53 protein-coding genes (1 of these 53 running past the window's edge) are annotated in these 56345 nt (G+C 67.0%); 21 read left to right on the forward strand and 32 right to left on the reverse strand.

All coding sequences use genetic code 11. The annotated features are described in order from the left end of the window. Positions 1 to 14: 14 nt before the first annotated feature. Complete coding sequence (locus LZD57_RS03305) at positions 15 to 467, reverse strand: hypothetical protein (RefSeq protein WP_233717698.1); 453 nt, start codon at positions 465 to 467, stop codon at positions 15 to 17. Positions 468 to 615: 148 nt separating this feature from the next. Beyond that, entirely contained in the window at positions 616 to 1170 is a 555-nt protein-coding gene (locus LZD57_RS03310) for a YcgN family cysteine cluster protein (protein ID WP_233717699.1), read from the reverse strand. Positions 1171 to 1356: 186 nt separating this feature from the next. Between LZD57_RS03310 and LZD57_RS03315 the strand changes: the two genes are divergently transcribed. Genes LZD57_RS03315 through LZD57_RS03325 form a run of 3 tightly spaced genes read left to right on the forward strand, consistent with a single transcriptional unit; the run spans position 1357 to position 4765 of the window. Continuing rightward, a complete protein-coding gene (locus tag LZD57_RS03315; RefSeq protein ID WP_233717700.1) occupies positions 1357 to 3516 on the forward strand; it encodes a transglycosylase domain-containing protein in 2160 nt (719 codons plus the stop codon). A gap of 33 nt (positions 3517 to 3549) precedes the next feature. Beyond that, entirely contained in the window at positions 3550 to 4134 is a 585-nt protein-coding gene (locus tag LZD57_RS03320) for a DUF1214 domain-containing protein (protein ID WP_233717701.1), read from the forward strand. Then, positions 4127 to 4765, forward strand: a complete 639-nt coding sequence (locus LZD57_RS03325; protein ID WP_233717702.1) for a DUF1254 domain-containing protein — start codon at positions 4127 to 4129, stop codon at positions 4763 to 4765. Before LZD57_RS03320 ends, LZD57_RS03325 begins: the two co-directional genes overlap by 8 nt. Before the next feature lie 230 nt (positions 4766 to 4995). On the opposite strand, the gene LZD57_RS03330 is transcribed toward LZD57_RS03325, so the two are convergent. Together LZD57_RS03330 and LZD57_RS03335 are read right to left on the reverse strand one after the other, a co-directional pair. Next, positions 4996 to 5220 (reverse strand): hypothetical protein, encoded by a 225-nt coding sequence (locus LZD57_RS03330; protein ID WP_233717703.1) that lies wholly within the window; start codon positions 5218 to 5220, stop codon positions 4996 to 4998. A 247-nt stretch (positions 5221 to 5467) separates the two neighbouring features. After that, positions 5468 to 5665 carry a hypothetical protein gene (locus tag LZD57_RS03335; RefSeq protein WP_233717704.1) on the reverse strand — a complete coding sequence of 66 codons (198 nt, stop codon included), beginning with the start codon at positions 5663 to 5665 and terminating at the stop codon, positions 5468 to 5470. Positions 5666 to 5672: 7 nt separating this feature from the next. Between LZD57_RS03335 and LZD57_RS03340 the strand changes: the two genes are divergently transcribed. Beyond that, positions 5673 to 6527: a hypothetical protein gene (locus tag LZD57_RS03340; protein ID WP_233717705.1), complete on the forward strand. Its 855-nt coding sequence runs from the start codon at positions 5673 to 5675 to the stop codon at positions 6525 to 6527. Here the strand turns inward: LZD57_RS03340 and LZD57_RS24290 are convergent. After that, entirely contained in the window at positions 6498 to 7367 is an 870-nt protein-coding gene (locus LZD57_RS24290; protein ID WP_233717706.1) for a DUF6030 family protein, read from the reverse strand. The genes LZD57_RS03340 and LZD57_RS24290 overlap by 30 nt on opposite strands. Positions 7368 to 7989: 622 nt before the next feature. Between LZD57_RS24290 and LZD57_RS03350 the strand changes: the two genes are divergently transcribed. After that, entirely contained in the window at positions 7990 to 8502 is a 513-nt protein-coding gene (locus tag LZD57_RS03350) for a tRNA (cytidine(34)-2'-O)-methyltransferase (RefSeq protein WP_233717904.1), read from the forward strand. A gap of 28 nt (positions 8503 to 8530) precedes the next feature. Here the strand turns inward: LZD57_RS03350 and LZD57_RS24115 are convergent, their stop codons facing one another. Further along, entirely contained in the window at positions 8531 to 9268 is a 738-nt protein-coding gene (locus tag LZD57_RS24115; RefSeq protein ID WP_338034677.1) for an ester cyclase, read from the reverse strand. A 116-nt stretch (positions 9269 to 9384) separates the two neighbouring features. On the opposite strand from LZD57_RS24115, the gene LZD57_RS03360 reads away from it, so the two are divergent. Continuing rightward, complete coding sequence (locus LZD57_RS03360; protein WP_233717707.1) at positions 9385 to 10581, forward strand: winged helix-turn-helix domain-containing protein; 1197 nt, start codon at positions 9385 to 9387, stop codon at positions 10579 to 10581. Between the two features lie 31 nt (positions 10582 to 10612). Here the strand turns inward: LZD57_RS03360 and LZD57_RS03365 are convergent, their stop codons facing one another. Beyond that, positions 10613 to 10894, reverse strand: coding sequence for a hypothetical protein (locus LZD57_RS03365; protein ID WP_233717708.1), 282 nt, complete (start codon positions 10892 to 10894; stop codon positions 10613 to 10615). Between the two features lie 207 nt (positions 10895 to 11101). Between LZD57_RS03365 and hemF the strand changes: the two genes are divergently transcribed. Together hemF and LZD57_RS03375 are read left to right on the forward strand one after the other, a co-directional pair. Then, positions 11102 to 12010, forward strand: a complete 909-nt coding sequence (gene hemF / locus LZD57_RS03370; protein ID WP_233717709.1) for an oxygen-dependent coproporphyrinogen oxidase — start codon at positions 11102 to 11104, stop codon at positions 12008 to 12010. Between the two features lie 105 nt (positions 12011 to 12115). Then, entirely contained in the window at positions 12116 to 12310 is a 195-nt protein-coding gene (locus LZD57_RS03375; protein ID WP_233717710.1) for a DUF1059 domain-containing protein, read from the forward strand. Between the two features lie 166 nt (positions 12311 to 12476). Here LZD57_RS03375 and LZD57_RS03380 read toward each other — a convergent pair whose 3' ends face one another. The 3 genes from LZD57_RS03380 to LZD57_RS03390 are packed head-to-tail and all read right to left on the reverse strand — an operon-like array spanning position 12477 to position 14955. Next, positions 12477 to 13742, reverse strand: a complete 1266-nt coding sequence (locus LZD57_RS03380; RefSeq protein WP_233717711.1) for a CCA tRNA nucleotidyltransferase — start codon at positions 13740 to 13742, stop codon at positions 12477 to 12479. Then, the gene (locus LZD57_RS03385) at positions 13739 to 14368 is read right to left on the reverse strand and encodes a CoA pyrophosphatase (RefSeq protein WP_233717712.1); all 630 of its coding nucleotides are present in this window, start codon (positions 14366 to 14368) and stop codon (positions 13739 to 13741) included. The genes LZD57_RS03380 and LZD57_RS03385 overlap by 4 nt, the downstream gene beginning before the upstream one ends. Positions 14369 to 14388: 20 nt before the next feature. Beyond that, positions 14389 to 14955, reverse strand: a complete 567-nt coding sequence (locus LZD57_RS03390; protein WP_233717713.1) for a DUF1285 domain-containing protein — start codon at positions 14953 to 14955, stop codon at positions 14389 to 14391. Positions 14956 to 15165: 210 nt separating this feature from the next. Between LZD57_RS03390 and LZD57_RS03395 the strand changes: the two genes are divergently transcribed. The 5 genes from LZD57_RS03395 to LZD57_RS03415 all read left to right on the forward strand — a co-directional run bounded on the left by LZD57_RS03395 (position 15166) and on the right by LZD57_RS03415 (position 24388). Next, positions 15166 to 16173 (forward strand): AAA family ATPase, encoded by a 1008-nt coding sequence (locus tag LZD57_RS03395; RefSeq protein WP_233717714.1) that lies wholly within the window; start codon positions 15166 to 15168, stop codon positions 16171 to 16173. Positions 16174 to 16189: 16 nt separating this feature from the next. Beyond that, positions 16190 to 17101, forward strand: coding sequence for a DUF58 domain-containing protein (locus tag LZD57_RS03400; RefSeq protein WP_233717715.1), 912 nt, complete (start codon positions 16190 to 16192; stop codon positions 17099 to 17101). Further along, on the forward strand, positions 17101 to 19971 hold the full coding sequence (locus LZD57_RS03405; RefSeq protein ID WP_233717905.1) for a DUF4159 domain-containing protein: 2871 nt from the start codon (positions 17101 to 17103) through the stop codon (positions 19969 to 19971). The genes LZD57_RS03400 and LZD57_RS03405 overlap by 1 nt, the downstream gene beginning before the upstream one ends. Beyond that, a complete protein-coding gene (locus LZD57_RS03410) occupies positions 19968 to 22052 on the forward strand; it encodes a hypothetical protein (protein ID WP_233717716.1) in 2085 nt (694 codons plus the stop codon). The genes LZD57_RS03405 and LZD57_RS03410 overlap by 4 nt, the downstream gene beginning before the upstream one ends. 521 nt (positions 22053 to 22573) lie before the next feature. After that, entirely contained in the window at positions 22574 to 24388 is a 1815-nt protein-coding gene (locus LZD57_RS03415; RefSeq protein WP_233717717.1) for a bifunctional diguanylate cyclase/phosphodiesterase, read from the forward strand. An 89-nt stretch (positions 24389 to 24477) separates the two neighbouring features. Here LZD57_RS03415 and LZD57_RS03420 read toward each other — a convergent pair whose 3' ends face one another. Next, positions 24478 to 24978 (reverse strand): GNAT family N-acetyltransferase, encoded by a 501-nt coding sequence (locus tag LZD57_RS03420; protein WP_233717718.1) that lies wholly within the window; start codon positions 24976 to 24978, stop codon positions 24478 to 24480. 350 nt (positions 24979 to 25328) lie between these two features. On the opposite strand from LZD57_RS03420, the gene LZD57_RS03425 reads away from it, so the two are divergent. Continuing rightward, complete coding sequence (locus tag LZD57_RS03425; RefSeq protein ID WP_233717719.1) at positions 25329 to 26321, forward strand: glutathione S-transferase family protein; 993 nt, start codon at positions 25329 to 25331, stop codon at positions 26319 to 26321. A 145-nt stretch (positions 26322 to 26466) separates the two neighbouring features. Here LZD57_RS03425 and LZD57_RS03430 read toward each other — a convergent pair whose 3' ends face one another. Next, on the reverse strand, positions 26467 to 26898 hold the full coding sequence (locus LZD57_RS03430) for an NUDIX domain-containing protein (protein WP_233717906.1): 432 nt from the start codon (positions 26896 to 26898) through the stop codon (positions 26467 to 26469). A 181-nt stretch (positions 26899 to 27079) separates the two neighbouring features. Between LZD57_RS03430 and LZD57_RS03435 the strand changes: the two genes are divergently transcribed. Then, complete coding sequence (locus LZD57_RS03435; RefSeq protein ID WP_233717720.1) at positions 27080 to 28030, forward strand: metallophosphoesterase family protein; 951 nt, start codon at positions 27080 to 27082, stop codon at positions 28028 to 28030. A 79-nt stretch (positions 28031 to 28109) separates the two neighbouring features. Here the strand turns inward: LZD57_RS03435 and LZD57_RS03440 are convergent, their stop codons facing one another. Continuing rightward, entirely contained in the window at positions 28110 to 28586 is a 477-nt protein-coding gene (locus LZD57_RS03440) for an OsmC family protein (protein WP_233717721.1), read from the reverse strand. 192 nt (positions 28587 to 28778) lie between these two features. On the opposite strand from LZD57_RS03440, the gene LZD57_RS03445 reads away from it, so the two are divergent. The 4 genes from LZD57_RS03445 (at position 28779) to LZD57_RS03460 (ending at position 30910) form a co-directional block, all read left to right on the forward strand. Then, positions 28779 to 29285, forward strand: coding sequence for a hypothetical protein (locus tag LZD57_RS03445; RefSeq protein WP_233717722.1), 507 nt, complete (start codon positions 28779 to 28781; stop codon positions 29283 to 29285). A gap of 71 nt (positions 29286 to 29356) precedes the next feature. Further along, on the forward strand, positions 29357 to 29815 hold the full coding sequence (locus LZD57_RS03450) for a MaoC family dehydratase (protein ID WP_233717723.1): 459 nt from the start codon (positions 29357 to 29359) through the stop codon (positions 29813 to 29815). Next, a complete protein-coding gene (locus LZD57_RS03455; protein WP_233717724.1) occupies positions 29812 to 30282 on the forward strand; it encodes a MaoC family dehydratase in 471 nt (156 codons plus the stop codon). The genes LZD57_RS03450 and LZD57_RS03455 overlap by 4 nt, the downstream gene beginning before the upstream one ends. Positions 30283 to 30508: 226 nt before the next feature. After that, complete coding sequence (locus tag LZD57_RS03460; protein ID WP_233717725.1) at positions 30509 to 30910, forward strand: hypothetical protein; 402 nt, start codon at positions 30509 to 30511, stop codon at positions 30908 to 30910. Between the two features lie 172 nt (positions 30911 to 31082). On the opposite strand, the gene LZD57_RS03465 is transcribed toward LZD57_RS03460, so the two are convergent. The 7 genes from LZD57_RS03465 to miaA all read right to left on the reverse strand — a co-directional run bounded on the left by LZD57_RS03465 (position 31083) and on the right by miaA (position 40284). Then, positions 31083 to 32210 (reverse strand): ATP-dependent DNA helicase, encoded by a 1128-nt coding sequence (locus tag LZD57_RS03465; RefSeq protein ID WP_233717726.1) that lies wholly within the window; start codon positions 32208 to 32210, stop codon positions 31083 to 31085. A gap of 163 nt (positions 32211 to 32373) precedes the next feature. Beyond that, positions 32374 to 34395 (reverse strand): hybrid sensor histidine kinase/response regulator, encoded by a 2022-nt coding sequence (locus LZD57_RS03470; protein ID WP_420844729.1) that lies wholly within the window; start codon positions 34393 to 34395, stop codon positions 32374 to 32376. Positions 34396 to 34739: 344 nt separating this feature from the next. After that, on the reverse strand, positions 34740 to 35315 hold the full coding sequence (gene ilvN, locus LZD57_RS03480; protein WP_233717727.1) for an acetolactate synthase small subunit: 576 nt from the start codon (positions 35313 to 35315) through the stop codon (positions 34740 to 34742). A gap of 243 nt (positions 35316 to 35558) precedes the next feature. Further along, the gene (locus tag LZD57_RS03485; protein ID WP_255699740.1) at positions 35559 to 37349 is read right to left on the reverse strand and encodes an acetolactate synthase 3 large subunit; all 1791 of its coding nucleotides are present in this window, start codon (positions 37347 to 37349) and stop codon (positions 35559 to 35561) included. Between the two features lie 256 nt (positions 37350 to 37605). Beyond that, positions 37606 to 38439 (reverse strand): DUF1206 domain-containing protein, encoded by an 834-nt coding sequence (locus LZD57_RS03490; RefSeq protein ID WP_233717728.1) that lies wholly within the window; start codon positions 38437 to 38439, stop codon positions 37606 to 37608. 81 nt (positions 38440 to 38520) lie between these two features. After that, positions 38521 to 39303 (reverse strand): GGDEF domain-containing protein, encoded by a 783-nt coding sequence (locus LZD57_RS03495; RefSeq protein ID WP_233717729.1) that lies wholly within the window; start codon positions 39301 to 39303, stop codon positions 38521 to 38523. A 66-nt stretch (positions 39304 to 39369) separates the two neighbouring features. Beyond that, positions 39370 to 40284 carry a tRNA (adenosine(37)-N6)-dimethylallyltransferase MiaA gene (gene miaA / locus LZD57_RS03500; RefSeq protein WP_233717730.1) on the reverse strand — a complete coding sequence of 305 codons (915 nt, stop codon included), beginning with the start codon at positions 40282 to 40284 and terminating at the stop codon, positions 39370 to 39372. 27 nt (positions 40285 to 40311) lie between these two features. On the opposite strand from miaA, the gene serB reads away from it, so the two are divergent. Further along, positions 40312 to 41202 (forward strand): phosphoserine phosphatase SerB, encoded by an 891-nt coding sequence (gene serB / locus LZD57_RS03505; RefSeq protein WP_233717731.1) that lies wholly within the window; start codon positions 40312 to 40314, stop codon positions 41200 to 41202. A gap of 72 nt (positions 41203 to 41274) precedes the next feature. On the opposite strand, the gene LZD57_RS03510 is transcribed toward serB, so the two are convergent. After that, positions 41275 to 42567 carry a hypothetical protein gene (locus LZD57_RS03510; RefSeq protein ID WP_233717732.1) on the reverse strand — a complete coding sequence of 431 codons (1293 nt, stop codon included), beginning with the start codon at positions 42565 to 42567 and terminating at the stop codon, positions 41275 to 41277. 162 nt (positions 42568 to 42729) lie between these two features. Here LZD57_RS03510 and LZD57_RS03515 point away from each other — a divergent pair, with 162 nt between their 5' ends. Continuing rightward, positions 42730 to 43347, forward strand: a complete 618-nt coding sequence (locus LZD57_RS03515) for a GNAT family N-acetyltransferase (protein ID WP_233717733.1) — start codon at positions 42730 to 42732, stop codon at positions 43345 to 43347. A gap of 70 nt (positions 43348 to 43417) precedes the next feature. Here LZD57_RS03515 and puhE read toward each other — a convergent pair whose 3' ends face one another. From puhE to LZD57_RS03570, 11 genes are all read right to left on the reverse strand, one after another. Further along, positions 43418 to 45544 carry a putative photosynthetic complex assembly protein PuhE gene (gene puhE, locus LZD57_RS03520; protein ID WP_233717734.1) on the reverse strand — a complete coding sequence of 709 codons (2127 nt, stop codon included), beginning with the start codon at positions 45542 to 45544 and terminating at the stop codon, positions 43418 to 43420. 211 nt (positions 45545 to 45755) lie between these two features. Beyond that, positions 45756 to 46844: a magnesium-protoporphyrin IX monomethyl ester (oxidative) cyclase gene (acsF, locus tag LZD57_RS03525; protein ID WP_233717735.1), complete on the reverse strand. Its 1089-nt coding sequence runs from the start codon at positions 46842 to 46844 to the stop codon at positions 45756 to 45758. After that, entirely contained in the window at positions 46841 to 47143 is a 303-nt protein-coding gene (locus LZD57_RS03530; protein ID WP_233717736.1) for a hypothetical protein, read from the reverse strand. The genes acsF and LZD57_RS03530 overlap by 4 nt, the downstream gene beginning before the upstream one ends. Continuing rightward, the gene (gene puhC, locus LZD57_RS03535; protein ID WP_233717737.1) at positions 47140 to 47652 is read right to left on the reverse strand and encodes a photosynthetic complex assembly protein PuhC; all 513 of its coding nucleotides are present in this window, start codon (positions 47650 to 47652) and stop codon (positions 47140 to 47142) included. Before puhC ends, LZD57_RS03530 begins: the two co-directional genes overlap by 4 nt. Before the next feature lie 12 nt (positions 47653 to 47664). Beyond that, positions 47665 to 48345 carry a photosynthetic complex putative assembly protein PuhB gene (gene puhB / locus LZD57_RS03540; protein ID WP_233717738.1) on the reverse strand — a complete coding sequence of 227 codons (681 nt, stop codon included), beginning with the start codon at positions 48343 to 48345 and terminating at the stop codon, positions 47665 to 47667. Beyond that, positions 48342 to 49127 carry a photosynthetic reaction center subunit H gene (gene puhA, locus LZD57_RS03545; RefSeq protein ID WP_233717739.1) on the reverse strand — a complete coding sequence of 262 codons (786 nt, stop codon included), beginning with the start codon at positions 49125 to 49127 and terminating at the stop codon, positions 48342 to 48344. The genes puhB and puhA overlap by 4 nt, the downstream gene beginning before the upstream one ends. A 27-nt stretch (positions 49128 to 49154) precedes the next feature. Continuing rightward, positions 49155 to 50591 carry a BCD family MFS transporter gene (locus tag LZD57_RS03550; protein WP_420844730.1) on the reverse strand — a complete coding sequence of 479 codons (1437 nt, stop codon included), beginning with the start codon at positions 50589 to 50591 and terminating at the stop codon, positions 49155 to 49157. A 50-nt stretch (positions 50592 to 50641) separates the two neighbouring features. Further along, a complete protein-coding gene (gene bchM / locus LZD57_RS03555) occupies positions 50642 to 51346 on the reverse strand; it encodes a magnesium protoporphyrin IX methyltransferase (RefSeq protein ID WP_233717741.1) in 705 nt (234 codons plus the stop codon). Positions 51347 to 51354: 8 nt separating this feature from the next. After that, the gene (gene bchL / locus LZD57_RS03560; protein WP_233717742.1) at positions 51355 to 52266 is read right to left on the reverse strand and encodes a ferredoxin:protochlorophyllide reductase (ATP-dependent) iron-sulfur ATP-binding protein; all 912 of its coding nucleotides are present in this window, start codon (positions 52264 to 52266) and stop codon (positions 51355 to 51357) included. After that, positions 52263 to 56009: a magnesium chelatase subunit H gene (locus LZD57_RS03565; protein ID WP_233717909.1), complete on the reverse strand. Its 3747-nt coding sequence runs from the start codon at positions 56007 to 56009 to the stop codon at positions 52263 to 52265. Before LZD57_RS03565 ends, bchL begins: the two co-directional genes overlap by 4 nt. After that, on the reverse strand, positions 55984 to 56345 hold the end of the coding sequence (locus LZD57_RS03570; protein ID WP_233717743.1) for a ferredoxin:protochlorophyllide reductase (ATP-dependent) subunit B. It continues 1528 nt past the right edge of the window; 362 of the gene's 1890 nt are visible here — the last part of the coding sequence; the start codon falls outside the window, past its right edge; its stop codon occupies positions 55984 to 55986. Before LZD57_RS03570 ends, LZD57_RS03565 begins: the two co-directional genes overlap by 26 nt.

A 56345-nucleotide genomic window follows, 5' to 3' on the forward strand; every position in this document is an offset into this window, starting at 1 on the left:
CCTCCTCGTCTTCGCTATGCCCCATCAGCACCCCGACCGGTCGCCTTCGGCCTCGCCGTCCGTCCGCGCCCTTTCGCCGCCTTCGGCGCCGCCGCCGCTGCTTCCGTCCCGTCCGACCCGGCGAACAGCCTCGGCCCGCCGACGCGCCGCGCGTCGAGCGCCCGAAGCTGGCGCATGAAATCCTCGCGCAGCCGCAGCGTCTCGGTCTCGTCGTCCCGCCCGGCGCTCGCCTCCAGCGCCCGCAGCTCCAGCAGCTTCTCCAGCGTCCGCGTCAGAAGGCCGAGCGCATCGGCCCGCTCCTTGAAACCCGCCCGTGCCGGCTGTCTCGATTTCGCCTCCGCGCCGGCCTCGGCCTTGCTTCGTGGCGCCGCCCTCGCCATAGGACTTACGTCCTTGTCATCTTCTTCCAGCCGCGCCACCTCGCGCATCAGAAGCGCGAACAACCGGTCCGACAAAAGCTCCGCCATCGGCTCTCCGAACCCAAGCCGCCTCCGGCGTCGCCGCAAGAAAAGACCCTGCCGCGCCGAACCGGAAACGAAAAGGCGGCCCCGATCGCCCGGTGCCGCCGACAGAATTTCGATGATGTCTGAACCCTACCCGACCACCGTCACGCAGTCAAGGAATTTTTTCATATTTCTTTTCTGACGGATCACCCTCGTCCCATCCGGCCGCATCGTCGTCCACGGCCCCTTGGGCGTCCAAATCCTCCCCCGGCCAATCCACCACATGCTCCTCGTAGTCCTCCAGCTCCATGCCCTCCTCGCTCACCGTGCGGTCCCGCACCGAGACACCCGCCTGATGCACCGTCTCGCGGTCGCCGGAGACGAGGTGGTGCCACCAATAGAGGTCCCGCCCCTCTGCGACGAGGCGGTAAGCACAGGAGGGCGGCAGCCAGGTGAGCGAGCGCACGGCCTCCGGCGTCAGGCCGACACAGTCCGGCACCACCGCGTGGCGCGTCTCGTACTGCCGGCAGCGGCAGGCATGGCCGTCCAGAAGCCGACAGGCGACGTCGGTCCAGGCGATCTCGCCGGTGTCCCAGTCCTCGAGCTTGTTGAGGCAGCAGCGCCCGCAGCCGTCGCAGAGCCGTTCCCACTCCTCCGGCGACATCTCCTCGAGAGACTTCGCCTTCCAGTAGGGCACAAGATCGTGATCGGATACGGGGTCGGACATCGGGAAACCATGCGGTGAATTTTGAAGATTTTTCCGCAGCCTCGACCTATAACCGCGGACGGGGACGACGTAAGATGTGATCGAAGGCCGCACAAGGCGCGGCCGGAAATGGCCATGGGTCGTGGGAGGGAGGCGCAGCCAGCGCGGCCCCTTCCATGCGCGTGGCCCAAGGCGATTGGCTGGGCCGTGCAGAACGAGACGAATCAACCCCGGAAGCGCCGGCAACCCTCGCGCCTCATCGAGGTCGATGCCTGGATCGATTCGAGTCTCTGGCGAGCCTATCATGCCTTCGTCGCCTGGTGGGAAAGCGTCACCATCGTCTCGCGCAAGTTCCGCGCCCGCGGCTTCAACCGGGTTCTGGTGGAGCTCGCCTGCGAGGGGCTGACCCTCGGCCTCGTCGGCTTCGTCCTGTTGTTCGCGCTCGCCCAGCCGGCAATCCGGATGACGAAGAACGGCCTGCCGCAGGAGAGCGACTACTCCGTGCAGTTCCTCGACAAGCATGGCGAAGAGATCGGCCGGCGCGGCATCCTGCGCGCCGCCGCGGTGCCGATCGACGAGATGCCCGACAGCTTCATCAAGGCGTTGCTCGCCACCGAGGACCGCCGCTTCTTCGACCACTTCGGCATCGACTTCCTCGGCCTGATGCGCGCCATGACCGTAAACGCGCAGGCCGGCGGCGTCGTCCAGGGCGGCTCGACCCTGACGCAGCAGCTCGCCAAGAACCTCTTCCTGACCAACGAGCGCAGCCTCGATCGCAAGATCAAGGAGGCGTTTCTCGCTCTTTGGCTCGAGTCGCACTATTCCAAGCGACAGATCCTCTCGATGTATCTCGACCGCGCCTATATGGGCGGCGGCACCTTCGGCGCGGCGGCGGCGTCCGAGTTCTATTTCGGCAAGAACATCCGCGACGTCTCCCTCGCCGAGGCCGCGATGCTGGCGGGTCTCTTCAAGGCCCCGGCGAAATACGCGCCCCACATCAACCTTCCGGCGGCACGCGCCCGCGCCAACGAAGTCCTGACCAACATGGTCCAGGCGAATTTCCTCACCGAGGGCCAGGTGATCGCCGCGCGGCGCCAGCCGGCGATTGCGATCGACCGCTCCTCCACGCCGTCGCCCGACTATTTCCTCGACTACGCCTTCGAGGAGGTGCAGCGCATCGCCCAGACGAGCGGCATCAAGCAGCGCAATTTCACCGCCCGCACGACCGTCGACCTCGATTTGCAGAAGCTCGCCGACGAGGCGGTGGAATACAACCTGCGTCAATACGGCAAGACCTACGACGTCGGCGAGGCGGCGATGGTGGTGCTCGCCGCAGATGGCAGCGTCCGGGCGATCGTCGGCGGCCGCGACTACGGCGTCTCGCAGTTCAACCGCGCGACGCGGGCGCTGCGCCAGCCGGGTTCCTCCTTCAAGGTCTATGTTTATGCCACCGCCATGCAGGAGGGCATGAAGCCGTCGGATACGATCGTCGACAGCCCGATCACCATCGGCAAATGGTCGCCGCAGAACTACGGCCGCTCGTTTTCCGGCCGGGTGACGCTCGCCAACGCCCTCGCCCGCTCGCTCAACGTGCCGGCCGTCAAGCTCTACCAGAAGGTCGGCTTCGACAACACGGTGAAGACCGCCAAGGCCATGGGCATCGAATCGAATCTGCGCGGCGACAAGACCATGGCGCTCGGAACCAGCGAGGTGACGGTCATGGATCAGGCGACGGCCTATACCGTCTTCGCCAATGGCGGCATGAACCCCAACCGCCATGCCATCCAGCAGTTGATGGATCCCACCGGCAAGGTCGTCTGGGACGCCCGCCGTGACATGCCGCCCCGCCAGCGCATCCTGTCGGAACAGGCGACGCAGTCCATGAACGAGATGCTCGTCGGGGTGAGCGAACACGGCACGGCGCGCAAGGCGCAGCTGTCGATGACCCGGGTCGGCGGCAAGACCGGCACCACGCAGTCCTATCGCGACGGCTGGTTCGTCGGTTTCACCGGCAATTACGTCGGCGCCGTCTGGTTCGGCAACGACAGCTTCCGGCCGACCAACCGCCTGACCGGGGGCTCCCTTCCCGCGCTGACCTGGCAGCGCTTCATGGAGGCCGCCCATCGAAACGTCGAACTGAAGCCGATTCCCTTCCTCGACAACCCCTTCCCGGCGAAGAGCGACGAGGTCGCGGAGGCCGGGGCCGACAGTTCCGGTCCCGCCGCCCCGGAGACGCTCTCCCGCAAGACCCAGGACGTTCTCGCCGACATCGCCGAGCAGCTCGATCAGATGAAGCCGCTCGATCCCGAACAGTTGGCCTCGGCCGGGACCTCCGCCGGGGTAGCGGCGCCCGCCCGCGCCCAGTAGCCCGATCTTTCAGAGCCATCGCCGGTCGATTCGATGCGTTTCACAGTCCTCGTCATGGTCGCGATCGGGATCGCCCTCTATCTCGGCGGCTGGTCGGCGAGTTGGGCCGTCCGGCAGTCGTCCGAGATCGGCACGGTCGTCGTCGGCCATTGGCAGGCCAATCCCTTTTCCGGCGCGCCGGACGCCGACCCCTATTCCAAGGCGCGCCTCGCCATGGTCGGCAATCTCACCCTCGGCATCGGCGAAGGCATCCAGTTCCGCAGCATGCGCGACGAAGGCGGGCGCCCGCTGCGCCGGGAATGCACCTACGTGATGGCCGGCTCGACGCCGCCCTCCCGGGTCTTCACGCTCGCCGCATATCTTCCGGAGGGCCGGCTGATACGCCCCTCCGCCGGTCGTCCGGGCTGGCTCACCTCGAACAACCTGATGCGCAACGACGACAATTCCTTCGAGATCGCCGTAGGCCCCTCGGCCCGCTCCGGCAACTGGCTGGCGACCTCGGGCGCGGGCGAGATGACCCTGGTGCTGTCGCTCTACGACACGCCGGCAAGCGCGGCGAGCGGCGCGTCCAGCCTTTCGCTGCCGACGATCCGGCGGGAGTCCTGCTCCAATGGGTAAGTTCGTCCTTGCGGTCCTGATCGGTGTCGTCGGCGCAGGCTTGATCCACATCGCGGTGATCTTCACCATGCCCGACGTCGCCAAACGCAACGGCTGGAGCCGCCTCGCCGACCTCGGCGGGACCGATCAGGTGGTTCGCGTCGAGGCGCTGACGACCAATCCCAACTCGACGCTCGCCGTCGCGAATTCACCCGCCGGCGATTTCGCTTTCGTCGATCCCGCTTTCATCGCCGCCGGTTGCCGTTTCTCCCTCGCCGACGGCCCCGTCCGGATTCATGCCCTCGCCGCCGACGAGGCGTTCTGGTCGGCCTCGATCTACAATCGGCGTGGCGACAATCTCTACAGCATCAACGACCGCTCGGCGGTCGACAACGCCCTCGATCTGATGGTCGGAACGAAGCAGCAGCTGGTCGACCGGTCGGCGAGCGAGGACGCGCCGCAGACACAGATCCCCGTCGAGGTCGAGATGACCGAAGGATACATGACGATCAGGGTCCTGGTCGACGAGGAGAGCAAGCGTCCGGAGATCGACGATTTCGTTTCGTCGATGCGCTGCGATCCCGCGCCGAACGACGGCCCCCTGTCGAGCGATGCGTTCCGTCGCGAGCCAGCGGCGACTGGCGGCGGCTGATCCGAGCGAGCGTGGCGGCGCCCATTCGTCCCTCCCCGCCTTCTCGCCGCGCTTTCACCGCGGCGCCGACATCGCCATTCGGTTCCGGCCTCCGTCGGCGCTCCGCGGGCCTCCCGCTCAGGCCCATCTTCGTCCCGGCGACCACATCTTCCAACGCGCTACGGCAGCCGCATCGGATCACACCTGGGAGCGGCGAGCCGCGATCGGCGAGGGATTGCCCTGCCGAGGTCTCAGACGGCCTTCGGCTCGCGGCTCGAGGAGCCGAAATGCGGCATGTTCTTGCCGCGAAGAGGTGACGTCGACGCGGCGTCGGCCGGGTGCGGCAGCCTCTCGGGCCGCTCGTAGCGGATGCAGGGCAGGATGACGATCTCTGCCCCACCCGCCGGGATTGCGTCGTCCGGCTCCGCCGTCTCCGGGCGTCCATCCCGTTTTTTCAGCCACACCACCGTGCCCATTTCATTCCCCTCCTCGGCTGCGCCTTGGCATTCCCCGTTGCGACCCCATTGATGCTCACAGAACATCTCCCGAGGGTTAACAGCTTGCTAAGGAATCTTGCGTAAACCTATCCAAAGTCTTCGAGATCAAGTCGTCGTGATGTCGCGGCAACGCTTCGTAACCAGTTGTTATCGATTTTGGGTGGCCCGGCCGCCCAGGATCGGGCACCCGGTAGGGAGCCGCCGTCGGCCGACGTCAGAGCAAGTTTCAACGGAGCGACATGGTCGACAGGATGCCGCGCATCTTCCGGACGCTCGAAACCCGTGGGGGACAGGTCGGCTTCGACACCATCGTCGAAGCGGCGGTCGCCAGCTTTCTCGCTTCCAATCGCCCGAGCCCGGCCCATTCGGCCGATTTCGCCCGGCTGGTGACCTCGACATGGGAGAAGCTGTCGTTCGAAGCCAAGCGTCAGTTGGCGATTTCGCTCGCCACCTCGCCACACGTCCCGCGCCCCGTCGTGGACCTGCTGCTCGTACAGCCTGCGGAATTTTCGGCTCCCTTCCTGTTTTCCAGCCCGTGCCTGACGAAGGAAGACGCCGGGATGATCGGTGCGACGCAGGATACCGTTCCCGGCGCAACGCCGGGTCGGCAATGTCCGGATTCTGCGCTGCGGGCGAAATCGGCGCGGTCGCACGGGCGGTCGCGCCAGCAGAAGGACGATGCCGCACAGCCGCCGTTGCAGAGCGCAGCCGCCGTCCGCGACGCTCTTCGCGCCCTGGTCCGGACCAAGCCGCGGCGCCCGCTCGCGGCGGCGTCCCCGACGCCCAAGACCCCTCCGGTCGACGCTTCGCAACCGTCCGGCCTCGCTGCGACCGCCGCCGCACTGTTGCGCGAGGCGCGCGCCGGCAATGCCGACCGCGCGCTCGGCTCGATCGCTGCGTCCCTGAAGCTGCAAGCGGACACCATCGAGAAGCTCGCGACGGACGGCGACGGCAGGCTGCTCGCCGCCGCGCTCAAGCTTCTCGGATTGACGGTCGCCGATGCCATGACGGTGCTGATGATGGTGCACCGGACTGCCGGGCGTGACGTGGCGGCCTTCGCGCAGTTGCGCCGTCATTACGAGGATCTCTCGGTCGAGAGTTGCGTCGCCGCCCTCGGCGTCAGCGACCACCCCGCGTCGGCCCCCGGCCGGACGACGCCGCAGGCCCTTCACCAGTCGCTGCATGCCCCGGAAAGTCAGCGCCGTCCCGCGGCGCCCGGGCAGCAGACGGTCTTCGGCCGCCGCCGCAAAATGCCGTCAGCGACCGTCGCCAGGTCCGGACGCTGAGCCCGAAAGGTCCGGCGGCCCCGATGGCCCGGCTCCGCTCGGCGTCTCGGCAGGACGGAACGCCGATCCCTGGCTGTAGATCTTCGGATTGGGGAAGATCACGATCAGATTGTACTGCCAGCCGCTGCTGAGCTCGCGCTTGAACCGAAACTGCGTTCCCGCCTGTTCGAGGCTGACATCCGTCAGTTCGTCGAGCTTGTCCAGCAGCCCGTCCGGCGGTCGCCACTGCAGGACGTCGAACAGCGCCGCGGTGATCGCGGCAAGACGCTTCGCGCCGCGCTTCGCTTTGGCCGCGCCGTCGGCGACCAGCTTGATGCGAACGGTGGTGAGCGTATCGCGCTGGTCTCCCCGCGCCATGACGAAGAGTTGCGGCTCGGACGGAAGAGCAGGTTCGACCACGACATCGGGATCGTCGGCGACCGGGGCGTCTTCCGCGCCATCGCCTTCCTCCGCACGTTCCACCCGCTCGCCCTCGGCGGTCGCGGTGGCGTAGCATTCCCACTGCCCCTCGAGCAGCAGGCTCTCGTGCCACGACATGAAGTCCTTGCCGGGGTCGATGGCCTTGCAGATCTTCTTCGGGCTCACCAGAGCCAGCCGCACGAGTTCAGGCGTGGCTCGTGTCGTCGGCGGCGTGAGCAGACGGGGCGAGCCGATGACCGCCACCTTCTGCGTGTCGGTCGTGGTCGGCAAAGCTGCGTCGCCCGCCGTGGATGCCTCCTCGGCGTTTCCTGAGCGCTCCGTCCGGGCCGGTTGGCTGAACACCGCCCCGGTCTCGGCCGCCCGCTTGAGCCTTTCGCCGAGTGAGCCGCCGGCGTCGCTGTTGAGGAACAGGACGATCAACCCGCCGGCGATCACGAAGGCGACGAGGCCGAGCCGCGTGACGAGGCCGAGGACCTCGGTCACGACGACGCCTCTGTCGACCCGCGAGCCGGCCGAGATGGGAGCCTCCCATGTCGTCTTGTCGCGCCTCGCGGCGCGCGGCGATCGGGCGCGTGGCCGCCCGACGAGGGTCCCGACGACGCCGAAAGGCGCTTTCGCGGCCCCGACGACCGTCGACCAGCCTGCCGCAGCGCCCGCAGGCCCCGAGCGGCGTTCGCGCCTTGCCCCCACCGCCCCGGACCGGCTCCTTCGCGACAGCGAAGCGACCGCGGCTTGCACGGCGCTTTTCGCGCCGACGAAGCCTCGCGCCCAGCGCCTTTTCGCCCTACCCGCCATGTTCGCAGTGCCGGAGGACAGATCCGCGGCCACCCTTCGTCCGGCCTGCCCCAGAGCCGCCGCCGACGCCGCAAGCCGCTGCAACGCGCGCGATGCGCCCGTCGCCCCGGCCCGAGGCGCTCCCGTCCGCTTCGATCGCGCCAGGAGGCCGCGTGCCTTGTGCAATGACACTTTCAAAGGCATGTCGGTTTCAGCGCCCGTGTTCGCTCGTCCGTCCGCAACCACGACTTACGCCTGGCGGGAGATTATGGCAAAAGCCGACCACTCCGAAGAACCCATCACCGCAGTGTCGCTGCGCCCCTCGATCGTCCTTTTCCAGCCCGACATCGCCGGCAACACCGGCACGATCCTGCGCCTCGCCGCCTGTTTCGGTCTGACGGTCGAGATCGTCGAGCCAGCCGGATTCGACTCATCCGACCGTGCCCTGAAGCGTGCCGGGATGGATTACCTGGCGATGGCCGCCCTCAGGCGCCACGACGACTGGTCCGCTTTTCTCCGCGACGTCGAGATCAGGCCCGGCCGCATCGTCCTTCTGACGACCCGGGCCGAGACGACCCATACCGACTTCGCTTTCCGCCCGAGCGACCGGCTGCTGTTCGGACGGGAAAGCGCAGGCGTGCCGGATACCGTGCACGCGCGGGCGGATGCGCGGCTGACGATTCCGATGATCGCCGGCGCCCGCTCGCTGAACCTCGCCGTCTCGGCAGGCATCGTCGCGGCCGAGGCGCTGCGTCAGCTCGACTGGCCGTTGGACGGCTGAAATGACCGCGACGTCCTGCGCTCACAAATCAGGCTGAGGCGCGGACGCGGGAGCGGCCGGAGATTGCGGCGAAGGTCCCTCCGTTTCTCCTGCGTAGATCCAGATCGCGCCGACGATCGCGAGCAGAAACACCACGAACAGCACCGCCTGCAGCTTCCGGCTGGATTGCCGAGGCCTGGAGTATCGCTCTTCCGGTCGCATTTCCCATCCTCCCCTCGCATCGCGGGACTGGCCCGAAAGTTCGAGTGAACTTTTGACAAGCATATTCACTCCTGCCCCACCCCCTCAAGCGCGGAGATAAGCGGCAACACCGCACGTCACCGTGAGGTGGCGTGGAAATGCGTCGAGCGAGGAAGCGCGCTCGGACCCTGCCCTGGGCACCCGGTTGTGCTTCGATCGCGCTCTTGTCGAGGATCGACCAGACCGAGTTGATCCTCATCGCCTCGAACTCGTAGAAGACGCTCTCTGCGAACGAGACTCTGCGCCCATCGACTTTCAATCCGAGGAACGTTTCCCTCGGCCGACGGTCGAACAGCAGTCGCGCCGCCACGCGAACGTCTTCGCAGACCAGCAGGTCGACCCGGAACCGCAGGTCGGGGATGTCATGAAAATCCTTCACGAGCATGTCGCGATAGCCGGAAAGCCCGAGGTGGCGGCCGTTGTGTCGGACGTCGTCGTCGACGAAACGTTCGAGCTCGGCCCAGTCCTGCCGGGTGAGACAGGCGATATAGGCCAGGTAGTGTTCGGATAGGGATTTGCCGGCCAATCGGGATTTTCCTTTCACACGAGGGCCCTCGGCGAGTATGGCCGTTGCCGTCGCGACTACGGTGATCCGCGCGGCCCAACACCATCGATCGGTGTTCGTCGAAGACAGGAGAGTGCTTGGCGTCCGAAATTTCTCCAGCCGAGGCGCGGCGGATCGCGCTCACCGCGCAAGGCTTCAACGCGCCGGATCGCAGTGGCGCCGCCGCGCCGGCTCGGCTGCGCAAGACGATCGCGCAGCTCGGCCTCATCCAGATCGACAGCGTCAACGTCCTCGTTCGCGCCCATTATCTGCCGCTGTTCTCGCGGCTGGGCAGCTACGATCGCGGCGTCCTCGACCGGATCATGGTCGAGCGCCCGAAGCGCTTTTTCGAATATTGGGGCCACGAAGCCTCGCTCCTGCCCGTCGACTGCCACCCCCTGCTGCGCTGGCGAATGGAGCGAGCCCGGCATGGCAAGGGGATCTGGCGTCGATTGGAGCCCTTCGCCACGGTACGGCGCGCGGAAGCCGACGCCCTGCTCGAACGCATCGCCGCGGAGGGCCCGATCGCGGCGTCCGATGTCGCCGGCGCGGCGACAGGCAAAGGCATGTGGGTCTGGAGCGAAGCCAAGCAGGCGCTCGAATGGCTGTTCTGGGCCGGATTCGTCGCAGCGACCCATCGGCGCGGCAGCTTCGAGCGGGTCTACGATCTGCCCGAGCGGGTGCTTCCTCGCTCGGTCCTGGACTTGCCGACGCCGTCCGACGCCGACGCGCAGCGCGAACTGATCGCCCGGGCGGCCCGGGCGCTCGGCATCGCGACGGCCGACGACCTGCGGGACTATTACCGCCTGCCCGCCGCCGATGCGGGCCTGCCCCTCCGCCAACTCGTCGAGGAAGGCACACTGAGGCCGGTTCGCGTTCGTGGCTGGCGGCAGGACGCCTATCTCCATCGCGACGCGCGGGCCGGCCGCAAGATCGCCGGGCCGGCGCTGCTCTCCCCGTTCGATCCGCTCGTCTGGCACCGCAACCGCGCCGAACGCCTGTTCGGCTTTCGCTACCGGCTCGAAATCTACACGCCCCGGCACAAGCGGGAGCACGGCTACTATGTCCTGCCGTTCCTCCTCGACGGTGCCCTGGTCGCCCGGGTCGATCTGAAGGCCGACCGCAAGGCCGGGACGCTGATCGTTCTTCAGGCGACGCTCGAACCGGGCGCGCCGCAACACACCGTCGAAGCCCTGTTCGAAGAGCTCCGCCACATGGCCCGTTGGTTGAACCTGGAAAATCTCGGCGCCGAGCCGCTCGACGTGATCGTCGGAGCGCCTCCGGCCGCTGGTTGAAGCATGTGGCCGTTGCGGATGGGCGCACCCTTCAATCCGCCGTCGGAAGACGCCGCATGGTGAACTCGATGCGCCGGTCGGGGAGCTGCCGCCAGCTCTCCACCTGCGTCCAGTAGGCGGCTTTCGGAAATCTCTCGAACCATTCGCGCGCCTTCTGCCGCGCCTCGCCGCGCTCCAGCGTATAGGTCTCGCGCACGAAGCTGTCGCGCGCCGCATTTGGCCCTTGGTCGCTCCGGGACTGCGACGCATGATCGCGCCGGTTCCTCAGCTGCCGCTTCAACCCTTCCAGCGGTGGTCGGCCGAGCCGGGACATGGGGACTCCCAACGAAAGCGGGTTCTTATCGATCGATACGCAAGATAGTGTCGTCTCGACGAAATGACGAATCGGACCGGTCAGGCGCGAAAGCGCCTTGCTGCGTCGGCCGGCGCGGAAGGCTCGATCGAAAGCCACCGGCCAAGCCCGCGATAGCAAGTGCTGCTTCAACCAGCCGCCGACCATCCGGGGGGACGGACGACCACCATGGAAAAATCAGAGCTGCCGGAAGGCCTGCCGGAGGACATCGAACGCAAGAAGGCGATCGCCAGAGCCTGGTTCGAGGCTTTGCGGGACCGCATCTGCGCCGCCTTCGAGTCCCTCGAGGACGAGTTCGGCGAAGAGGTTTCCGCCGAGCCCGGACGCTTCGAGCGCACCGAATGGTCGCGCGAGGGCGACGGTGGCGGCGGCGTGATGTCGATGATGCGCGGCCGGCTGTTCGAAAAGGTCGGCGTCCACGTCTCGACGGTGCATGGCGAGTTCTCGCCGGAATTCCGGCAGCAGATTCCCGGGGCCGAGGAGGATCCGACCTTCTGGGCGTCCGGCATTTCGCTGATCGCGCATTTGCGCAATCCCAACGTTCCCGCCGTGCACATGAATACCCGGATGGTGGTGACCACCCGCCAATGGTTCGGCGGGGGGGCCGACCTGACGCCGACCCTCGATCGCCGCCGCAAGGAGGACGACGTCGATGCCGTCGCCTTCCATCGGGCGCTGAAATTCGTCTGCGACCGGCATCGCCGGGTCGCCGACTACGAGAAGCTGAAGGAATGGTGCGACGAGTATTTCTACCTGCCGCATCGCCAGGAGCCGCGTGGAGTCGGCGGCATCTTCTATGACTGGCTGCATTCGGCCGAGGATGCCGGCGGCTGGGAAGAGGACTTCGCCTTCACCCGCGACGTCGGCAAGGCCTTTCTCGTGGTCTATCCCCACATCGTCCGGCAGAACGCCGCGCTCCCCTTCACCGAAGAGGATCGGGAGGAACAACTCGTGCGGCGCGGCAGATATGTCGAGTACAACCTCCTCTACGACCGCGGCACGCTCTTCGGCCTCAAGACCGGCGGCAACGTTCAGTCGATCCTGTCTTCCATGCCGCCGATAGTTAAATGGCCTTGACCTATCGACGCGACTGCAAAAATTTTGTGCGACCAGATTGAACCACTATATATTTCAGGGCGTTTCATCCGCATATAACGACATGAAACAAACTGGGAGGTAACGATGTTCGAACTGGATTGCAGCACCGTGTTTCCGGGATGCGAGCGGGTCATTCGGGCCGACAGCGAGGCGGGTGTGATCCGCCGCGCCATCGCGCAGGCCAACGCGTTCGGCATCATGCGGATCAGCCCGTCGATGATGGATGCCATGCGAGGACGCATCGTCGAACTGCCGGCAGCGGCCGAACGGGCGGCCTGAGCATTTCGAATCGGCACAGGGGATGCGACGGCGGCGCCAATGCGGTGCCGCCGTTTTCTTTGCGCTCGCGAAATCTCTTGCCCGTCACCGCTGCGCCGCGCACCGTCGGAATCACGAGGCGATGGCGTCTTCCGGCAGGCGGCCGACGGACTGACGTTTCACTTCGTCACCCCTCGCCTTGGGCGCTCGCTTGCCCCCCTGCTCGGTCGAGCAGTTGTTGGCGCCCGAGCTTGAAGCCCCCCTCGGCCCACAGCCGCTTCAGCCGGTCGATCTCCTGCCCGAGCTCCGGGCCCGGCTTAAAGCCTTTCGCCTTGAGATCCCCCCCGTTCAGCGGAAATTCCGGCGTCTCGAAACCGTCGGCGACCGCCAGCCGCGCCGAGAGCTTCGCCACGGTCTCGAGCGCCGACGCGTCCTGACCGACCTTGCCCTGCCAGACGGCCAGGGCGAGCCGCAGCTTGTCTTCGATGGCCTGCCTGTCGCCGAAATAAATCCGGCTCCTCAGCGCGGTATCGCTCTCGTCCGGGGCGGGCGAAGGCTCCCGCGCGAAGGCGAGGAGCCTGTCGCGCTCCTGATTGGCGAGCTTCAGCCGCCGCGCGAGTTCGTCGAGCCTTTCCGGGTCAGGCGGCACGATCGCCATCAGACGCAACAGCGGATCGGCCTTCCAGCCGCGGCCGGCTTCGACTGCGACGAGCGGGTGGATCGTATCGATCCCCCAGCGTTCGCTCTCCGGCAGAACGATCGTCAGAACGCCGGTCTGCCGCATCCACAGGAGCGCCCGAGAGGGATCGGGCGCGGCGAGCAACTTGCGCGCCTCGTTCCACAGACGCTCGGCCGAAAGCCGCTTCAGCGCGTCCTTCAGCCGCGTCGCCGCGCGCAGGCCGTCGGCGTCCGGCCGCCCGCGACCGTACCAGGCGAAGAAGCGGAAGAACCGCAGGATTCGAAGGCCGTCCTCGCGGATCCGCTGCTCCGCATCGCCGATGAAGCGCAAAACGCCCCGCTCGATGTCGGCGATCCCGCCGACGAGATCGAGGACCTCGCCCGACGCGTCGACATAGAGAGCATTGATGGTGAAGTCCCGACGCTCGGCGTCCGCCTGCCAGTCGCGGCCGAACGACACGACCGCATGGCGACCGTCCGTCTCGATGTCGCGCCGCAGCGTCGTCACCTCATAGGGCCTCCCATCGGCGACGACGGTGACGGTGCCATGGTCGATCCCGGTCGGCACCGTCTTCAGCCCGATCGCTTCGGCGCGTCGGATGGTTTCGTCCGGCAGGGTCGTCGTGGCGATGTCGATGTCGGTGACCGGCCGCTCCATCAGCGTGTTGCGCACCGCGCCACCGACCACCCGCGCTTCCTCGCCCTCGTCGGACAGCACGGCGAGCAATGCCTGCAGCCGCTCGTCCTTGAGCCATTCGGCGGAAATTCTGGTCATGCATAGTACCGTTCGTAAAGGGTTCTCAGAATGCCGGCGGTGACGCCCCAGATGAAGTGTTCGCCGAACGGCATCGTGTAGTAGTGGCGGATCAGCCCCTCGACCGTCCGGCTCTCCTGTCGGTGATTGGCCGCATCCATCAGGAAGCCGAGCGGCACCTCGAAGACGTCCTCGACCTCCGCCGGGTTCGGACGAAGTTCGAATCCTGGCGTGACGATCGCCACGATCGGGGTGATTCGAAAGCCCGTCATGGTCAGATAGCGCGGCAGTCGGCCGATCGGCTCGACATGCGATGGCCGAAGGGCGATCTCTTCGAAGGCTTCGCGCATCGCCGCCGCTTCCGGCGAGGCGTCCGTATCGTCCACGGCCCCGCCTGGGAAGGCCACCTGGCCGGAATGTTTGCGAAGCGAGAGGGTGCGGGTCGTCAGAATGACCGTCGCTTCTTCGCCGCGGTCGACCACCGGCACCAGCACCGCGGCCTCGCGCGAGTGCGATTTCGCCATCTCGGCGACGAGATCCGGATTGAGCCGGTGATCGCCGAATTCCGGCGCCGTGCCGGCGAGCGACTCCTCACCGCCGCCCCCCCGGCGCGCCATGATTCGCGCCCTCAGATCGGCGGCGGTCATGCCTGGCCGATCTCCCGCCGTCACGACACCCCCGTCGGCAGGCTGAAGCGCGCCCCACCGGATCTGACGAACATCCCCCCCTCGTCCTCTTCGACCAGATCGGCGAGGTCGATGGCGAGCGCCCGGCTCAAGGCGGCTTCCAGGCGTCCGCGAACCAGCAGATAGGGTCGAAAGGCCTCGGCTTCTTCGCCGAAGCGGATCGGGTGGTCTTTTCCGGCTTCGACCACGTCGCCGACGTCGGTTCGAAACGTCAGCACGCTCTCGCCCGCCCGTTCCTCGCGGCTCATCTCCACCGCGAGAAACGGCGCGTCCTCGACGGTGATGCCGAGCTTTTCGACCGGCGTGACGAGATAGGTCCGGCCATCCTCGTCCTTGCGCAGCACCGAGGAGAACAGCCGCTTCAGCGCCTCGCGCCGAATCGGCGTGCCTTGATAGAGCCAGGTTCCGTCGGCTCTGATCACCATGTCGACGTCGCCGCAAAAGTCGGGGTTCCATCGCTCGACCGGGGGGGCCCCCTTGCCCGCGCGTTCGGCGCGGGAAATCAGGGCCGACAGGCTCACGCTCACGTCAGGGGCTTGATTCGTCATGCATTCCGCCTGCTTTCCATCTGCAACGGGATTTCCGCCGGTCTCACTTTCGCCCGCCTTGGCCCTCACGAAATAGTTGGACGCCCGGCGCTTGCCAGCCGGATTTGCCGTCGTATTGATTGAGAAGCCCGTTTGATCATACCCCGGCCACCGAAGACGGACTTGCTGCCGGCGGCGGATCTCGGTTCCGGTATTGGAGATCACCCCCCCATGACGATACTCACGCCACAGGAGACGACCCTCAGCGAAAGCGACATCGTTCGCCTCGCCGAGACGGCGCTTGCCGACATCGCTCGGGTGCGGGAGTCCGTCGGCCGGGTCATCTTCGGCCAGGAAAGCGTCGTCGAACAGACGGTCATCGCCATCCTCGGCGGCGGGCACGCGCTGCTCGTCGGCGTGCCGGGTCTCGCCAAGACCAAGCTCGTCGACACGCTCGGCGTCGCCATGGGCCTCGATTCACGGCGCATCCAGTTCACCCCGGATCTGATGCCGTCCGACATCATCGGCACCGAGGTGATGGATCAGGACGAGACGGGCCGGCGCTCCTTCCGCTATGTGAAAGGCCCGGTCTTCGCCCAGCTCTTGATGGCCGACGAGATCAATCGCGCCTCGCCCCGCACCCAGTCGGCCCTCCTCCAGGCGATGCAGGAATACCACGTCACCGTCGCCGGCGAGCGCTATGACCTGCCGGCGCCCTTTCACGTGCTCGCGACCCAGAACCCGCTCGAGCAGGAAGGCACCTATCCCCTGCCCGAGGCCCAGCTCGACCGCTTCCTGATGCAGGTCGACGTCCACTACCCCGACCTCGCCTCCGAGCGGCGCATCCTGCTCGAAACCGGCGGCGGCGAGGACCGCGCCGAACCGGTCCTGACGTCGGAGCGGCTGCGCGAGATCCAGGCTCTGGTGCGCCGCATGCCTGTCCCCGAAAGCGTCGTGGAGGCGATCCTCTCGCTGGTCCGCTCCGCCCGTCCGGGCAGCGGCCACAAGGAGGCCGACACCCACATCGCCTGGGGTCCCGGCCCCCGCGCCTCCCAGTCGCTGATGACCTGCGTGCGTGCCCGGGCGCTCTACGAGGGCCGCCTGGCGCCCTCGATCGACGACGTCATGGCGCTCGCCGAACCGATCCTGCAGCACCGGATGGCGCTGAATTTCGCCGCGCGGGCCGAAGGCATGAGCGTGCGCGACGTCATTGCCTCCTTGAAGCGCGACGTCGCTTGATCCGGGAGCTGGCTTGATGCCGATCGGCTCCTCAGTCGAACTCACCGACGCACCGGAGGCGCTGGTCCGCGCCCGGCAGCGCGCCGTCCTCCTGCCCGATCTCCTGGTCGAAGCGCAGCGCATCGTCTCGACGGTGATCGCCGGCTGGCACGGCCGCCGCCGCCGCGGCATCGGCGAGAATTTCTGGCAGTTCCGCCCGTTCGTCGAAGGCGAGCAGGTTTCGCGCATCGACTGGCGGCGCTCGGCCAGGGACGATCACCTCTACCTCCGCGATCGGGAGTGGGAGGCCGCCCATACCGTCTGGCTATGGGCCGATCCTTCGCCTTCCATGCGCTATCAGTCGAACCAGGCGCAGGTGTCGAAGGAATCGCGCGCCCTCGTCCTCGTCCTCGCTCTGGCCGAAATCCTCTCGCGCTCCGGCGAGCGGATCGGCTATCCCGGCGTGATCGAGCCGATCGCCGCGCGTAACGCCGCCGAGCGCCTCGCGGCCGCGCTGATGAACGATCGTCCCGACCATCGCTTCCCCCCGGACGATCGGCTGCGACGCTTCTCGGAAATCGTCATCGTCAGCGACTGCCTCGATCCTCTCGACGACATTCTCGCCTTCGTCGACAAGGTCGGCCGCCGCGGCATCCGGGGCCATCTCGTCATGATCGCCGATCCCGCCGAGGAGACCTTCCCCTATGCCGGCCGCACCGAGTTCCGCGATCCCGAAGGCGGCGGACGGCTCACGGCCGGCCGGGCCGAAACGCTGAGGCAGGAATATACCGAGCTTTATCAGGCAAGGCGCGAGATCCTGGCCGATCGTTGTCGCCGGCTCGGATGGAGCTTCGTTCCCCACCGCACCGACAGGCTCGCCTCCGAGGCGCTGGTCGCGCTCCACACGCGGCTTTCCGGCACGACGCAGCCGGCGGGGCAGCGCTCGTGATCGGCGGTCTCGCGCTCAGTTTCGGTGCCCCCTTCGTCCTCGCCGGCCTTTTGGCGCTGCCGGTCATCTGGTGGCTCCTGAAGCTCACGCCGCCGCGCCCGCAGGTCGAGACCTTTCCGCCGCTGCGCATCCTGCAGCGCGTCCTGAAGAGCGAGGAGACGCCGTCGAAAAGCCCGTGGTGGCTGACGCTTCTGAGGCTGCTGCTCGCCGCCCTCGTCATCTTCGCCCTCGCCGCGCCGACGCTCAATCCGCGCGAGACGACGATCGCGGGGACCGGCCCCCTGGCGCTCCTCGTCGACAACGGCTGGTCTTCCGGCGGCAATTTCGACGAGCGGCGCCGCGCCGCCGAGGAAATCATCCGTCAGGCGGGCGAAGCCGGCCGGCCCGTGACGATGGCGTTTTCGGCGGAGGACGCCGGCGACGACGCCACCCCGGTCGAGGCCGCCACGGCGCTGGAGCGTCTGGCCGCCGCACAGCCCCGCCCCGTTCCGACCAACCGCGTCGCAGCCGCGAGACGCATCGCGACGGCGCTCGAAGGCCAGCGGCCGGGGACGCTCGTCTTCCTGTCGGACGGCCTCGATTCCCCCGATGCGCGCGATGCCGCCACGGCCCTTGCCGCCCTCGCGCCCGGCCAGGCGATCGTCTACGAACCGTCGGTCGACGGCGTCGTCGGGCTGACCGGTGCCGACAATTCGACCGAGGCGCTGGTCGTCTCGGCGGTACGGCCTGCCGACGTGCCGGCGGGCGCCTTCACCCTCGTCGCCCGCGACCAGCAGTCCCGCGAGATCGGACGGGCACCCGTCGAGTTCTCGGGCACGGACGGCACGGGCGAGGCGCGTTTCGCCATCCCCGTCGAGATGCGGAACGACATCGCCCGCATCGAGGTCGACGGTGGCGAGACGGCGGGCGCTGCGCGCCTGCTCGACGACAGTTTCCGCCGGCGCCGCGTGGCGCTCGTTTCCGGCGAGTCCTCGGACGCCGCGCAGCCACTGCTCTCGCCGCTCTATTACATCTCCCGCGCGCTAGAACCCTTCGCCGATCTCGTCCGCCCTTCGACCGCCAATCTCGCCGAGGCGATCCCCGAGATGCTCGAGCGCAAGCCGTCGGTCGTCGTTCTCGCCGACATCGGCGTCCTGCCCGACGAGGCGCGCACGGCGCTGGAGAAGTTCGTCGAGGACGGCGGCTACCTCGTCCGCTTCGCCGGCCCGCGGCTCGCCGCGACGACGGGCGAGGATCCGCTGGTGCCGGTGCGCCTGCGCGCCGGCGAGCGCCAGCTCGGCGGCGCCATGTCCTGGTCTGAGCCGCAGAAGCTCGCGGCGATGAGCGAGACGAGCCCGTTCGCCGGCATCGCCGTGCCCGAAGACGTCACGGTCTCGCGGCAGATCCTCGCGGAGCCCTCGGCCGATCTCGGCGAGCACACCTGGGCGAGCCTCGCCGACGGTACGCCTCTCGTCACCGCCCGCGGCCAGGGTGCGGGCACCATCGTCCTCTTCCACGTGACCGCCGAGGCGACCTGGTCGAACCTGCCGATCTCCGGCACCTTCGTCTCGATGCTGCGGCGGATCGTCAGCCTGTCGCGCGCCAATGCCGGCGCGCCGGAGGGCCAGACCGCGGCCGACAGCCTGCCGCCCTACCGTGTTCTCGACGGTACCGGCCGGCTGGTGTCCCCAGGCCCCGAGGCGCAGCCGCTCTCCCTCGCCGCCGACGCCGCCACGCCCGTCAGCCTGCAGAACCCGCCGGGCCTTTACGGCAGCGAGGACGGCTACGTCGCCCACAATCTCCTCGATCCCGGAGCCCGGCTCGCCTCCCTGCCGGCGCTCGATCTCGGCTCGGCCACCGAGGCGCGATCCTACGCCTACGACGACAGCCTCGATCTTCGTCCCTGGCTCTTTGCCGCCGCGCTCGTCCTCTTTGCTCTGGATGCCTTCGCCATGCTGTGGCTGAACGGCGGCTTCGACCGCTTCAAGGGCCGGCTCGCCACTCGCTCGACCGGCACCGCCGTCTCGATCGCCGTTCTCGCGCTCGTCGGTCTCGCCGCGACGGGACCACTCCTCTGGCCGACCGGCGCCGCGGCACAGCCTGCGGGGCAGGCCGAACAGGCCGCGCAGCCCGAAGGCTTCGACGTCCAGCGCGCGATCGACGCCACGGCGCAGACCCATCTCGCCTATGTCGAGACCGGCGATGCGACCTCGGACGACCGGTCCCAGGCCGGCCTGCGTGGCCTCTCGCAATACATCGCCGCCAAGACCGCGCTGGAGCCCGGCGAGCCGATGGCCGTCGACATCGCCACCGACGAACTCTCCTTCTTCCCGCTGCTCTACTGGCCGGTCAGCGCCGACGCGCCGATGCCCTCCGAGGCCGCAATCAGCCGAGTCGACGCCTATATGAAGCAGGGCGGCACGGTGTTGTTCGACGTCTCGGACGATGCCCTGTCGTCGCTCGGCAATTCCGTTTCGCCGGGCCAGCGGAGGTTGCGCGACATTCTCGGCGATCTCGACATCCCGCCGCTCGAGCCGGTGCCTCAGGACCACGTTCTGACCAAGGCGTTCTACATCCTCAGCTCCTTCCCCGGCCTCCATTCCGATTCCCCGCTCTGGGTGGAATCCCTCGTCCCGGACGCCGAAGGCAACTCCCGTCCCGCGCGCGGCGGCGACGGCGTCTCCTCTCTGATGATCACCTCGAACGATTTTGCCGGGGCCTGGGCCGTCGATGATCGCGGCCTGTTCCTCTATCCGACCGATTCCTCGGACCCCTCCCAGCGCGAATATGCTTACCGCGCCGGGGTCAACATCGTGATGTACGTCCTGACCGGCAACTACAAGGCCGACCAGGTCCATGTTCCGGCGCTGCTCGAAAGGCTCGGCCAATGAGCTGGTCCATCGCCTTCGATCCCTTCTTCTCCTGGATCGTCCTCGCGGCGCTCGCCGTTCCGGCGGCGATCCTCGCTCTCGTGCTCCTCCTCGCCCGCACGCCCGGCGCCATCGTGCGCGTCGTTGCCATCGCCGCGCTCATCCTGGCGCTCGCCAATCCGGTGATGCTGCGCGAGGAGCGCGATCCGATGAAGAGCGTCGTCGCCCTCGTGGTCGACCGCAGCCAGAGCCAGTCCATCGGCGAACGCAACGCCCAGACGGACGAGGCCGAGGAGGCGCTGCAGGCGAGCCTTGCCCGCTTCCCGGAATTCGAGGTTCGCACCGTCGAGGCGAACTCCGCCGGGAGCCCTTCGGACGGCGCCACCACGGCGCTCTTCGGTGCGCTCTCCGACGCCTTGAAGGACGTCGCCCCTGCCCGTGTCGCCGGCGCCGTCATGGTCACCGACGGCGAAATTCACGACATTCCCGATTCGGCCGAGAGGATCGGCTTCGATGCTCCCATCCACGGCCTCGTCACCGGCCACGAAGGGGAGTTCGACAGGCGGATCGAGGTTCTGAACAGCCCCCGCTTTGGCCTCGTCGACGAAGATCAGCGGCTGACCTATCGCGTGGTCGAGGAGGGCGCCGGGGCCTCCCAGACGCCGGTGCCGGTGCAGGTGTTTCTCAACGGCGATCTCGTCTCGCGCGAACAGGCGACGCCCGGCACCGACGAGACCGTCTCCTTTCGCCTGCCACGGGCCGGCAAGAACATCCTCGAACTCTCCGTCGCCCGCGACGACCGCGAGATCACCGGCGTCAACAACAAGGCGATCGCCGTCGTCGACGGAATCCGCGAGAATCTCCGCGTCCTTCTCGTCTCCGGAGAGCCGCATGCGGGGGAGCGCACCTGGCGCAATCTCCTGAAGTCCGACGCCACCGTCGATCTCGTCCACTTCACCATCCTGCGCCCGCCCGAGAAACAGGACGGGACCCCGATCGACGAATTGTCGCTGATCGCATTCCCCACTCGCGAACTCTTCGTCGAAAAGATCAGCGACTTCGATCTGATCATCTTCGACCGCTATCAGGAACGCGGCGTCCTGCCCTCGCTCTACTTCGACTACATCGCCCAGTACGTCGAAAACGGCGGCGCCATGCTGATCGCGTCCGGCCCCGAATATGCCGGCAACGAGTCGATCGCCCGCACGCCGCTGCAGTGGGTCCTGCCGGCGCAGCCCACCGGCCAGGTCGAGGAGCAGGCCTTCTATCCGCAGGTCTCCGAACTCGGAAAGAAGCATCCGGTGACCCGCAACCTGCCCGGCTCGAACAGCGAGCCGCCGGATTGGAGCCCCTGGTTCCGCTCGATCGACGTGACCGATCCAAAGGGCGAGACGGTGATGGACGGTCCGGGCGGCAAGCCGCTGCTCGTCCTCGACCGCGTCGGCGAAGGCCGGATCGCCCTCCTCCTGTCGGATCAGGAATGGCTCTGGTCCCGCGGCTTCGAGGGCGGCGGACCGCATGTCGCGCTGTTCCGCCGGGTGGCGCACTGGCTGATGAAGGAGCCGGAACTCGAGGAAGAGTCCCTTGACGCCGAGGCGAGAGGCTCCGATCTCGTCGTCACCCGCCAGACGATCGGCGACGATCCGGGCCCGGCCACGGTCATCACCCCTTCCGGCACGGCCGAGACCCTGCCGCTCAGGAACGTCAGCCCCGGCCTGTGGGAGGGCGTTCTCGAGACGGACGAGATGGGGCTTTTCCAGGCTGCGAACGGTGACCTGCGGGCGCTCGGCACGGTCGGTCCCGTCAATCCGCGCGAATACCGCCAAGCCATCTCGACCATCGAGAAGCTCCGGCCGATCGCCGAGGAAACCCGGGGCAGCGTCCGCCGGATCGGCAGTGAAGGCAACAGCGACGTCTCCATTCCGCGCATCGTTCCGATCAGCGGGCGCGCCGATGGCGACGGTCGCGACTGGATCGGCCTCAAGACGACGGACGAGACGATCCTCAAGGGCGTCGACCGCACGCCGCTCTTTGCCGGCTTCCTCGGCCTTGCCGTCCTGCTTCTGGCGCTGTCGGCCACCTGGTATCGGGAGGGTCGCTGACGCGGCGCGTCGGCCTGCAACGGCGGATGCGCGGCGGCGGCGCCTCGCAGGGTTCAACGTTCGCCGCCGGTCGTCCTACGGACACCTGATCGGCGTGTCCCTCTCCGTCGCTCGAATGCTCCGCTGCGGCCCGCCGAGCGTCATCGATTCTTCGGAACTCCCACTACGACATGACCGCCAATGATGTCCCACTGTTCATGCGGGCGGGGCCGTCCGTCGGTTCCGTCCCTGCGCCGCGATCGCTGACCGGGCGGGTGGCATCGGCCGGCTGGATGGTTTGATTTTCAAACGGTACGATACATTACCTGTATCATACTTTCGCATGCAACGACGAACTTTGCTCGCCCAAGTCGTCGATCTCGAAAATGGTGTTTCGGTGAGCAGCCTATATCGGGGCCGAAAGCTTCACGGTCCAAATATGAAGCACTGACTTCAGCGATAATTTACCTGCGACCTTTAGATCGACGATGCATTACATGAGGATCGGCGACGATATGCAACTCTAAGAAGAAATCCAGGGATTGCAGAACAGCACATTGGAGGCGATCGCCCACGGAGTTGAATTCGAACATATTGCCGACATGCTCTGCCGGAAGGCCGAGGCCATCTCGAAAGACTCGGTTTGCACGGTCGTCGCAATCGAGCCCGATGGCCGGCTCCGCTCGGTCGCCGCCCCGTCGCTGCCTGAGGCCTATTGCGATGCCATCGACACTTTGTACGTCGGCCCGGAAGTCGGCTCCTGCGGAACGGCCGCCCATTTCGGAACGCCCGTTCAGGTCACGGACATCGCGACGGATCCCCTCTGGGCCCCCTATAAGGAATTGGCCCTGCCGCTCGGACTGCGCGCTTGCTGGTCGATGCCGATCGTCCGCTCCGACGGCACGGTCGCGGCGACGTTCGCATTCTACTCCCGGCAGAGCCGGCCTGCGACCGAGGTCGAGCGCGCCGTCGCCTTCACCTGCATGCACCTGTGCAAGGTATCGATCGCCTATGGCGAGATGCTGAAGCGCAATTTCGACCTGTCGCATTTCGACCAGTTGACCGGTCTTCCCAACAGGCGGCGCTTCGAGGAAACCTTTGCGGCCCTCATCGCAGGGGACGCCGTCTTCGGTCTTCTGATACTCGACGCCGACCATCTCAAACGGGTGAATGACACCTTCGGCCACGCGATCGGTGATGGACTCATCGCCGAAATCAGCCGTCGCCTCGCCGCTATTCACAAGGACGCGACAGCTTACCGCATCGGCGGCGACGAATTCGCGATGATCGTCGGGCACTGCAGGGACGATGACGCGGTGAAGCGGATCGCCGGGCAAATTCTCGACGCCATGGCGCTGCCTTTCGAGACCCATGGGCACTCTCTTCTCCCCTCCGTTTCCATCGGCGGCGTGGTGCATGGACCGGACGAGCACGCTCCGTCGCATTCACGCCAGAACGCCGATCTTGCGCTTTACCACGCCAAGGAGACGGCGCGTGGCAGCTTCGTCCTGTTCGAGCCGAGCCTGCGCACTTCGATGATGCGGAGAATGGAGACGATCCATTCGGTCCGCGAGGCGCTCGAAGACGGCCGGATCTTCAACCACTATCAACCCGTCGTCCGGATCGACTCGGGAAAGATCGGCGGTCTGGAGGTGCTGATGCGCATGCGCGCAGTCGACGGCACCGTCGTCCCGGCGGGCGAGTTTCTCGAGGCTTTGTCGGATCGTCGACTTGCCGTCGCGCTGGCGCGCCGAGTTGCCGATCAGGCGGCGAAGGACATGGCAAGCTGGCTCGCGGCTGGGATCGCTCCGGAGTTCATCGCGATCAACATTTCCGGTGCGGATTTCTCCGAGAGCGGCATCGACCGTCAGATGGCCGCGATCTTCGAAGCTCACGGCGTTCCGCTCGAAAGCGTCACCCTCGAGATCACTGAAACCGTCGTCGTGGAAGGTGACGCCTCCGGCATCGGACGCGCCATCAAATCCCTTCACAATCAGGGATTCACCATTGCGCTGGACGATTTCGGTACGGGCTACGCATCCCTCACCCACCTCCTGATGCTGCCGGTGGACGTCATCAAGATCGACAAGTCCTTCATCGCCCGGCTGTCGGCCTGCGGAGCGGGCGAAGCGATCGTCGAGGCGCTGATCGGGATCGCCGACAAAATCGGCCTGCGGGTCATCGCCGAAGGCATCGAGTGCGAATTGCAGGCGCGCTGCCTGATCCAGCGTGGTTGCGAATATGGCCAGGGATATTATTTCGCGCCGCCGGCAGACGCCGAACGGACGACCCGCATCCTGCACTCATGGAGCCCGAAGCGGATCGCCTCCGCGCAGGTGGCCGCGCCCGCCGCGTAGAGGCATACGCCCGTCCTCCCGCGCTTGCTGACGCCGTCGCCGGATGCGCCCCGGCCTTGCAATCAAAGCGTCCTGACCTCATCGGATCGTCATCTGGCACGCACCGAGCCGCACAAGCCCTCGAGCGCACCCGGTCGCAATTCCAGCCCGAGCAGGCGCCGCGGGTCGACGGGCCCCGGCATGACGACGGAGCCGGGCGGCATCGGGCGGTAGCCCAGCGGCGCGTAGTAGGGCGGATCGCCGACCAAAAGGACCGAGTCCTCGCCCTTCTGCCGCGCCGCCTCGGCGGCGATCCGCATCAGGGCCTTGCCGGCGCCGCGGTTCTTGAAGGCCGGCCGAACGGCCAGCGGCCCGAGCAGGAGGCTCGGCGCCCCGCCGACCATTATGGGCGTGAGCCGCACCGAGCCGATGATCGCCCCCTCATATTCGGCGACGAAGGACAGCGCCGGATCGTGCGGCGCCATCTCGCGCACACGCTCGGCCGCGCGGGCGAAGCGGCCGGGGCCAAAAGCCTCGGCGGAGATCGCCTCGATCTCCGGGTGATGCGCGGCAAGTTCGGGCAGGAAACTGACGTCGTCGAGAAATGACATGGCGGGGTGGTCCGGAAGCGGGATGAAAGCGGTCTCGCCGCACGCCTCCGGATGATCCTCCCGGTCGCCAACGACGGATGGTCAGCGCTGGTGCGCGCTCGCCTTCATTCGTCGTCGCCGGATGGTCATCGCGCTCGTCCCCGTGGCTATGCGACGTCGCCGTTAGCACCTTCCCGGCCGGCGGTCCACCGGCCATCACCGTCGCTCCGCTTCCAAAGGTGACGCACTGTCGCGCCGATCTCGGAACACCACTCGTTGCCGCCGGGTTGCAAGGGAACGACATTGCGGCAAGCGCGATCGTTTCCGATCGCCTCCGGCCCAACCGCCCCAACACTCGGGAGACGATCGCCATGGGACTTCTCGTCGACGGCAAATGGCAGGACAAGTGGTACGACACCGCCAAGACCGGTGGTAAGTTCGAGCGGACGACGACGAGCTTTCGCAACTGGATCACGCCGGACGGCTCGCCGGGGCCGAAGGGGCAGACGGCCTTTCCCGCCGAGGCCGGGCGCTATCACCTCTACGTCTCCCTCGCCTGCCCCTGGGCGCACCGCACGCTGATCGCCCGCAAGCTGAAGAAGCTCGAAGAGGTGATCTCGCTCGCCGTCGTCGACTATCACATGGGCGAGGAAGGCTGGGTCTTCTCCGAGCGCCCGGGTGCCATTCCCGACGGCATCCTCGGCAAACGGCGGCTGTACGAAGTCTATCTGGAAGCCGAGCCGACCTATACCGGCCGGGTGACGGTCCCGGTGCTCTGGGACAAGCAGGAGCGAACGATCGTCAACAACGAGTCGGCCGAGATCATCCGCATCCTCGACACCGCCTTCCCGGCCGTCGCCGACAATTCCATCGACATCACGCCCCGCGAACACCTCGGCGAAATCGACCGGATCAACGCGATCGTCTACGACACCGTCAACAACGGCGTCTACAAATGCGGCTTCGCCACGACCCAGGAAGCCTATGAAAAGGCCTTCCATCCGCTGTTCGAAACCCTCGACATGCTGGAGGACCGTCTATCCCGCCAGCGCTATCTCGTCGGCTCGAAGGCGCCGACCGAGGCCGACTGGCGGCTGTTCACCACGCTGATCCGCTTCGACGCCGTCTATCACGGCCATTTCAAGTGCAATCTGCGCCGCATCGCGGACTATCCGGCGATCGACGCCTACATGCGCGAACTCTACCAGTGGCCCGGCATCGCCGAGACGGTGAATTTCGAGCACATCAAGGGCCACTATTACACCAGCCACAAGACCATCAATCCGACCGGTATCGTACCGCTCGGGCCGAAGCTGCAGCTCGACCGCCCGCATGGCAGGGAGAGTGTCCCCTTCCGAGCCTGACGGCTCCGGATCGTCAGGATCCGTCCGGCGCGGCGGAAAGCTGCGCCGGCATCCGCGCCAGCAGCCTCGTCTCGCCCTCCGACCCCCGCCGCCGCTGTGCACGCTTCCTCGACCTTTGGGCCGCGCCGGAGGCGGAAGGCGCCGATCACCAGTAAGGGTCGGGTGCCCGTCCGCCGGCGAGTTCGTCCAGCCGCCGGCGGGTGGCGTCGGTCAGTCCTTCTGGAAGATCGTCGAGCGGGAAGAAGCCCGATTCGGCGATCTCCCGGTCTGGCTTCTTCTCACCGTCCTGCACCACGCCGTCGCAGCGGTAGAAGACGACGTGGTCGTGCTTCGAGGCGGCCCGGTTGTAGTAGACGGCAAACAGTTCCGGCGGGCGGGATGCGACCAGGTTGCCCTCTTCGGCCATTTCCCGATGTAGGGCCTCCTCGACCGTCTCGCCGCGATCGACCCCGCCGCCGGGCATGTACCAGCCCGGCAGGTAGGTGTGGCGGACGAGGAAGATGCGGCCCTCGCCGTCGAAGGCCGCGCCGCGCACCCCGAGGGTCATGGGGCGCGCCAGGAGATGGACGCCCTGCATGGCGGTGACCAGCAAATTCTGAACCCGCACGGTTCCACTCTCCTTCTTCGTTTCTACAATGGATGAATGACGAGGATGCGGATCCGCAACCCGATTCCATGTTTCAAAAACAACCGCTTCACGCGGAACGGCGTCGGCGGGATGCCACCCCGCAAGGCCGAACTCGATTTTGGGAAATCCGATGTTCCGACTAGCCCATCTCTCCGACATCCATCTCGGGCCGTTGCCGGAACTGTCCTTCCGCGAGCTCGCTTCGAAGCGCGTCACCGGCTGGTACAACTGGCAGCGCAATCGCCGTCGCATGATGTTCGGCGATACGCTGAGCGATCTCGTCCTCGACCTCAAGGCCGAGAACCCGGACCATATCGCGGTGACCGGCGACCTCGTCAATCTCGCCACCAAGAAGGAAACGATCGCCTCGGGCCTCTGGCTGCGCGATCTCGGCACGCCGCAACTCGTCTCCCTCGTCCCGGGCAATCACGACGCCTACGTCCCCGGCGCACTCAAACGCTCCTACAAGGAGTGGCAGCCCTACATGACCGGCGACGACGCGCTGAATTCGAGCCGCAAGTCGTTCCCCTATCTCAGGATCCGCGACAACGTCGCGATCCTCGGCGTCTCGACGGCGGAGGCGACGGCGCCCTTCTTCGCCACCGGCACGTTCAAGCGCGGCCAGGCCCTGCGGCTTGCCAAACTCCTGGAGACCACCCGTGCCCTCGGCCTGTTCCGCGTCGTCCTGATCCACCATCCGCCGATCTCCGGCTCCACCTCCTGGCACAAGCGGCTGATCGGCAAGCAGTTCTTTTCCAAGGTGATGCGCGACGTCGGGGCGGAGCTGGTGCTGCACGGCCATACGCATCTGGATACGCTGTACTGGCTGAAGGGACCCGACAAACAGATCCCGGTGGTCGGAGTCCCTTCCGCCAGCCAGGCCCCCGGAAGCAAGAACCCGGCGTCGCGCTACAACCTCTTCGAAATCACCGGCGGTCCCGCGACATGGACGTTGATCCAGCGCGAGCGCGGCCTGCGCGAGCACGAGCACGGCATCGGCTGGGTGCGCGAACGCGAACTCCTCGCCGACGGCCGCGCGATCGACGCCAGGCCGCGCGAGGATGCCAAGGAGGCGGTCTGAGCCTCGGCCGGCCGTCGCTCGGAAGGCGAAGTTCCGCCGGGGGAAAGACCCGAGAACGAGACGGTTCATGCCATGAGGATTACTCGCCGAGGACGATCCGAGCCTCGCATTCCACCGGGAACCTGACCGACCGCGCGATGAAGCATTTGGCGTGCGCTTCGTGATGCAGCGCCATCGCCTTTTCCGGGTCGCTCGTTCCGGCGATCGTCACCTTCGGCCGCAGCACGGCCCGGACGAACTCCCCGCCGCCGTCTTTCGCTTCAAGCATCTCACCTTCGGCGGCATCCTCATAGGCGGTGACGACGACGCCGGCGACGGCGCACAGATGCAGATACCAGAGCTGGTGGCAGGCCGACAGCGAGGCGAGCAGCATCTCCTCCGGGTTCCAGCGGGCGGGATCGCCGCGAAAGGCCGGATCGGCCGACCCGGCGATCGTCGGCTTGCCGGCGCTCGTAATCACATGGTCGCGTGTGTAGGTACGGTAGTGGGCCGTGCCCTCACCCCGATTGCCGGTCCATTCGAGCCGGATCGCATAGTGGTGTCGCGTCTCGCTCATGGTGATCCTGCCTCCGAGTCCCCGATCGGACCCATTGAAGTCGGTGGTAACCCTTTCTTAAGACGACGTTCGCCTGCGCTTGCGAAGCCGCGACCGTCGATGCTTATAAAAGCCGCCATGCAGCATAGTTCGTTCCCTTCCCGGCTTCATCCCCGACGTTTCGGTCCACCATCGACGACCGTGTTCGCCTGGATGACGCTTCTTGGGGGGCTCGCTGCGCTTTCGCCGTCCCTCGCCGCGGCCCAGACGGCGGCGAAGACCGAGGACCGGCTTGCGGCAGAGCCCGAGGCGCTCGCCGATCCCCGGATCGCGACGGCCGGCCGCGACGCCCGGCTCCGCATCCACGCCCCCAGGGCGCCGACGAGGCTGTCGCTGGTGCTGGCGCCGAGCGCCGTCGATCCCGGCGAGACCGTTTTCGTCGACGTCTATCTCCAGCAGGCCGACGCGGAAACGCAGAACGCCGAGGACGCGGGCCCCGGCACCGCTCGCCTGAGCGAGGCGGATCGAAGCCGGCTCGCCGGCACCGTCGCCTTCACGAAGGCGGAGGCCGTCGGCGAGGAGGAGTATTTCGTCGTCAACGTGCCGCCCGGCATGCGCTTCGAGACGGGTGCGGCGATCGTCACCCTGACGCTCTCCGGCGCCGATGCCCCTTTGCGCAATTCGGCAGTCGAACTCCGCCAGGCGACGCTCCTCAGATAGCCGTTCCAGCCAGGGGTCCGCCGGCCTATAACCCGCGCTGATTCGTGTCGAAGCAGGGGAGTTCGCGAGCCATGAAGCGCGCCTACGAGGATTTCGAGGAGGGGCTCGAAATTCCGCTCGGTCCCTACACGGCCGAACGGGACGAGATGATCGCATTCGCCGCGGAATTCGACCCGCAGCCGTTTCATCTGGACGATGAGGCCGGCGGCGCCAACGAACTCGTCGGCTCGTTGACGGCCTCCGGATGGCACACATGCTCGGTGCTGATGCGGATGATGGCGGACGGCTTCCTCATCGATTCGACCTCACAGGGCTCGCCCGGCGTCGACTTCGTGAAGTGGCGCGCGCCGGTTCGGCCCGGCGACAGGCTGACCGGGACCGCCCGCGTCCTGTCGCGCCGGCTGTCCGCCAAGCATCCCACTCTCGGCATCGCCAAGATCGCCGTCGCGCTCGCAAACCAGGAGGGCGTGACGGTGCTGGAGAGCGAATACTCCCTCCTCCTCCTCACCCGCGCCGGAACCGCCGCATGACCTTCTGGGACACATTCGTCGTCGGCGAGCCGATCGTCCTCGGATCGCATCGTTTCGTCGCCGAGGACATCATCCGCTTTGCCGAAAGATACGACCCTCAGGTCTTCCACCTCGATCCGGAGGCGGCGAAGACCACCCTTCTCGGCGGGCTGTGCGCTTCGGGCTGGCACACGGCAGCGGCCTGCATGCGCCTCAACGTCGACTATCGCTACGGCCGGCTGAAGGAATGGATCGCGGCCGGCAATCCGGCGCCGCGGATCGGCCCCTCGCCCGGCTTCAAGAACATGCGCTGGCTGAAACCCGTCTATGCCGGCGACACGGTTACCTTCACCCAGACCGTCGTCGCCAAGAGGGTCTCCGGCACCAGACCGGGCTGGGGAATTCTCAGCTTCACCACCCTCGGGGTGAACCAGGACGGCATGGACGTCTTTGCGTTCGACGGTGCCGTCTTCCAGGGGACGGATTAGCGCGCGCCGATGTCGAAGAGCGGGGCCAGCCGTCATGGCAGACTGCACGGCCAGTTCGTCGCCCCCGCGCAGCACAGGCAAACCGAAAGAAACGAAATCAGATCGAAACACGCTTCGAAATCGACCTGAAACGCAGTTTGTCTAGAGGAGCCTCGCCGAACGGTTCCCGAGGCAGGGTTGCCCCGGATGCGTCCGTTGGTTTCGGCGCCTTTCGAGATCCACTACCATGCGCAACATTGACAAGCTTTACGTGGCCGCCGGCTTCGGATGGCTGATTTTCGCCGCCGGTTTCGGTACGTGGCTGGGTGCGAGCGGGCATTTCAACTTTTCCGAGTCGCACGCCCATATCGGCCTTCTCGGCTTCGTCGCCTCGATGCTCTTCGGGCTCGTCCATCGCGGCTGGCCGGAACTGCGCGAGCGCATGCTCGCCTCCGTCCAGTTCGCCGTGTACGAGATCGGCACGATCGTGCTTCTCGCCGGCAAGATCATGGTCGACGCGACCGGTGAGCCGAACGCCCTGCTGATGATCGGCTCGCCGATCGTCATCCTCGGCGTCATCGCCTTCCTCTGGCTGTTCCTCGCATCCCCCGCACAGAAGAGAACGCCGGAGTTGGTGCCCGCGGAATAATCCCCCAGATCCCGCATCCCCGCACCAGAAGGAAGCCCTGACCGTTCCCCCGCGGTCGGGGCTTTTTCGTGAAATACCACGCGTCGCCGGTAAGGGTGCTCGAACCGGCCATTCCGGTTCCGGCGCGGCACGGGGGCAAACGCGATGCGCTTCGGGCACTCCAGGAAGGCCCTCACCGCACGATGGTGAGCCGCTCCGCCGCCCGGGTGATCGCCGTATAGAGCCAGCGCTCCCGGGTGTCGCGGAAGGCGAAGCTTTCGTCGAACAGCATCACCTCGTCCCACTGCGAGCCCTGCGCCTTGTGCACGGTGAGCGCATAGCCGTAGTCGAAATCGTCGAAGCGTTTCTTGGTCGCCCAGGGAACCTCCGTCTCCGGCTCCTCGAAGGCCTGCTTCAGGAGCCGGATCTTCGCCGCGCCCTGATCGATGTCGTCGTCGTCCGGCTTGACGATCAGGTTGACGCCGGGCTTCGTCGTCTCGCGCGAAGCCGTCATCACCTGCCAGAGCGATCCGTTGAGGAGGCCCTTGGGCGGGTCGTTCCTCAGGCAGACCAGCTTGTCGCCCGCCATCGGCAGCGGCCCCTCGAAGCCCTTCAGTTCCCGCAGGCGGGCATTGTACCGCCGCCGCGTCCGGTTGGTGCCGACCAGCACCTGGTCGGCGGCGAGGACCTTCTCGGTCTCCACCTCCCGCTTGGGGATGACCTGCGCCGTGCCGTAGTCCCCATACATCAGCTCGCGGCCTTCCCGCACGGCGAGCGCCATCTCGATGATCGGATTGTCGCGCGCCTGCCGGTGGATCTCCGAGAGCAGGAAGTCCGGCTCGGCTTCGGTGAAGAATCCGCCGCCCGAAACCGGCGGCAACTGACCCGGATCGCCGAGGACGAGGATGGGCGTGCCGAAGGAGAGGAGGTCGCGGCCGAGCGCCTCGTCGACCATCGAGCATTCGTCGACGACGACCAACTTGGCCTTGGCGACGGGGCTCTGGCGATTGAGCGAAAACGTCGGCGAAACCCGCGAGACGCCGCTCGCCTCGTCCGAGACGGTCTCCTCGCCGCGCGGCCGGTAAATCAGGGAATGCAACGTCCGCGCCGACTTCGCACCCTTGGAGCGCAGCACCTGCGCCGCCTTGCCGGTAAAGGCGGCGAACTGCACCGTCCCGTCGATCCCTTCGGCGAAATGCCGGGCGAGCGTCGTCTTGCCCGTTCCGGCATAGCCGAACAGGCGGAAGATCGGCTGATCGCCGCGCTCCAGCCAGTCGGCGACGGCGCGCAGCGCGTCGTCCTGTTGCGGCGTCAGTTGCAAGGCGTCTCTCCCGAATGGCGTCGGCTCGGAACGATCGCAGGCGCCCAGACGCTGCGACAGACCGACACTTGGCAGCGGGCCGCGCCGTCATCAATCGAAAAAATGAAGAAATCGGGGGATTTCGCCGGCACCACGGCTGGCACGCCCGTCGGAAGGCGATCTGCTATCCGAGGGTGGCCGGTGCGGCATGTGGGGTTCGGGTCGCGATGCCCCCGCTGCCGGTCCGGGCCTCGGCGCCGTCGACCGCTGCGGCGATGACTGCTCGAAGGTCGCGAATGCCGAAGGGCTTCTGCAGGCGGGCGGAGACGATCCCGGTGCCGTCGACGACGTCCTCGGCGTAGCCCGTCGCCAGGACCACCGGCAGAGACGGCCACGATTTGCGCAGCAGGCGGGCCAGTTCCAGTCCGGTCATGTGCGGCATTGCGTGGTCTGTCAGGACCAGATCGACCGGACGATGGGTCGTCGCATTCTGCAGAAAGGACAGCGCCTCCTCGGCCGACGACAGCGCAAAGGTCTCGTGGCCGAGATCGTTCAGCAGCGCGGCCGAATTCATCAGGACCAGGGCATCGTCGTCGACGACGAGGATGCGCAGCTTGCGCTCCGGATGATCTTTCACGTCGGCCGTCTCCAGTTCGTCATCGGCGAAAACCCCGTCCGCCGGTGATGGCGCTGCCGGCAGCAGCAGGGTCACCGTCGTCCCCTTGCCGGGACAGCTCTTGATCGACATCCGCCCCCCGACGGTGCCGACGAATCCTTGAACCATCGATAGCCCCAGTCCGGTTCCCTTCCCGGCGGGTTTGGTGGTGAAAAAAACGTCGCAGGCGCGCGACAGCGTTTCGGCGTCCATGCCGCAACCATGATCGGTGACGTCGAGCTGGACGTAGCGGCCGGGCGCGACGCAACGTTCCGTTCCGGCAGAGATCCGCCGGTTGCGAGCGACGAGGCGGATGGTCCCACCTTCGGCCATGGCATCGCGGGCATTGACGACGAGGTTCAAGAGCGCGAGTTCCAGTTGATGGGGATCGATCCTCACCGGCGCGAGCTTTTCGGGAAACCGCGATTCGAGAACGGTCTCCGGTCCGAGCGCCTTGGCGACGAGGTCGGACAATTCGTCGAACAAAGCCTTGAGATCGATCGGTCTGATCTCGATCTCCTGCTCCCGGGCGAAGTTCATCATCCGTCCGACGAGGGCCGCCCCGCGCTTGGCACCGATGATGGCATTGTCGAGGAACCGCGTCACGTCGCTGTCGGCTGGCAGACGCCGGCGGCCGAGTTCGAGATTGCCCAGGATCGCGCTCAGAAGATTGTTGAAGTCATGGGCGACACCGCCGTTGAGTTGTCCGATCATCTCGAGCTTCTGCGACTGGAACAGCGCGCGCTTCGCCGCCTCCAACGCCTGCTCCGTCGCCGCTTGTGCCGACACGTCGCGCAATGCCAGAGAAAAGCCGAGATGCTCGCCGACGTCGTTGCGGATCACGTCGATGACCTCGCTGGCATAGACCCACCCCCCGCCTCTGGCCATGCGCCAGCCCGCCTGGCGCAGCCGCCCCTCGCGCAGAGCGCGGTCGATGGCTTGGCCGGGCAGCCCAGAACGGCGGTCCTCCGCCGAAAAGAGATCTGCGTAGGCGCGGCCGATGATGTCTCGCGAGCCGTATCCGAGCAACCGTTCGAGCGCCTCACTCCAGCTGTTGATCTGCCCGGCCTGATCCAGAGTGCATGTCGCCAGGTCCTGGAAGCCCGCGATGAGATGCCGGAACTGCTGTTCGCTGCGGCGGCTGGCACCCTCCGCGCTGTGCCTTTGCGTCCGGTCCCTGCAGATCACCACGAAGCCCGTCTTCGCCGGGTCGTCATTGTCGATCCGCTGCAGAAGAAGATGGCAGCGGAAACGGCCGCCATCCTTTCTCTTGCACCATCCTTCCGCCTCGTAGCGCGTCCGGTGCGCGGCGCCGTCGAGAATCTCGAGGATCGCATCGCCCGGCTGCTGCCAGTAAAAATCTGCAAAAAAATCGCGTCCGACGACCTCCAGTTCGGAAAACCCCTTCAGGCGCTCCGCGCCCTCGTTCCAACTGGCAATGCGACCTGCTCGATCCAACAAGATGATCGCGTAATCCGTCACGCTCTCGACGAACAGGCGATAAGTGTCATCACTCAGGTGCCGGTCGGGCAGGTGATATCGATCGTCCATGACGTAACCCCTCGATGACGGGTTACTTTACGTCGGGCCGATTTTGAAGACGATGCCGTCGGACGGCAAAAACTTACCCGATGACAATGCCAAAATGCGGCAATTTGCCGCAAAAGATATAGATCTCATCCGAAGATAGGCCATGCTGCCCAAAAACGCTACGGCATGTAGATCTTCATGGGCACCCCTTCCTCTGCCGATTCGAAACGTACCGGTCGGAAATATTATTCGAAGCGGACCATTCATCGCCAACTCACCCCCGCATCGGCAAAGCGACCGCGAGCAAGCTCTCCATGCCGTGAAAAGTGACGTAGCGACATGGGCCGCCGGTACTGCAAGCCGATCTACATGCCTTCCTTGCCGCGGGAGAGCGCGGCGACGCCGGTCCGGCAGACTTCGACCAGACCGAGAGGCGCCATCAACGCCACGAACTTGTCGAGCTTCGAGGGACGGCCGGTGATTTCGAAAACGAAGTGGTCGACCGAGGAGTCGACGACCTTGGCGCGAAAGACGTCGGCGAGGCGCAAGGCTTCGACCCGCTTCTCGCCCTGGCCTGCCACCTTGATGATGCCGAGCTCGCGCTCGATCGGACCGGTTTCGCCCGTCGCCCCCGCCGTCGCCGTGAGGTCGACCACCCGGTGGACCGGCACGATCCGGTCGAGCTGGCTCTTCAACTGCTCGATGACGTGGGGCGCGCCCCGCGTCACCACGGTGATGCGCGAGAGATGCTTCTCATGCTCGGTTTCGGAAACGGTCAAGCTCTCGATGTTGTAGCCGCGGCCCGAAAACAGGCCGATCACCCGGGCAAGCACCCCCGGCTCGTTGTCGACGAGGACTGCGAGCGTGCGTGAAACCGCCGTCTCCTTTTCCGGGGTGATGAAATAAGCCGAAGCCGGCGGCTGCACGGCGGGGTTGTTCATGGTCGTTTCCTGCTCGTCGTTCATTCGGCGCCAACCGCCTCCTGGCCTCTTCCGCGGAGGCCCTCTCGATCATTTCATCCGTTACCGGCGGCCCTTCGAGGGCGGCCGACGCTCGAAGACCTTCTCGGGCGTGATCCTCGGGACGCTCATTCCCCGAAGGAAGACGCCGAGCGAGACCCTTCGTCTTTCGAACCGTGGTTCATCGGCCGCTCTCGGAGCCGCCCGCCAAAGGCCATCCATCGGTCAGACCAGCACCCGGTCCTTCGCGTCGATCGCCTTGGCGACGGCCTCGTCCGTCGCCTCCTCCGGCAACAGGATTTCGTTGTGCGCCTTGCCCGACGGGATCATCGGGAAGCAGTTGGCAAGGTTCGCCACGCGGCAGTCGAAGAGCACCGGCGCATCGACCGCCAGCATCTCGGCGATCGCATCGTCGAGATCGCCGGGCTTCTCGCAGCGCAATCCGACCGCACCGTAAGCCTCGGCGAGCTTGACGAAGTCCGGCAGCGCCTCGGTGTAGGAATGCGACAACCGGTTGCCGTGCAGGAGCTGCTGCCACTGGCGCACCATGCCCATATACTGATTGTTGAGGATGAAGATCTTGGCGTTGGCCCGGTGCTGCACCGCCGTCGACATCTCCTGCATGTTCATCAGCACCGAGGCGTCGCCGGCGATGCAGACCGACAGCGCATCGGGATGGGCGATCGCCGCGCCGATCGCCGCCGGCAGGCCATAGCCCATGGTGCCGAGGCCGCCAGAGGTCAGCCAGCGGTTCGGCGCCTCGAAGCCGTAGAACTGCGCTGCCCACATCTGGTGCTGGCCGACTTCGGTGGAGACGTAGGTCTCGCGATCCTTCGTCGCCTCGTAGAGCCTCTGGACCGCATATTGCGGCATGATGACGTCGTCATGCGGCTTGTAGGCGAGACAGTTGCGCGCCTTCCATGTCTCGATTTCGCCCCACCAGGCCGCCATCGCGGTCCGGTCGACCGACGCTCCGGCACTCTTCCATCCGGCGATGAGATCCTTCAGGGCATGGGCGACGTCGGCGATGATCGGCAGTTCGACGCGCACGTTCTTGTTGATCGAGGACGGATCGATGTCGATGTGGATCTTCCGCGAACCCGGCGAGAAGGCGTCGAGCCGGCCGGTGATCCGGTCGTCGAAGCGCGCGCCGATGCACAGCATGACGTCGCAGCCGTGCATGGCGAGATTGGCCTCGTAGGTTCCGTGCATGCCGAGCATGCCGAGCCAGCTCTTGCCGGACGCCGGGTAGGCGCCGAGACCCATCAGCGTCGAGGTGATCGGAAAGCCCGTCATCTCGACGAACTCGCGCAGGAGCTTCGAGGCTTCCGGCCCGGAATTGACGACGCCGCCGCCCGAATAGATCATCGGACGCTTGGCGCCGGCCAGCATCTGGACCGCCGCGGCGATACGCTCGTGCTCGGGAGACAAACGCGGACGATAGCTTTCGTGGGTCCGGGTCGGCGGCGGGGGCGCATACATGCCGGTGGCGAACTGAACGTCCTTCGGCACGTCGACGACGACGGGCCCCGGTCGCCCCGTCCGCGCGACGAGGAAAGCCTCGTGCAGAATCCGCGACAGGTCGTTGACGTCCTTCACCAGCCAGTTGTGCTTGGTGCAGGGTCGGGTAATTCCGACCGTGTCGCATTCCTGGAACGCGTCGGAACCGATCAGCGTCGTCGGCACCTGGCCGGAAATGCAGACCAGCGGGATCGAATCCATCAGCGCGTCCTGCAGCGCCGTGACGGCATTCGTGGCACCGGGGCCGGAGGTGACGAGCATCACGCCGGTCTTGCCGGTCGAGCGGGCATAGCCCTCCGCCGCGTGACCGGCCCCCTGCTCATGACGCACGAGGACGTGGCGAACCTCGTCCTGCTGGAAGAGTTCGTCATAGATCGGCAGCACGGCCCCGCCCGGATAGCCGAAGATGTCCGTCACCCCGTTGTCGATCAGCGCGCGGACGACCATTTCGGCGCCCGTCATCTCCCGTGCTTCGCTCTCGGTCTTCATATCCATCGCTTCGGTCTTTCTCGTTTCCGCCGTCGCTCGTTCCAGCGGACCATTCACAGAAATTTCGGCAATAAAAAAGGGCCTCCAGGGGCCCTTCGTCTCGCGCACACGTGGCTATCGCCGGGCGGTCTTCAGACCGCCACGCGTGTGCGCTTTCGTACGAGAATCAGCTTCGTGCTCACGCGCGGTAAGCTAGGCGCAGGAGGACACGACGTCAACGGGGTTTTTCGCCGGCCCGGAGGCAGCCCAGCCGGCCCCGGGGTCAGCCGACGTCGGGAACGTTCGGGATGGTGATCCGCCGGTAGATCGCCTCCGCGATCGAATAGACGCCGAAGGCGATCAGACCGAGCCCCGTCAAGGACAGGAACAACCAGCCGAAGCTCCAGCCGGCGATTTCCTGAAGCGCCGCGTCGAGGCCCGGCGTGTCGCCGGAACTGTAACCGGCAGCGCCGGTGGCCAGGAGCCCCGCGAGCACCACGAAAGTCAAAGCCCGGGCTGTCAGACCGAACTGACAGACGGGCTTCAGCAGCCAGCGGCGATCTTCGGGTATCGCCATATACTTCTCGAAACCGGCCTTCGCGGCCTTCACCACGTGGGCGATCGCCGCGGCCGCCATGCCTGCCGCGATCAGATAGGTCACCCACACGCCGTAGCCCTGCTCGTAGGCGTAGGCGATGACGCCGCTCTTGCCGCCGCCACCGCCGTCCGACGCGCTCCCAAGCAACAGTGTCGTCGCATAGAGCGCAAGACCGCCGTAAGAGAAAGCGCTGATGAGCAGTCCGGCCCGCACGAACAGGCCCTTGGCGCCCGTGCCGTGACGATCGACGTCCATGACGACCTGGATGAGCCGCCAGACCGCAAACGCTGCGAGTGCCAGGACCATGACGACGAGCAGGACGACTCCGAAACCCGAGCCGGCGATGACCTCGATGGCGTCCTTGGTGTCCATCGCCTCGCCGCTGGCGAATGCCGCTCGGAAGGAAAAGTAACCGACGATCAGGAAGACGAGCCCCCTCGCTGCATAGCCGGCACGCGCCGCGGATTTGAGCCAATCCTTGCCGTCTTCCGGAGTGAGACTGTCGATCGTGCGCGTCATCTATGGCCTTTCCTTTACGGGAAAGACGCTCGGGAGCCGGCGCTGGTTCCTCGAAAGGCGCACGAATTGCTCCCGCGACCGTCAGATGACGACGCGGTTTCGCCCGCCCTGCTTGGCCTGATAGAGATTGACGTCCGCCCGCTTGGTCAGGCTGCCCGGTCCGTCCTCGGGTCCGGCGAGTGCGAGGCCGATCGAGGCGGTGACGCCGAGCCGCTGCTCGCCGACGGCGAGCGCCACGCGCGAGATCTCGTGCCGGAGCTTTTCGGCGAAGCGGCGCAGTTCGTCGAAGGCGAGATTGGGCGCGATGATGGCGAATTCCTCCCCTCCGATTCGCGCCACCACGTCGTGAAACCGCGTGACCTCGAACAGGCAGAAGGCGACGGCGCGCAGCACCTCGTCGCCGGTGTCGTGGCCGTGGGAATCGTTGATCGCCTTGAAATGATCGAGATCGATGAGGATCAGCCCGAGCGGCCTGTCGATCCGCTTGAATTCCTGAACGTATTGCGACAGCGCCTCGTCGAAGAAGCGACGATTGTGCGTGCCGGTCAGAGGATCGGTGAGCGCGGCCGCCTCGAGCTTCTTCGAACGCTCCTTGAGGAGGACCGTCAGGGAGCGAAGCTTGCCCTGTTCGCGGTCGTGGTGGCGCAGAAGCGGCAGAACGACGAACAGCGACCCGAAACCCGCCGCTCCGACGAAGCCCAGAGCCAGGAACGTCATCCGGGCATATTGCTGGCGAAGCGCCTCGTCGATCACCTCGCCCTGAAACGATCCGGTGAGCCTATAGCTCGCATAGATCAGCGCCGACGCTGCCAGGAGGGCGCAGATGACGAATGCGACCGACAACTCTGCCCTAGCGACTCTCATTCTCTCCGACGTCCAAAATGCCAGCGTCTCGATTCATAACGCGAAGCATCTAGCGCAGGGTTAAGTTTATAGTTCGCTTGCCTGCGAAATTGCCGCCCGCGGCGAAATTCGCAGCCATCGCACGTCGAATTGATGCCGAAACCAGGTTTCCTGCCGCTTGGCATATTGCCTCGTCCGGGTCACCGCCCGAACACATGCTTCGCCGTAAGCCACGTCTCCCTTGATGTAGGACGACAGTTCGGCGAGGCCGATCGCCTTGCCGGCGGTGGCCCCGGCGTCCGGATAGGTCGCCTCGAAGGCGCGGACCTCGTCGATTGCGCCAGCTTCCAGCATGGTTTCGAAGCGCCCGGCGATGCGCTGGCGCAGTTCGGCCCTGTCGGGCGTCAGCACGATCATCCGCGCCCGATCCGGATCGACCAGGGCCTTGCCCTCCCCGCCCTGCAATCCCGACAAGGACGCGCCACCCGCCTCCCGCACCTCGAGCGCCCGGACGATCCGCTGCCCGTCGCGCGGGGAGAGCCTGCCCGCCGTCGCAGGATCGAGGCGGGCGAGTTCGGCATGCAGGGCCTCCGGTCCTTCGTCTGCGAGCCGCGCCCGCCATTTCTCGCGGATCGTCGCCGGGACCTCGGGCATAGGGTCCAGAAGACCGAGAAGCGCCTTGAAATAAAGGCCCGTGCCGCCGCAGAAGATCGGCAGCAGGCCTTGCCGGCGCAGGTCCTCGAGCACTCTCTCGGCGTCGCGAAGATAGGCGCCGGCCGAATAGTCCGAGCGCGGGTCGACATGCCCGTACAGACGATGCGGCACGCGGCCCAGATCCTCGTCGGACGGACGTGCGGTCAGGATCTTGAGCCCGTCGTAGACCTGCAGGGAATCGGCGTTGACCACGACGCCGCCATGCCGTTCGGCGAGTTCGACGGCAAGGCGCGACTTGCCGCTGGCGGTCGGCCCGGCTATCAGGATGGCCTCGATTTTCCCCGTCATCGCCTCTTCTTCACCGGCTGTTTTCCCATGCACGTCGCCACCCTGATCGCCAATCCGGACGGCGCGCCGTTCACCGCGCAGGCGATTGCCGCGGTCGCCTCCCGTCTCGGCGCCTCGCCGGATGCCGTCGATTGGCTGGCCGATGGCTTTGCGGCCGACCTCGCGCTCGCCGCGCCGCCTGTAGCGGACGCGCGCGCGGCTGCGGCGAACGAGGCGGCCGGGCTCGGCATCGACCTCGTCGTGCAGGAGGCGGCCGGCCGCCGCAAGCGCTTTCTGATCGCCGACATGGACTCCACCATGATCGAGCAGGAGTGCATCGACGAACTCGCCGCCGAGGTCGGCATCAAGGACCGCATCGCCGCGATCACCGCGCGGGCGATGAATGGCGAGATCGCCTTCGAACCGGCCCTGCGCGAACGGGTCGGGCTCCTCGCCGGCCTGCCCGAATCCGTCGTGGAAAAGGTCATCGCCGAGCGGATCACCCATGCCAGGGGCGGCAAGCGCCTCATTGCGACCATGCGCGCCAACGGCGCCCATACCGCTCTCGTCTCCGGCGGCTTTACCGTCTTCACCGGGCCGATCGGCGCGGCACTCGGCTTTCACGAGACCCGAGCGAACCGTCTGATCGCCGAGGGCGGCAAGTTGACGGGCGAGGTCGGCGAGCCGATTCTCGGTGCCGAAGCCAAGGTCGCGGCACTGCGGGAGATCGCCGCCGAACGGGGCCTTGCTCCCGCCGACACCATCGCCGTCGGAGATGGCGCCAACGACCTGCCGATGCTGCAGCTCGCCGGCACCGGGGTCGCGCTCCACGCCAAGCCGAAGGTCGCCGCCAGCGCGCCGCACAGGATCGACCACGGCGACCTGACGGCGCTTCTCTACATTCAGGGCTATCGGCAAAGCGAATTCGTCGACGGGTGATCCCGCGCCTGAAGCACACCGCATGTGCCAGGCGCGGACGTATCGGACGCCCCGGCGCCCTTCCTGCGATGGTCAGCAGCCGTAGTCCACCAGCATCTGATCGTAGATCGCCACGAGACCGCCGCCACCGTCGCCTGCCGCCGGCAACGTGCCGGCGATCCTCACATCGCGATCGAGAACGCGCCGGCGCTGGGCCGCGATGTCGGCGCAGATGCCCTCAGCCGGCTCGCCTTCCGACCGGCGATCGGCGGCTTGCCCCCCGCTGGTCTGATCCGCCGTATTGGCCGCGCCGGCGGGCGGCGTCTGCGCCGTCGCGGCAGCCGCCACGCCGCCGCCATCGGCTCCGTCCGCCGTCGGCCCGTCGGCTGGTCGGGGCGGCGTTCCGAAACAGACTCGCTGCACCGCCGTCGCGACGTTGGCGGCGCAGAGTTCGTCCATCTCCGGATGATGCATCTCCCTCACGCCGGCCGTCTTCATGAAGGCGACGACGGCCGACCCGTCGGCGCCGAGGTCGTCGGCATAGGCGCGGACGAGATCGTAGATCTCGCTGTAGTCGGGGATCGCCACGCCGTCGCTGGAGATCCTGTGGAAACCGAGTTGCGGATAAGGCGACCAGATCCGCCGCTCGACGCCGCCGAGGAACACGAGCGAACAGGCCGACCGGCAATCGTTGTAGAGTTCCGTGTCGAGCCCGCGCGCGCGGATGTAGCGGCCGGCCTCGACGGCGTCGCCGACGCCGCCGCCGGCCGAGCCGAGGACGACCCGCGTCACCGCCGGATTGGCCTCGACGGCCGCTTTCAGCTCTTCGAAGAAACCGGGCTCGACATTGCCGAGGACGCGGATCGCATCGCCGTCCACCGCCACCAGCGCACGCCCATTCTCCTCGCGGATGAAGTCACGCCCCGTAATGCCGAACTTTCCGACGCAATCGAGATTCCAGGCGCGAACGCGCTCGACCTGCGATTCCCCCAGGAACGTCTTGGCGAGATTCGCCCAGTTGGATCGGGAATTGCCTTCGACGCCCTCGGCGAAACCCGGCTCGTCGTCCGGCTGCGGCGGGTCCAAGGGCGCGACGAGAAGCGGCGTCAGGTGGTTCTTGCCGAGCATGATCGACAGGATGTGGCAGGTGTGGATGTCGACGTCGACCTCGTTCACCGCCGTGCCGAGCGCGAAGGTGCCCTTCGCGCGCATGACGTCCCACAGCCGGTCGGCCTCCTCCTGTGCCTTTGCGATCTCGGCCTTCCACCAGACGGGGTCGACGTTTGCGGGCGCGGCGACCGCCCCTCGGGCGATGGCGAGAACGAGAGCGACCCCCAGGCAGGGGACGAGAACGCGAAAACGGCGAAGACGGGTTCGGATCGACATGCCGTTCCTCCGGAAAGGGCTCCTCACCGAGCCTGCCCGGGCAAGAATAGGCCGGGCGAGGCCGCTTTGGAATCGGCAATGGCGCAAGGCGCGCCCTCTGGCGGCCGCCCGAAGCCGTGATAAGAAGAGACCCCCCTCCACCATGCCGCCGGAGCGACCATCATGGACATGCGCGCGCCGATCGTCACGCTCCGGACGCGCCTTCGCCCTTGGGCGGAACGCAATCGGCCCGCGTTCCACCGCCTCAACAGCGACGAGACGGTGATGCGTTTCTTCCCGTTTCGCCGGAGCCAGAGGGAGTCCGACGCGCTTCTCGACGATCTGAACCGGCGGCTGGAGGATGACGGATATTCCTTTCTTGCCCTCGAAGTGGAGGGCTCCCGCCAGGCGGTCGGCATGGTCGGCATGGCGAGGCTCGACCCGAACATGCCCGGTGCACCGGGCGTTGAGATCGGCTGGCGCCTCCTCCCCGAAGCTTGGGGCATGGGCTTCGCGACGGAGGCGGCGGCCGCCTGTCTCGACCGGGCCTTCGCCGGGCCGGATGCGCTGGACGAGGTCGTCAGCTTCTGCGTCGCGAACAACGGTGCCTCCGAGGCAGTGATGCTGCGGCTCGGCTTTTCACGCGGGCAGGATTTCGATCATCCGAAAGTGCCGGCCGAGACCCACCCCGAATTGGTGCGCCACCGGTTCTACCGGCTGTCGCGATCGGACTGGCTCGCCAGACGGCAAGGCCGACCGGCGGACCTGACGGGTCGCCCGCCACGATCGGCGGAGACGTGACGAGCAGGCGCCGAGCACCTCGGGCTCCTGCCCAAATCGATGCCGCTGCCTCCTCCTGCTCGACCGCAGCTCATTCCGCTGGCAGGACGTTGGCTGCCGGGGCATGAAGCGAAGGCGTCACCGCCGGCTCCGACGCGGAAGAAGAAACCGCCTCGCCCGTCAGTTCCGCAAAGGCCCGGTCGAGCCAGATTAGATCCGGATCGGCGCCGATCGCCAGCGCCCGCGGCGTCTCGCCCGGCTTCGGGACATGCGCGGCCAGTGAGGCCCTGCCGCCGGCGACGTCGAAGCGCAGCCAGCCCCTGCTCGTCTCGACGATGCCCTTCATCCGGTCGACCCCGCCGGCATGACCGGCGACGACCTCGCCGAGAACGGCGCGGAGGCCATCGGCATCGACCTGTCCGGAAAGCCGGCGGCTCCAGGACGAAAGGCCGAGACCCGGCTCGTCGTGATGGTGATGGCCGTGGTCGTCGTGGTGGGCATGGCCGCCATGGTGCGCATGGTCGTGATGGTGGTGGTGCCGATGACCGGCATGGGCGTGGCCGATGTGGCCGGAATCATCGACATGGGCGTGCGGGGCGGTTTCCCGGGGCGCTCTGTGGTCATGATCGTGCCGTGCGTCGCGGCCATGGCCGGCATGGCCCTGGGTGCGGGGCTCGTGGTCGTGACGATGCTCCGCCAGAGCGTCGGTCGCGGCGGCCCGATGATCGTCGGCGGGCTGCGCCGCGGCAGTCCGCTCCGCCTTTCCATGGTCGCCGCGCGCCTTTGCCGCCTGCGCTTGATCGGCGCGTTCCTGCGCCAGTTCGTCGTCGAGGATGTCGCGGGTCTTGCTTTCCCACTGCGACAGCGCCATCGCCGGATCGACCCCACCCTCGACGATGCCGTAGCGCGCCGTCAGGATCGTTGCCGCCGGATTCAGCGCCAGCAGCGTCTCGCGGACGGTCTCGATCTCCCCGGCAGAGACCAGGTCGGTCTTGTTGAGGATGAAAACCGGGGCGAGTTTCGCCTGGATGCGGAAATAGTCCGGCATCCGGGCGAAGTCCCTCAGAAACGCGCCGGCGTCGATGACGGTGTAGAGCCGCAGCGCCTTGGTGAGGCCCGCGATCTCCGGCTCGTGCAGCACCCGCAAGAGCGAGGCGACGTCGGCGACGCCGGAGGGTTCGATCAGCACACGCTGCGGCTTGATCCTGGCGACCACCTCGCGCAGCTGCGCCGACAGGTCCTTCCTCAGCGAACAGCAGATGCAGCCGTTGGAAAGCTCGACGACGTCGGCGCCCTGCCCTTCCAGCAGCGATCCGTCGATGCCGAGTTCGCCGAAGTCGTTGACGAGGACGACGGTCTTCACGTTCGGATCGGCTTCGGACAGCATGTGGCGCAGCGTCGTCGTCTTGCCGGCGCCGAGGAAGCCGACGACGATCTCCGCCTCGAAGGGCTGGCTGGTGCCGCGCGACTTCAGCGCCGGCGACCAGATGGCGCCGGCCGGCATCGGCAGGACGAGCATCCAGTGTTCGAGGATCGCCAGCGCCATCAGGACGGCGAGGAAGGTGTAGCCCGCCCGCTCGAAGGCGGATGCCCCCTCCGCCATCGCCGCGACGACGAGCAGCGCGGTGATCACCGTCGAGATGGTGACGGAGAAGGGGAAGAGCAGGTTCATCGAGCGCTTGTTGAGGAAGCCCTTCAAGAATTCGAGATGCTCCGGCAGGAACTCCTCGTTGAGGTTCCGGACGCCGAAGAAGACGTTGAGCTTGGCGCTCTGGTGCATCCACCAAAGCACCATGAAGGTCCACATGCCGATCTGGTTCGGGGCGCCCCAGGTCAGCCAGACCACGGCACCGGCGGCGACGATGATCGCCAGCTCGTGATAGAGGCTGGTCTGGACGGCATGGACGAAGTGCGCGAAGCCCCTGCAGTTCTCCGGACAGGGCTGCTTTCGGGGCCCGGTGACGTAGCCCATGTAGAAGCTCATCTCCTGCCAGCCCCAGGCCAGCAGGCCGAAGGTAAAGGCCAGATAGGCGCCGGTAATGCTCGCATCCTGCGCCGATCGCTGGAGACCGATCAGCGAGACGGCGAAGATCAGCGTCGCGCCGATCATGGAGTATTTGAAGGTCCAGCGCGGCAATCCGTCGAGATAGATGATGAGAACCGTCGACGCCCACCAGACGAAAAGCGCGAACAGCGCCGGGTAGAGATATTCGGTCATGGCTTGATCTCTTTCATGCCGGTTCGGTCGGTGCGTTCAAGAATTTGCCGGGCTCCGACGCTTCGTCATCCTCGGGCTTGTCCCGAGGGTCTCCTGTCGCCCGTTTCGTCCAATCCGTTTCCGGACGGGCCGTCCGGAAAGGTTTCATCGTGGAGATGGCAGTAGATCCTCGGGACAAGCCCGAGGATGACGGACCGCTACGGCCTTACGATCACCACACCGGCACGAGCTTGCTCTCCTCCGGGATCTCGTTCTCGATCACCGGCAGCGTATAGAGCCGCGCGAAGGTGAGCGCGGCGGCCGCCTTGCCGCGCCAGACCTTGAGCTTGCCGAGGATGCCGCCCTGCTTCGCGGCCGCGTCGATGTCGCGGCTGATCTTCAGGAGCCGGTCGAGGCCGGCCTTGAAGCGCGGATCGTCGATGTCGAGCATCACCGGAAAGACCTGCCTGGAGATCTCCGAGGTGATCCGGAAAACCTTGAAGCCGTAGTCGGACGGGTCGAGCCCCAGCGCCTTGTGGAACTCCGGCCGGGCATGGTCGCGGACATACATCGTCGCAAAGACGGCGAGCAGGAAGAAGCGGACCCAGAGCTTGTTGCGCCCCTCCAGCGTGTGCCTCTCGGCCCGCATCAGCAGCGAGAAGGCCTCGCCGTGGCGGAACTCGTCGTTGCACCACTTCTCGAACCACTTGAAGATCGGGTGGAAACGCCGCTCCGGATGCTGTTCCAGATGTCGGAAGATGGTGATGTAGCGGGCGTAGCCGATCTTCTCGGAAAGATAGGTGGCGTAATAGATGAACTTCGGCTGGAAGAAAGTGTACTTCTTTTCCTTGGTCAGGAAGCCGAGATTGACGCCGATGCCGAACTCCTTCAGCGCATCGTTGATGAAGCCGGCATGGCGGGCCTCGTCGCGGCTCATATAGGAGAAGAGTTCGCAGATGTCGGGGTTCGTGCCCCGCCGCTTCATCTCCTTGTAAAGGACGCAGCCGGAGAATTCGGCCGTCAGCGAGGAGACGAGGAAGTCGACGAACTCCTTGCGGAGACCTTCGGGCAGATCGTCGAGGGAGACCTTGTCCCAGTTCTCGTCGCGCTTGAAATGCCCCTTGTTCGGGTCCGACCGCATCTCGGCGATGAGAGCGTCCCATTCGCGGCGCACGCCCGAGACGTCGACCTTGTCGAGCTTGTCGAAGTCGGTGGTGTAGAAGCGCGGCGTCAGCAGCGTGTCCTGCTGGGCGATCTTGGTGGTTTCGTTCGGCGCCTCGCGGACCGGGGCCCCGTGGGAGATTCTCGCATGCGCGTTCATAGCGTCGCCCTTTCCGAGAATGAGAATTCGCACAGTTCCATGAATTCGAAGTCGCCGGTCGCCCGCGTCCACTGGCGCTCCAGCCAGCCGGCCCGGCGGATCGTCGCGCGGCGCCTGAGATAGGCGGTCTGGCCATAGGGCACTTCGACCGGCGCACCGTGGACCAGCACCTCGTCGCCCGGCTCCACCGTCACGCCGCCGTCGAAGCGGACATGGGCGTGCAGGCTTTCGAAGGTGTTGGAAATCTCGACGGTACAGCAGACCTCCTCGGCCTTCTTCTTCAGCAAGCGATCGATCATCTCACACCTCTTGTGTTTTCGGCGTCGGCTGCCGGCAGCAGACCGGCGAAAGCCTTGGCCTGCCTCTCGCCGAACGCCCGCAATTCCACCTGCTGGCGGGTTTCCGGGTCTTCGAGGACCAGTCGCCCGTCCGACTTCAGCGCGAGGACGAAAGCCCCGCCGGCCGGAACGCCCTTGCGGACCCGGTCCCTCGCCAGATTGCGCAGCGCCTCCACGGCGAAGGCGCCCTCGCCCACCCTGACCGAGATCAGCGGCGCGCGCGTTACGGCGTCGACGACGGCGGCCGAGCCGTCGGCGTGCTCGGCAAGACGCAGGTCGCGATGGGCGATCGTGCGCATCTGCGGCGTCTCGGCGAGACCGACCCCGGTGGTGCGGCCGGTCGCGATCGAGACGAGAGCGACGAGGGCCAAGGCCCCGGCGGACATCAGGATCGGCCTCGGGATCGGCTTGTCCGCGTCCGGGCTGATCTTGATCGAGCCGTTGCGGATGGCGGCGGCGAGAGCGCGCATGGCTGATCTCCCCTATGTCGCCGCCGGCTGGGCACCGGCGAAGCCGGCCCGGCCGGTGTCCGCGTCGGACGTGCGCGCCGCGGGCACCGCACCGCGCTTGCCCCCCTGCGAAGCGGCGAGCGCGTCGGCGACCAGCCGCGCAGCTTCGGCCGCATCCGGGACGGCGCGCAGCATCGGCTCCGCCGCGCCGAACTTCCACGGCCGGGCATAGGGCCAGAGCTGGAAATAGGAGGGCCGGCCGTTCCTCGGGATCGTCAGCGGTATGTCGCCGGTCCCGTCCGCATTCAGCCTGACCGCCGCATGATCGACGTGCGCGAGCGGAATGTTCAGCTGGGCCGGCAGCGCGACGCCGTAGCGCATCACCAGCCGCCGGCTGGTGAGGGTGAACCGCGTCGCGCGGGCCGTCAGAAAGGCCAGAAGCATGATCAGCCCGACGCCGACCCCGAGCGCCGGCAGCAGCGTCGCGGCATCCGCGAAGCCCGCCGCCCACGAGCCGGTGTCGTGATGGGTCACGCCGACCTTCCAGAGCGCGAAGGCCAGGAACCAGGCGCCGACGAGCTTCAGCCGGTAGGCGCCGAGCGCCAGGCGCCACCAGTCCGGCCGCGCCTGCCAGAGGATCGTCTCGCCTTTCGGCAGTTCGTCCTGGCTGACCACCGGCTTGATGTCGTCGAATTCGTCCATCTGGGCGCTCATGACAGGGCGTCCTCGGTCGGCGAGCCGTCATAGAAGGCGCCGCCGGCGAAATAGCCGTTCAGGCGGTCTTCCTCGCGCATGGTGATCTGGTCGGGGTTGGCGAGTGCCGGCACCCGCGAGAACTGCGGCCGGGTCAGCGACGAGAAGCGGACGATGCGGCGGGCGGCCCTGATGTCGGCGAACGCGAAGGGAGCGAGCACGCGCCGTCCGCCGCTCTCGACATTCGCCTCGATCTCCAGATAGCGCGGGAAATATTCGTGGGCGTTGATCCAGACGTCGACGATCGTGCCGACCTCGAGGCCCTCGCGGCTCATCACGGTCATGCCGATCGGATCGGGATCGGTGCCCTCCAGCCGGTATTGGGGATGGTTGCGCATCGGCGTCAGCTTCAGCGAACCGTCGACGGTGAGATCGGGCGTGTCGGCCTTCAGCGCATAGGACGCAGGGCCGATGCCATCGACCAGCGGATCTCCGCTCGGCATGATCGGAGAACCGGGAAACTCGTAGGCCGAAAAGGCGTTGAGCTCGCGCGGGACCTCCCCACGCGGCACCCTGGTCTCGCCGCCATGCATCAGCCGGAAGACCTTCGGCGACGGCAGCGGCGGGAAGCCGACCACCTGCACCCTGCCTCCGGTGCGTGTGGTTCGATCGCTCTCGAGCGGATAGCCCTCCCGCTTGTCCTCCCCGCGCAGGTAGTAGACGAGGCCGAGGAAGAACAGGAAAAACAGGATGACGAGCAGCAAGGGAATATCGAGCTGCTCCGTGAGGGCATAGGCTGGCAAGACACGCACTCCCTTCGTTTCGAGCGTCTAGTTCGGCAGGTCGGCGAGACCGAAGCGCGCCGCCGGCGCGGCCCTCGGTTCGATCCGACGCGGTTTGACCAGGGGTCCGAGGCAGACGAGCGCCCCAAAGACGAGAAAGACTTCGACCAGATAGACGACGCTGTATCCGCTGGCCGGGCCCTGAAAGGCCGAGCCGAGCCAGCCGGCATCGGCAAGTCCGGTGACGGCGTCGCGCAGGAATCCGCCGACGGCGACCGCAAGACCCAGCGCCACGGCCTGAACCGCGCTCCAGGCGCCCAGCGCCAGGCCGCCCCGGCCGTCGCTGACCATCGCCATGGCGGCGATCAGCATCGACACGGCGAAGAGGCCGCTGCCGAGGCCGATCATCGCCGTGCCGGCGGAAAACACGACGACCGAGCCGAAAGGCGCCGCCATGATGACTGCGGCAAAGCCCGGCAGGCCGAGCATCAGCCCGACGCCGGCGACGACGTAAGGGTTGCCGCCCCGGCCCATCAGCCGGGCGGAAACGAAATAGCCGGCGAGACTTCCGGCGGCGAACAATGCCGTCAGCAGTGTCGTCGACCCGACCCCCATGTGCAGCACCGAGCCGCCGTAAGGCTCGAGCAGGACGTCCTGCATGCCGAAGGCGGCGGTGCCGACGGCCAGCGACGCAAGGAGCCGGTCGAGCCCCTTTTGCCGGCGGAGCGCCTTCAGCGCCGCGCGGAAGGTTTCCCTGGCCTCGCCGGACGGAGCGAGATCGCGCCGGCGCGGTTCCTGCTTCCATACGGCGATGACGGTAAGCGCGACGGTGAGCATCGCCGAGCCCTTCAGGACCTCGATCAACTTCAGCGGCGAAAAGTCCGAGAGCATGCGCCCGATGACGATCGCACCGGCGACCATGCCGACGAGCAGCATGGTATAGAGCATGGCGACGACCCGCGGGCGCTTGTCCGCCGGGGCGAGGTCGGTGGCGAGCGCCAGACCGGCAGTCTGGACGGTATGGAGGCCGAAGCCGGTCATCAGGAAGGCGAGCGTCATGCCCACCTCGCCGTAGATCACCGTTCCCGGCCGGGCCTCGGCGATGATCAACAGCGAGATCGGCATCAGAGCGAGCCCGCCGAACTGGGTCAGCGCGCCGAACCAGATGTAGGGAACCCGGCGCCAGCCGAGATAGGAGCGATGCGTATCGGACTTGTGGCCGATCAGCGCCCGGGCGGGCGCCGCAACCAGCGGCAGCGCCATGGCGACGGCGATGATCGAGACGGGAATGCCGAGTTCGATCGCCATCACGCGATTGAGCGTGCCGCCGAGCAGCACCATGGTGATGCCGACCGACACCTGGAACAGCGACAGGCGGAACAGCCTGGCGAGCGGCAGATCCGTCGACGCCGCGTCGGCGAACGGCATGATCGACATGATGAAGCGGCTCATCTGCGCCCGCGCCGCCGCTTCACGCGCCGACATCGGGGCGCGGACGGCGCCCGCCAAAGCCCGTTTGCGTCGCCGAAGGAGCCTCATGACCGGACGAGCTCCATGCCGTGGGACTTGTAGAAGCCGCTGGTCACCCGACGCTGGCGCTCAAGGCTCCAGCCGGCCAGACCGGGATGACGGTCCAGGCGCTCGCCGAAACGGTCGGTCGCGACGGGAACGATGGCCGGCGCCCGGTCGCCGCGCGGAAACAGCCGGCCGGCCCGGTGCATCAGGGCCAGCATCGCCGTCTTCGGCGCGATGGTACAGGCGATCGAGTGGTCGGTTCGGGCCGCGAGCGTCGCGAGAGCGGCGGCGGCGTCGGCCGGCTCGTAATGGATGAGGGAGTCCATCAGGACGACATGGTCGAATCGGTCGTGCGAGGATGCCAGCATGTCCCCGGCTTCGAAATGCGCGGCGTGGCCGACGCCCGCCAGTCGGGCGAGATCGCGCGCATGGGAAATCAGGGTCGGCGAAAGATCGATGCCGACGACATCCGCGCCCCGCGCCGCGAGCGCGATCGACAGTGCCCCGGTTCCGCAGCCGGCGTCGAGCACCCTCGTACCGCTCAGGTCATCCGGCAGCAGCGAGAGAAGAAACGCCCGCATCTCTTCGCGGCCGGCGCGCACGCTGGCCCGGATACGGCCGAGCGGCGCGTCGGAGGTGAGCTTCTTCCAGGCATCGGCGGCGGTGCGATCGAAATAGGTCTCGATCTCGCCGCGCCGGATCTCGTAGGTGGCAACGTCGCTCATCGCCCGCCTCACTCGAAACCGAGGAAATCGAAGATGTCGCGGTCCTTCATGGACTTGCCGTCCATCGGCTCGACCCCGGCATAAAGGCTTGCCGCCAACCTCAGATACTCGTCCTGCACGGCCTTCACCTCCGGCGCGTCGCCCATCTCGAACAGTGTCGCCTTCTTCAGGCGGCTCTTGCGGATGGCATCGAGATCAGGGAAATGCGCGACCCTCTGAAGGCCGGTCGCGGCATTGAAACGGTCGATCTCGTCGGTGCCGGCGGAGCGGTTGGCGATGACGCCGCCGAGGCGCACGTCGTAGTTCTTCGCCTTGGCCTGGATCGCCGCGACGATGCGGTTCATTGCGAAGATCGAGTCGAAGTCGTTGGCGGTGACCACCAGCGCCCGGTCGGCATGCTGCAGCGGTGCCGCAAAGCCGCCGCAGACGACGTCGCCGAGGACATCGAAGATGACGACGTCGGTGTCTTCGAGGAGATGATGCTCCTTCAGGAGCTTCACCGTCTGTCCGACGACATAGCCGCCGCAGCCGGTCCCAGCGGGCGGACCGCCCGCCTCGACGCACATGACGCCGTTGTAGCCCTCGAAGACGAAGTCCTCCGGCTGCAGTTCCTCGGCGTGGAAGTCGACGGTCTCGAGAACGTCGATCACCGTCGGCTGCAGGCGCTTGGTCAGCGTGAAGGTCGAATCATGCTTCGGATCGCAACCGATCTGGAGCACGCGCTTGCCGAGCTTGGAAAAGGCGACCGACAGGTTCGACGAGGTCGTCGACTTGCCGATGCCGCCCTTGCCGTAGACGGCGAACACCTTGGCGCCGTCGATCTTCGGCCCGGTGTTCATCTTCACCTGGACGGAGCCCTCGCCGTCTTCCTTGCGATAGACGGTTCTCGGCAGCGGGAGTGTGGTCTTGAGCGCGGTCATGCGGCGACGACCTCCTTATGTGTGATGCCTTCGAGCCGATCCTCGAGATCGGCGCCCGCCTCGCGCAGCGCGTCCCGGCCGGCTTCGTCGGATGTCCAGTAATGACGCTCCTCGGCCTCGATCAGCCGGTCGGCCATGCGGGCCGAGGCGGTCGGATTGAGGCTCGCGAGCCGCTCGCGCATCTCGGGATCGAGCACGAAGGTCTCGGCGAGGCGCTTGTAGACCCAGGGCGAGACCTGGCCTGTCGTCGCCGACCAGCCGAGGGTGTTGGTCACGTGGCTCTCGATCTGCCGGACGCCCTCATAGCCATGGGCGAGCATCGCCTCGATCCACTTCGGATTGAGCATGCGGGTGCGGGTTTCGAGCGCCACCTGCTCTTCCAGCGTGCGGACCTTGCCCTCGCCTCTGGTCTGGTCGCCGATATAGACCGGCACCTTCTCGCCGCGGGCTTCGGAGGCGGCGCGGCTGATGCCGCCGAGCGTGTCGAAGTAGTGGTCGATGGTCGTCACGCCGAGCTCGACGGATTCGAGGTTCTGATAGGTCATCTCGACCTTGGCGAAGGACGCCTTGAGAAGCTTCGCCTGCTCGGCCGTCTTGCCCTTGCGGTCGACGGCGAAGCACTTGCGGCGGGTATAGGCCTCGGCCAGTTCGCCCTCGGCCTCCCAGGCGCCGGAGTCGATCAGCATGTTGACGTTGGAGCCATAGGCGCCGTCGGCATTGGAGAAGACCCTCAGCGCCGCCGTCTCCATGTCGCAGCCGGTCTGCGCGGCATAGGCGAGCGCGTGTTTCCTGAGGAAATTCATCTCGTCCGGCTCGTCGGCGGTCGCGGCGAGGAAGGCGGCTTCCGCCAGGAGCTTCGACTGCAGGGGCAGGAGATCGCGGAAGATACCGGACAGCGTCACCAGCACGTCGATGCGCGGCCGGCCGAGGCTTTCGAGCGGCAGGAGATCGGCGCCGCAGAGCCGGCCGAAGCTGTCGAAGCGCGGCGCGGCGCCGATCAGCGCCAGGACCTGGGCGAGCGGGCCGCCCTCGCTCTTGAGGTTGTCGGTGCCCCACAGGACGATCGCGACCGTCTCCGGCAAGGCATGGCCGCTCGCCGCGTGGCGGTCGAGCATCCGCCCGGCCTGGCGGCGTCCGTCGGCCACCGCATAGGCGCTGGGGATGCGGAAGGGATCGAAGCCGTGAACGTTGCGGCCCGTCGGCACGATCTGCGGCATGCGCAGGAGGTCGCCCCCCGGCACCGGGCGGATGAACCGGCCGTCGAGGGCGCGCATCAGCGCCGGCAGCTCGGTGTCGCGGCGAAGGTCGGCGTCGAGCTTCACCAAGGCTTCGATTGCCGTGTCCTTATCCTCGTCGGCGCCGAAGCGGCTTTTCAGGACGATGCCACCATCGCCCCCGGCCAGCGCGTCGATGGCGTCGCGGGCGGGCGCGGCGCCAAGCGTCGCCTCGGCGGTCGCGGCGAGAAGATCCGCCCGTTCTGCGTCGCCGACCGCCTGGCCGACGACATGCAGCCCGTGCGGAATCAGCGTTTCCTCGACCTCGAGCACGGCCCGGCGCAGCGCCGGCACGTCGATTGCGGGCGCTCCGTCCACGCCGGGCTCGGCGCAGAGATCCAGTGCGCTCGCCTGGGCCGCGATGGTCGCCTCGATATCGCGCCGTTCCTGCGCCGCCTCGGGCGCAGAAACGCGCCAGCGCTCGATGGTCGCCTTGAGGTCGGCGAGGCCGCGGTAGAGGCCGGCATGCGCCACCGGCGGCGTCAGATAGGACACCAGCGTCGCCGCCGCCCGGCGCTTGGCGATCGTCCCTTCGGAGGGGTTGTTGGCGGCGTAGAGATAGACGTTCGGCAGGTCGCCGATCAGCCGGTCCGGCCAGCATTCGGCGGAAAGGCCCACCTGCTTGCCGGGCATGAATTCGAGCGCCCCGTGCGTGCCGAAATGCAGCACCGCGTCGGCGCCGAAATCCTCGCGAAGCCAGCGGTAATAGGCCGAGAAGGCGTGGGTTGGCGCGAAGCCCTTCTCGAACAGGAGCCGCATCGGATCGCCCTCGTAGCCGAAGGCCGGCTGGACCCCGACGAAGACGTTGCCGAAGCCGGCACCGCAGACGAAGATCGACGAGCCGTCCGACTGATGGCGGCCCGGCGCCGGCCCCCATTGCGCCTCGATCTCGGCGAGATACGGCTCGCGGCGGACGTGGTCGGCTGCGGGGATCGTGGCGAAGACGTTGGCCTGCGCGCCGAAGCGGGCGGCGTTGCCGGCGAGGATCGCATCGCGCAGCCCATCCACGTCCTGCGGCAGATCGACCGCGTAGCCCTCGGCCTTCAGAGCCTTCAGCGTGTTGTGGAGCGAGGCGAAGACCGACAGATGCGCCGCCGTGCCGACGCTGCCTGCATTCGGCGGAAAGTTGAAGATCGTCAGCGCGATCTTTCGCTCCGCCTTCGGCCGGCGGCGCAGCGCGATCAGCTTTTCCGTCCGGCGCGCCAGCAGATCGGCCCGGCCGCGATCGACGGTCATCTCGCGGTGGCCGTCGGTCCGCGACAAGGTGGAGCGGCCGCCGAACAGCATCGGCCCGGTGGCGCCGTCGATTTCCGGGATCGCCACCATCATGGTGGCTTCCACCGGCGTCAGCCCGGCCGAGGAGAGCCGCCATTCCTCCAGCGACTGGAACTCCACCGAATGAGCCGAAAGGAATGGCACGTCGAGGCTGGCGAGCACCTCTTCCGCCGCATTGGAATCGTTGTAGGCCGGGCCACCGACCAGGGAAAAGCCGGTGAGCGAGACCAGCGCGTCGATCGCCGGCCTGCCGTCCCGCAGGAAGAACGCTTCGATGGCAGGGCGCGAATCGAGGCCCGAGGCGAAGGCCGGAACGACCTTCAGCCCGCGCGCCTCCATCGCAGCGATCACGCCGTCATAGTGGCCGGTGTCGCCGGACAGGACGTAGGAGCGCATGACCAGGAGGCCGACGGTGCCCGCCGCGCCGCCCTTGCGGTTCGGCAACGAGTCGATGCGGGTGGCGATCCGGTCCGGCAGGCGGGGATGGTAGAGCCCGACGTCGGGATAGACGACCGGCGCGCGGGTCTGGCGCAGCCTCGCCGCCACGTCGGCGCGCGGCCCCCTGGCATAGCGCTCGACGAGGAAACGGATCATGTTGGCGACGTTCTCGTCGGAGCCCGCCAGCCAGTATTGCAGGATGAGGAAATAGGCGCGGACGTCCTGCGCCGTGCCGGGGATGAAGCGCAGGATCTTGGGCAGCCGGCGCAGCATCGCCATCTGCCGCGCGCCGGATCCCGAGGACGGCCTGCCGCCGGTCTTCGGGCCGCCGCGCAGGCGTTTGAGCAGCGCCATGACGCCCTTCGCCTCGGTCGCCATCTCGAAGCTGCCGAGCCGCGTCAGCTTGATGACCTCGCCCGCCGACATCGCGCCGACCATGGCGTCGCAGGCCTCGCGCCGCCCCTTCAGGGCCGGCAGCACCGCCTCGATGTGGTTCTCCATGAACAGCATGTTGGCGAACACGATGTCGGCCTCGCCGATGTCGCGGATGCAGCCGGCAAGGCTCGAAGGCTCGCGGTCCCAGTCGGTCGCGGCATGGAGCACCACTTCGAGGCCTGGGATCTCGCCCGACAGCCGGCACCGCGCGGCGGCAACCGCCCCGGCCATGTGGCCGTCGAGGCTGATCAGCACGACCTTGACCGGCGCCGATGCGCCGGCCCCGGCAGGGCCGCTAGCGGCTGTAATGGGCCTTTGCATCATAGAGCGTCTCCACGGTGATCTCTGAAAGACCCCGTTCGAGGGCGAATTTTTCGGTATTCCGGCGGGCCTTTCCCCGCACGAAGAAGGGGATCTTCTTCAGCTCCACCTCGGCTTCGTTGAGCCAGTCGAGGTTGATCGGATTGCCGTCGGCCGAGGCCCCCACCCGCGTCGCGGGAGGAACGGCCGGTGGCGTGGCGAAGGTGGTGGTAGCGCGCTCGGGCTCGGTCGAAATCCGGGAGCCGGCCCCGAGATGGGAGGGCCGCGCATCGTCGTGGAACTCGAAATCGTCCCGGAACATGCCGAGGAGATGCTCCTCAAGCCCCATCACCAGCG

The organism is Jiella avicenniae, assembly GCF_021390325.1.
In the GTDB taxonomy this organism is placed as follows: Bacteria; Pseudomonadota; Alphaproteobacteria; order Rhizobiales; family Rhizobiaceae; genus Jiella; species Jiella avicenniae.

Excerpts from the sequence above, each read along its gene's own strand:
- LZD57_RS03310 (WP_233717699.1), bottom strand. The coding sequence starts at position 1,170 with ATGTCCGACCCCGTATCCGATCACGATCTTGTGCCCTACTGGAAGGCG.
- LZD57_RS03435 (WP_233717720.1), top strand. The coding sequence starts at position 27,080 with ATGTTCCGACTAGCCCATCTCTCCGACATCCATCTCGGGCCGTTGCCG.
- LZD57_RS03460 (WP_233717725.1), top strand. The coding sequence starts at position 30,509 with ATGCGCAACATTGACAAGCTTTACGTGGCCGCCGGCTTCGGATGGCTG.
- LZD57_RS03565 (WP_233717909.1), bottom strand. The coding sequence starts at position 56,009 with ATGCAAAGGCCCATTACAGCCGCTAGCGGCCCTGCCGGGGCCGGCGCA.
- LZD57_RS03375 (WP_233717710.1), top strand. The coding sequence starts at position 12,116 with ATGTTCGAACTGGATTGCAGCACCGTGTTTCCGGGATGCGAGCGGGTC.
- puhE (WP_233717734.1), bottom strand. The coding sequence starts at position 45,544 with ATGACCGAATATCTCTACCCGGCGCTGTTCGCGCTTTTCGTCTGGTGG.
- LZD57_RS03420 (WP_233717718.1), bottom strand. The coding sequence starts at position 24,978 with ATGTCATTTCTCGACGACGTCAGTTTCCTGCCCGAACTTGCCGCGCAT.
- puhC (WP_233717737.1), bottom strand. The coding sequence starts at position 47,652 with ATGCGCGCTCTCGCCGCCGCCATCCGCAACGGCTCGATCAAGATCAGC.
- LZD57_RS03410 (WP_233717716.1), top strand. The coding sequence starts at position 19,968 with ATGAGCTGGTCCATCGCCTTCGATCCCTTCTTCTCCTGGATCGTCCTC.
- acsF (WP_233717735.1), bottom strand. The coding sequence starts at position 46,844 with ATGAACGCGCATGCGAGAATCTCCCACGGGGCCCCGGTCCGCGAGGCG.
- LZD57_RS03395 (WP_233717714.1), top strand. The coding sequence starts at position 15,166 with ATGACGATACTCACGCCACAGGAGACGACCCTCAGCGAAAGCGACATC.
- bchM (WP_233717741.1), bottom strand. The coding sequence starts at position 51,346 with ATGAGCGACGTTGCCACCTACGAGATCCGGCGCGGCGAGATCGAGACC.
- LZD57_RS03455 (WP_233717724.1), top strand. The coding sequence starts at position 29,812 with ATGACCTTCTGGGACACATTCGTCGTCGGCGAGCCGATCGTCCTCGGA.
- LZD57_RS03515 (WP_233717733.1), top strand. The coding sequence starts at position 42,730 with ATGGACATGCGCGCGCCGATCGTCACGCTCCGGACGCGCCTTCGCCCT.
- LZD57_RS03450 (WP_233717723.1), top strand. The coding sequence starts at position 29,357 with ATGAAGCGCGCCTACGAGGATTTCGAGGAGGGGCTCGAAATTCCGCTC.
- LZD57_RS03530 (WP_233717736.1), bottom strand. The coding sequence starts at position 47,143 with ATGATCGATCGCTTGCTGAAGAAGAAGGCCGAGGAGGTCTGCTGTACC.
- LZD57_RS03380 (WP_233717711.1), bottom strand. The coding sequence starts at position 13,742 with ATGACCAGAATTTCCGCCGAATGGCTCAAGGACGAGCGGCTGCAGGCA.
- serB (WP_233717731.1), top strand. The coding sequence starts at position 40,312 with ATGCACGTCGCCACCCTGATCGCCAATCCGGACGGCGCGCCGTTCACC.
- LZD57_RS03385 (WP_233717712.1), bottom strand. The coding sequence starts at position 14,368 with ATGACCGCCGCCGATCTGAGGGCGCGAATCATGGCGCGCCGGGGGGGC.
- LZD57_RS03400 (WP_233717715.1), top strand. The coding sequence starts at position 16,190 with ATGCCGATCGGCTCCTCAGTCGAACTCACCGACGCACCGGAGGCGCTG.
- LZD57_RS03485 (WP_255699740.1), bottom strand. The coding sequence starts at position 37,349 with ATGGATATGAAGACCGAGAGCGAAGCACGGGAGATGACGGGCGCCGAA.
- LZD57_RS03495 (WP_233717729.1), bottom strand. The coding sequence starts at position 39,303 with ATGAGAGTCGCTAGGGCAGAGTTGTCGGTCGCATTCGTCATCTGCGCC.
- LZD57_RS03425 (WP_233717719.1), top strand. The coding sequence starts at position 25,329 with ATGGGACTTCTCGTCGACGGCAAATGGCAGGACAAGTGGTACGACACC.
- miaA (WP_233717730.1), bottom strand. The coding sequence starts at position 40,284 with ATGACGGGGAAAATCGAGGCCATCCTGATAGCCGGGCCGACCGCCAGC.
- LZD57_RS03430 (WP_233717906.1), bottom strand. The coding sequence starts at position 26,898 with ATGCAGGGCGTCCATCTCCTGGCGCGCCCCATGACCCTCGGGGTGCGC.
- LZD57_RS03470 (WP_420844729.1), bottom strand. The coding sequence starts at position 34,395 with ATGGACGATCGATATCACCTGCCCGACCGGCACCTGAGTGATGACACT.
- LZD57_RS03440 (WP_233717721.1), bottom strand. The coding sequence starts at position 28,586 with ATGAGCGAGACGCGACACCACTATGCGATCCGGCTCGAATGGACCGGC.
- LZD57_RS03365 (WP_233717708.1), bottom strand. The coding sequence starts at position 10,894 with ATGTCCCGGCTCGGCCGACCACCGCTGGAAGGGTTGAAGCGGCAGCTG.
- LZD57_RS03330 (WP_233717703.1), bottom strand. The coding sequence starts at position 5,220 with ATGGGCACGGTGGTGTGGCTGAAAAAACGGGATGGACGCCCGGAGACG.
- bchL (WP_233717742.1), bottom strand. The coding sequence starts at position 52,266 with ATGACCGCGCTCAAGACCACACTCCCGCTGCCGAGAACCGTCTATCGC.
- LZD57_RS03510 (WP_233717732.1), bottom strand. The coding sequence starts at position 42,567 with ATGTCGATCCGAACCCGTCTTCGCCGTTTTCGCGTTCTCGTCCCCTGC.
- LZD57_RS03320 (WP_233717701.1), top strand. The coding sequence starts at position 3,550 with ATGCGTTTCACAGTCCTCGTCATGGTCGCGATCGGGATCGCCCTCTAT.
- LZD57_RS03445 (WP_233717722.1), top strand. The coding sequence starts at position 28,779 with ATGACGCTTCTTGGGGGGCTCGCTGCGCTTTCGCCGTCCCTCGCCGCG.
- hemF (WP_233717709.1), top strand. The coding sequence starts at position 11,102 with ATGGAAAAATCAGAGCTGCCGGAAGGCCTGCCGGAGGACATCGAACGC.
- LZD57_RS03550 (WP_420844730.1), bottom strand. The coding sequence starts at position 50,591 with ATGTCGGCGCGTGAAGCGGCGGCGCGGGCGCAGATGAGCCGCTTCATC.
- LZD57_RS03490 (WP_233717728.1), bottom strand. The coding sequence starts at position 38,439 with ATGACGCGCACGATCGACAGTCTCACTCCGGAAGACGGCAAGGATTGG.
- LZD57_RS03325 (WP_233717702.1), top strand. The coding sequence starts at position 4,127 with ATGGGTAAGTTCGTCCTTGCGGTCCTGATCGGTGTCGTCGGCGCAGGC.
- ilvN (WP_233717727.1), bottom strand. The coding sequence starts at position 35,315 with ATGAACAACCCCGCCGTGCAGCCGCCGGCTTCGGCTTATTTCATCACC.
- LZD57_RS03390 (WP_233717713.1), bottom strand. The coding sequence starts at position 14,955 with ATGACGAATCAAGCCCCTGACGTGAGCGTGAGCCTGTCGGCCCTGATT.
- puhB (WP_233717738.1), bottom strand. The coding sequence starts at position 48,345 with ATGAGCGCCCAGATGGACGAATTCGACGACATCAAGCCGGTGGTCAGC.
- LZD57_RS03350 (WP_233717904.1), top strand. The coding sequence starts at position 7,990 with ATGGCAAAAGCCGACCACTCCGAAGAACCCATCACCGCAGTGTCGCTG.
- LZD57_RS03305 (WP_233717698.1), bottom strand. The coding sequence starts at position 467 with ATGGCGGAGCTTTTGTCGGACCGGTTGTTCGCGCTTCTGATGCGCGAG.